The following is a 57,671-nucleotide window of genomic DNA, read 5'->3' on the forward strand; positions in this document are numbered from 1 at the left end:
AACCATACTAATATTTTCAATAGCATATTTAGTAAGACCTTTCGCAGGAACTATACTTGGTATAATTGGAGATTTGATAGGTCGAAGAAGATTACTTTTATTTACAATATTATTAATGGGAAGTTGCTCATTATGTATGGGGTTAATGCCAGGCTATGCTCAGTGGGGGCTATTTGCTAGTTTTGCTTTTGTAGTCTTACGTATATTACAAGGAATAGCCTTAGGTGGTGAATTGCCTGGAGCATATGTTATAGTGTATGAGTCTGTAAAGGGTAGGATAGGTTTTGCTACAGCAATATTATTTACATTTGTAACTGGAGGATTCTTATTTTCTGACTTTGTAGGTTTTGCATTAGAGCATCTTTTTGGTAGCTACGCTTGGAGAGCAGGATTTATAATAGGCGGCTTATTAGGTTTTGTAGGCTATTATGTACGTAGAAATCTTCATGAAACTCCAGAGTTTGAAAATATTGATAATCAGAAAAGACACTCTTTTAGTTCTTTAGTATCTACCTATGGAGCTAATCTTTTTGCTGGGATATGTATAGTTATTATAGTTGCTTTTGGTGGCGTGATGTTAACTTTATATATGCATAGATTTGTTGAAGATATTTTAGTTAATTATAATTCTGGACAGATTTCTCTAATTTTAACCCCTAGTGTTCTAGTTCTCACTTGCTTTACTTTTATATTTGGTTATTTTTCGGATAAAGTTGGTATAGCTAAAATGTTTGCAGCAGGGGCTATACTTGTTGTTATTAGTTCTCTACCAATATTTTATTTGATGAGTTGCTTTGGCACAGTTTTCTACATTATAATAACTTCAATTGTTATTATGCTGTTTTATTCCTTAATTGCAGCGAGCTTTATATTCTTATTATGTGATCTTTTCCCAACGGATGTGAGATTATCAGGTGTTGGCTTAAGTTATAATTTAGCTTTTGCAGTAGTAGGAGGTATTGCTCCACTAATAAGTACAACAATTATCACATTAACAAAATATCACTTCTTAGGCCCTGCTATGGTAGGCATAGTTTGTGGTTTGGTAGGCTTATTAGGAGTCTTTATTTATCTTAAAAAAGGCGGTTATCATAAGAATAATAAAGAGATGATAGTTAAGCTATAGTCTATAAAAATTTATAATAAATACTAAAGTCATATTCTACGGCTAGAAGATGAAAAGTATGTGGGAATAAGTTTTCAAATGGCTCAAAGCAATAGTGTTTATACCCAGGATCTCTATACCATTTTTAGCAGTATCAATAAGCTTATTATTCATATCTAGACTTCTATGATTTAAATCGATAGCGAATATTTTAAATTTAGCAACATCTGTTGAGAATTTTGAGACATTGATAGATCCTATAATTATTTCGTTTTATTTTATTGCATTTTTTAACATACTCCTTGAAAGACTATTTGCTTAACAGTCTTTTTCATTAGCTAGTTTTTTATCTTTTTTTCAACTTTAGTATTAAAATCGACTAGTTACAGACATAATTTAGTGGATACTACGTTAAACGCTTTTTATTGCTGTGACAAAAGAGTGTTTAATTTAACATTTGTAATATGTATATTTTCCTTTCATTCTTAGTTGTAGTGATATGATAAGTTTGAATTTTAAGATTATATAGATTTAATTAGAATATGCTCATTGATTCACACATCATTAAAAAACAACAGAAGCAGATTGCTAGAGTAATTATATTAAAATTATATTTTTTTGTGGCTAGAGATATTACTAACCAGCTTAGCATTCCCCATATGATGCCTTGAGAAATAGATAGAGTCAGAGGCATTAGTACGATAGTTAAAAATGCTGGTATAGTCTGAGAAAGATCATCCCACTCTATAAATCTAACAGAAGAAAGCATATGACTACCAATAATAACTAATGCTGGAGCAACAACAAACATCGGTACCATTTCTACAATAGGAGATAGAAATAAAAATGGTAAAAATAATATTCCCACTGTTATTGCAACTAGTCCACTTTTACCTCCGATAGAAATACCAACTGCAGACTCAACATATACAGAAGATGGAGATGTACCAAATAACCCAGAAAACAAAGATGAAAAAGAATCTACAAGTAAAGACTCTCTCATTCTGATAGGATTACCATCCTTGTCTAGAGTATTTGCTACACTAGCTAAACCAACAATTGTACCAGTGCTATCAAAAATATTTATAAATAAGAAAGAAAAGATCGCGGGTATTGTTGCTATTTTTAGACTTCCTAACCAATCTATAGAGAAAAATAGCGAAAAGTCAGGCATAGAAAAGAAATGTTTAGGAATTTCCATAACAGTATCAGTTCCTATTATTCTACCAAAAGGTAGAGATAACAAGCATCCAACAAAAATCATAATCAACATTGCTGTTTTAACTTTTCTACAAGTTAGGATAATTAGTAAGAACAGACAAATAATAAAGATTCCGGTCTGGATAGAAATAGGAGCTATTTCTAGTAGGGAAGATGGAGACTTTTCAATAAACCCAGCATTAAAAAAGCCAACTAATGCAACAAAAACACCAATCCCAGCACCTATACCATTTTTTACTCCAACAGGGATCGCATCCAAGATTTTTGCTCGGATATTAAAGATAGCAAGTAATGCAAAGATTACTCCAGACCAAAAAACTGTCCCCAAAGCTGTTTGCCAAGGGATATGCCAAATATCAACAATAGTATATGTAAAAAAGACATTCATACCCATTGCTGGAGCTACAGCATAAGGGTTTTTTGCATATAATCCCATAGCTATTGAAGATAAAGCAGAAATCATAACTGTACTAGTGACTATGGCATTAGCAGGCATACCTGTTTGGCTTAAAATTTTTGTATTAACAATGATGATATAAATCATTGTTAAGAATGTTGATAGACCTGCAATTAGCTCTACTTTATATGATGCAAATTCGTTACCAAAGAGTTTATTCATAAAGAGTTTATTCCATTAAATTTTATAATATTTAAATTTTTCTCAGATTATCTTAGTCAAAGTTTGGCGTAAGAGCAGGGATTCTCTTATGATGGCTACGATTATGCCAAAAGCTTATTCTTTCTAAAGCTTTTTCAGAGACTTCTTTACCATCTAAGAAATCATCAATTTCAGCATATGTAACACCCATTTCATCCTCGTCAGTTTGACCTTGCCATAATCCTGCAGAAGGAGCTTTATCTAAAATATTTTGAGGGACTTCTAAATATTTACCAAGCTCAAAAACTTGAGACTTTTTAAGCTTAACTAAAGGAAGAATATCTGCTGCGCCATCGCCAAATTTTGTAAAGTATCCCATATACCATTCACAAGCATTATCTGTACCAATTACAATACGATTGTTTTGTTGGGCATAAGCATATAAATACATCATTCTAAAGCGTGCTTGGGCATTACCTTTTATTACATGTTGACGATTGTTATCAGAGTTTGTAAAAGCTTGTGTAGAGTCTAAAAAAGTCTCAAATGCTGGTTGAATAGGAACTATATGATGAGGAATATTTAATTTATTTATAAGCTCTATGGCATCATGCATATCTTGGTCTTGATTATTTTTTGAAGGCATTATTAAAGCTGTTACTGGTAGATTAGTCTTAGTAGCTAAACAAGCAGCTACAGCTGAATCTATACCTCCGCTTATACCAATCACAAAACCTTCAGCAGGATAGTTTAAACAACTTTCTTTTATCCACTTTACAATTTTTTTTGAATAATTACCTACTTCAAAATTTTTAACAATGTTCATTTTATATCCTTTACTTATTTTACTAAATTTAATCTATCAGAATTAATTTTCTTTCTACCTACTTTAGCTTGAGGATTATTATTTAGCTCAACACAATCTCCGGTAAAGCCAATATTCACTTTTAATAAAGCACTTCCAATACCAAATATATCTACAGGTGTATTTTCATCGTTAAATTTTTTTACTTTATTATAGTCAAAATTTCCTGATGCAATAATTTTGACATGTTGAAACCCTTCAGTATCAAAAGATTTTCTTAAAGCTTTTATAAGCTCTAGATTTACACCCCTACAATCAATGGTTTTTTTTATAGTAGAATTTTCTAGGAAATATTTATCAATCATATTAGGAGATGTATCAACTCTAACGGCAAATAATTTATTACCAAATTTCTTAGCTACAGCTAGAGAGTCTGTTATGACATCGTTATTATAATCAACTAAGGCAATAAGAGGTTCTTTAGGAAATGCATCAACATATGCTTGGCAGGCATCTATAAGGTTACCATCAAAGCTTTGTATTAGTGCATGAGGCATAGTTCCCATACCTAATTGACCAGTCCATGCTCCCATAGCATCTGTAGCAACTTTAGTTATGCCACCAATATTTGCAGCATATCCATCACCTGGTTGAGTCAGATAAATATCTTCGCGATCACCCATAAATATAATTTCTTGATCTTTATTAAGAAGTTCATTATATAGGTAAGCATTTGTGGCTATACTTGTTCTTCTAGCTAAAATACCATCAATTATTCCTTCAAGAAAGCCAAAGTTTTTATACTTTCCCTTTATTGTTAGTACAGGTTCAAATGCAGAAACTTCATCGCCATCATTAAGAGCTTTTATTTCTAAATCATCACAGTTTAGGGCAAATTTTTCAATCAAAGCTAGTGATTCATCAACTCCACAAAGTATAGTCTTATTATGGCGTTGGAAAAATTGCATTAAAATAATATCAGAAGAATTCTTAAGTATTTTCTGAGTCTTTATAAAATATTTTGCGGAGTAAAAGCCTGTTGATATATTATCATCAAATTGAAATGTTTTGTTTGTAAGTCTAGTTATTTTGCCAGTCTTTTTAAGCATAAATTCACAATCTATCATTGGAATTATAATTAGATTTCATATTATAGCGATTATTATATCATTGTTTGAAGATAAACTTTTATAAGATATTATTTTATTTAGAAAAAGCAGGGTTATTCATATGAGGTTTGTCATAATTATCAACATTATATCCAGCACCTAAAGATTGATATAAGTTTGAAATGCTAATTAAAGAGCTTAGTTTAGCTTGATTAGCTTGCATTTGTTGGTTAAGGACATTTAAATAAATACCTAAATATTGCGCTTTACTTATAGCTCCTAATTGGTATTTCTTTCTAAGGATTCTTTCTTGCTTTCTTGTCGATTCAAGTGACATTATTTGTCTATCATAGTTTTTCTTATCAGCAACTCTTTTTGATAGATCATTATCAACATCTTCAAATGCTTTTTGTAAAGTATTAATATAGTCATAGTAGGCTTGATAGAATTGAGACTTAGCTTTATCACTATCTGCCATAATACTTAAGTTAAAGATCGGTACAGCTGCAACGGCTTCAGCGGCCCATGCCCATGCATTTAATGTGGCTAATTGACCAAGAGCTAAAGTTGCATTACCAAACGTACCAGTTAGATCTATACTTGGGAAGAATTGTGATCTTGCTAGACCTATATTAGCATTAGCAATTTTCAACTTATACTCTGCAATAGCTATATCTGGACGATTTTCTAATACTTGTGAAGGCAAGTTAACAGGGTTCTTGATATCAGCATTTATCTGATCAAGAGTTCTTGTTGTATTTATCTGCCCTGGATTTCTACCAGTTAAAATCTTAAGAGTATTATTAAAATGAGTAATATCATTTTTTATCGTAGCAATTTTACCTTTTTGAATTTCTAATTGTTGTTTTATCAACTCGGGTAGTAAAGGAGAACTAGCTCCTAATTGATGTTGACGCTCTGCATAGTAGTATAAAACTTGCATTTTATCAACAAGCTGTTTTTGAAGTTGTAATTGCTCTTTTGCGGTTATTAAAGAAAAATATGCTCCTGTAACTTGAGTGATTATTGTTAAGCGAGTTGCATTTATAACATTTTTTTGTGATTTTTCACTAAATCTAGCAATTTTACCTAGTTGGAACTGTCTGACAATATTAATTGTGTAACTAGGAATAATTCCAGCCACAGAGCCACCAAAAAGCGAAGAACTTGGAGTACTTACATTTGGTATACTTACATTAGATGTAGTATCAAATGTTTGGGCAATAAAGCCACCACCACCAACACTTGCAGTAGGTAACCAACCATAGTCAGCTTTGTTTACTTCAGCTTGAGCTTGCAGTACATTACCAATAGCAACTTGAATTTTATTATTATCTTTTAATGCAGTTGTTACAAGATTATTTAATGTTGGATCATCAAACTCTCTCCACCAAGCGATTTGTGTTAAATCCCAGTTTTTACTGATTTCACCCGCAGATTTGCTTTGACTATTCCAAAGGGCTGGAGCTTTTACTTTAGGTTTTTCATACTTTGGATTAAAAAAGCTACAGCTTGAAGTTATTATAATAGTAGCAACTAGGGCTGTACGAAATATATTTCTTTTAATCATATTTGTTTGCCTATAATGTGTCTATTTTTACAGTTGCACTTGCACCGACTCTAAGTGGATAGCTAGGGTCATTCTTCATTGCAATTTTCACAGGGAAACGTTGCGTAACTTTTACCCAATTTCCTGTAGCATTTTCTGGAGGAAGTAGTGAAAATACTGATCCAGTAGCATAACTAATACTATCTACCTTACCTTCATAAGTATGACTATACATATCAAGTTCAACTTCAACCTTTTGCCCTGGCTTAATTCTATTTAAGTCTGTTTCTTTAAAGTTAGCATCAATCCACCATTTTTGATTATCAATAAATCCAAACAATGATTGTCCTGGTGAAACAAGTTGTCCTTTATATAGCTTCATATTTGAAACATAGCCATCAGCAGGAGCTCTTAGAGTTGTATAACTAAGATTTAGATTAGCATTTCTATAATTATCTTTTGCAGCACCCACTTGGGCTTTTGCTATTTCTACTTGAATTAAAGCCTGTTTTAGAGATGATGCAGCTTGATCTTTTGCTTTTTCTGCTTGAATCTTTTGATCAATATATTTTTGAGCATCTTGTAATGAGCCAGCGTCTTCTTTATACAACTTAACATATCTATTTGCCATCTTTACAGCGGTATCTAGAGAGGCTTTTACTTTAACTAAGTTAGATCTTGCAAAGCCGACTTGTTCTTGTGCTACAAATAGTTGACCTTTTGCTTGGATAACTTTTGAATTAGCTTGAGATACTTGTAGTTGATAGTCATTTGGTTCAATCTGGACTAGTTTATCCCCTTTATGTACGAATTGGTTATTTTGCACATATACTTTTTCTATATAGCCACCAACTTTAGGTGATATTCTAATAACATCAGCGCTTACATAAGCATTATCTGTACTTGGGAAAATCTTATTATACTTATAGTATCCATATATACCTAAGGCTACTAGTACTATAACTGTACAGCCAATAATTATTTTTTTAGGAGAAAACTTAGATTCTTTCTTTGTGTTTTCTATTTGTGGTTGTTGTAAATTTTCTTCTGACATTCTAATTAATCCTATAATAATTTTAATGCATTACTGGAACAGGAGCATCTTTAGGTGGTTCTTTTAATAAAAATGGTACAATAGCCAGAATTAGGCTCATTATACCAACAACATAAAATGAATTAATGTAGCTTAATAAACTACTTTGATGCATTATCTGCTGTTTTGCAATAGCAACAGTAGATGTCTCAGGCATAGTTAAAGTATGAGCCCAAGATTGAAAATTTTGATTTAGTGAAGATATATTCTGTGATAACTCTTGATATGTTGTTTGTTGGTTTCTTGATATAAATGTTGCAACAAAAGCTGTACCAACAGAGCTGCCAAAGTTTCTAAAGAAGTTAAATGATCCAGACATGTCGCCCATATCTTCATCAGCAACACCTACAACAAGGACACTCATAAATGGGATAAAGAACATCATCATTCCAAAGCCTTGAATAGCAGTTGTTAAAATAATATCAAACTCACTTGCAGTAGCAGAGAAGTTAGCTTGCATTAAACAAGATATCCCAAATACTATCATTCCTAAACTAATTGTTTTTCTAACACCTAGTTTTTTTACTAAGATTGCTTGTGTTAGTCCAGCTCCAATAACCGCAGCAACACCTCTTGGTGCTGTGATATAGCCTGCTAAATCGACTGGATAGCCATATACTTGCTGTAGCATTGTCGGTAGGTATGCCATTGCAGCTGAAAATAAAAGCACAAACATAAAGCATAAGAAGCAAGCTATGACAAAGTTCATATTTCTAAAAATTCTAAATTTAACAACAGATGAGTAAATTAGTCCTCTCCATATGAAAAAGCTTAGTGAAACTATTGATATAGCAAGTAAGATTATTATCTTAATAGAATCAAACCAACCATCTGTATTACCATTATCTATAAAAAACTCTAAACAACCTACACCAATAGCCATAAATCCAAAGCTAATATAGTCTATTTTGATCTTCTTAATTTTGGTAGTTTCCATCATAAATGCAATTATAACAAAGGCTATTAGACAAAGAGGAACGTTTACATAGAATATCCACTCCCATGACATGTTTTCACAAATTGCACCTCCTAAGACAGGCCCAACTATTGGGCCCATAACGATCACCATACTATATACAGTCATCATCTTATTATATTCTTGATTTTTAAAATTTGTTGAAATATAGGTTTGAGCAACAGATGGTAAAAATGCGCCTCCTAAGCCTTGAAAAGCTCTAAAAATAATCATTTCTGTTAAAGATGTTGATAGTCCACACATAATCGATGAAACACCAAAAATAACAGAAGATATTAAAGCAACTCGTTTAATGCCATATTTCTCTATCACAAGCCCGGATAGTAATATAAAGATTGCTGCAGTAACAATATAAACTGTTGTAACATTGGCTATTGTTTCAACATTGGCACCAATGGCCCCCATAATTTGAGGTATTGCAACTGCAACAATAGTTAAATCTACAATTTCAGCTAGCGCAAGTAAGCTTATAGCTATTGCAACTATAGACCTTTTTTGGCTCCAAAATCCTGTTGCATTAGTTGTATTTGTTTGCATAATTTGAAAGTATTTTTAATTCCTTTAAAAATATAACTTTAGCTATTATAAAGCAGCTAAAGTAAAAAAATATTTTAGGTATTTAATTTATTTTAGAATTATTGCACAATTTAAGCTATGTATTATAACATTATAGGGACAAAAAGTATTGAAAAGTGGTCAAAGTTATTCTGATACAGAAATACTCTCGATTGGTGACTGGCTAGATGGACCATCAATCATTGCAATAAAGGGAGGTAATTCTCCAGAAAGTGAAAATCAGATAAATACTAAAGAAACAGATTGGCATCACCATTCGCGTGGAAAAATATTTTGTGTCGAGAGTGGTCTTGTACATGTAAGTACTCCAAATGGCTCATGGGTTTTACCTTCAAATAGAGCAGGGTGGGTGCCTCCAAATACTTCGCATAAAATACGTATTAGCGGTATTGTTCGTGGTTGGGTTATTTTTATATTGCCTAGTATTTGTGAGACTTTACCAGATACTTCTCGTGTTATTCCAATGAGTATGGTGCTCAGAGCATTAGCTTTAAGAGCGGTTGAGTGGGATAAACAGCAATCTTTAAATGAAGAGCAGGAATATATTGCAACAATAATCTGTAACGAAATTAGACGCGCACCTGAAGAAGCTCTACATTTACCAATGCCCAAATCAAGTAGATTAATTAAAGTTGCAAATGCGATAATTGATGATCCATCTCTTAATAAAAGTTTAGAACAATGGGCATCTTTTGGAGCTATGTCCCCACGAACTTTAAGAAGAGCTTTTTTAACTGAAACTGGACTTAGTTTCTCTCGTTGGCGTCAACAGGCCCAATTAGCACATGGTTTAGATATGTTAGCACAAGATATCTCGGTTACAGAAGTTTCAGACTCTTTAGGCTATGCCTCATCTAGTAACTTTATTGCAATGTTTCGGCGAGCTTTTGGTAAAACACCAAAACAGTACTTTTCAAATAAAGAAATTTAATTTATAAAAAGTCGTTCTTAAGTTTCTTAATATCAATTTTTCCAGTATTATTTTTAGGTAAAGTACTTACAAAGATACAAGTCTTTGGAACTTTATAGCTTGCTAATTTTTCTCTACAGTGATTAATAATATCTTTTTCAGTTAATTTAGAATTTTTTTCTAGAGAAATAAAAGCAATAGCTCTTTCTCCAGATGTTTTAGACTCTACGCCTGTAATGGCAACTTCTTTAATATCTTCTAATTTTAGAATACATATTTCTATTTCACGAGGATAGACATTAAATCCAGATACAATAATCATATTTTTGATTCTATCAGAAATTGTTAGGCGCCCTTTTTTATCAATATAGCCAATATCGCCAGTTTTTAACCAGCCATCTTCAGAAAAATATAACTCATTGTTTTTTTCATCATTCCAAAATCCTTGACATTTTTGAGGACCTTTAAGCCAAACTTCTCCTTCTTTGAAACATTCATCTATCTCTTCAGAAGTCTCTATATTTCTAATACTTAACTCGGTACCTGGAATAGGGTAACCACATGTGCCAAAATAATCATCTTCAAATTCACTAAATTTGTTTAAAGATATTGCAGGAGACATTTCGGTCATACCATAGCCTTCTTTAAGTTCCACACCAGTTCTATCTAGCCACTGTAGATAAACTTTACGAGATATAGGCATTCCTCCACTTAAAGAATGCTTATATTTTGTCTTGTTAATTTTGTCAAAGTCAGGGTGATCTAGCATTGCCATATAAAGAGTATTTAAACCATGAAAAATAGTAAATTCATTTTTTGACATAGTTTTTATTAGATCTTTAATGTCTCGAGCATTTGGGATTAGGACATTTTTAGCTCCAGCAAAGAAGAAACAAAATAAGTTAGCACTAAGTGAAAATATATGGTAAAGAGGAAGCGCTGTGATTAGTACTTGTTCATATATATTTACATCTTGTTTAATCCAAGCCCAAACTTGCTGAATATTTGAAGCAACATTATCATGAGTCAGAATTGCACCTTTAGGCTGACCTGTAGTACCACTAGAGTACTGTAAACATAAAATATTTTCTTTAGAGATATTTGGTTTCTTATATAGCTTTTTATCTGCCTTTAGAGCTTTTGTAAATTGGATAAATGTATTTTTATTATATTTAGGCTTATCTTTTATTAAATGCTTTGATACTAGCCCTATAACTTGTTTCTTAGGAAAAGGGTATAAATCAGCAATATTTGTCACAATAACATTTTCTAATGAGCTAATGCTTATCCTAGCTTTTTGAATATGATGGGCAAACATATCCATTACAATAGCCACCTTTACATTACAGTTGTTAAAAATAGCTTCTAACTCATCAGCCTTGTAAAGAGGGTTAGTATTAACAAATACTGCACCAATTTTAATACATGCAAATAAGCTAACAGTAAATTGTAAGCAGTTTGGTAAAACTATCGCGACTCTATCTCCTTTTTCAACTCCTAGATCATTTTGTAGGAAACTAGCTACCTTTGTCGCCAGATCGTCAAGTTGTGTAAAAGATAGATTTACATCATGGCAAGATACTGCATCTCTATATGGATATTGAAGTATTGCCTTTTCATATAAATCTAAAACAGTGTATATGTTTGGCTCTATATCTTTAGGTGTACTCTCAGGATAGTTAGACAACCAAGTCTTTTTAGAAAATTTACTCATGATAAAAAAACAAAATTAATTATTAAAAGTTATTTTAGCAAAAAAATATCTTATTGAAATAAAATTGGATTATATATTAAGATAAATAGTATACAGTATCTGACTATTAAAAGATTATTAATTCAAAATTATGAGATTGTGTAGTCGTTGCTCCTAGCTTTAAATTCATTGCTTGATAAAGTTGATTATTGAAATTATATTTATAGGAGCTGTTTCGGCTTTTAATATTCTTTTGCCAAGATTTATCATAGAAAAATTATTTTCTTTAAAATAACTTACTTCAGATTTGCTAAATCCACCTTCAGGTCCAATAAATATATTAAATTTATGTGAGTTTTTTACTTGAGACTCAAAGTTTTGTATAGTTTTAGAGTATGGACAGAGTGTGAAGTTCAAGACATCTTTATTTATGTTTATATCAGCTAGATTCATAGGAGTATGTATTTTTGGAATAAAAACACGACCGCATTGTTCTGTTGCAGAGATTGCTATTTTATTCCATCTTTCTAATTTTTTATCAAAACCTTTTTTATCAAACTTGTGATTTGTATACTCTGTGATAATAGGATATATGTTATTTACTCCTAGCTCAGTAGCTTTTTGAATAACAAGCTCAAAATTTTCATTTTTAATAAGTGATTGGTATAAGTTTATATTGTAACTATTTTCATTGTCTATCTCTTTTGAAGAAATTACTTCAAGATCAATATTTTTATTATTTATATCAAATATCTTTGTCTGATATTGAATACCGTCTGAGTTGTTAAATAGTTCAACTATGTCGTTTTTTTTAAGTCTGAGAACATTTTTAAAATAGTTATAATATTCTCCTGATATTGAAAGATTTTTTGTGTTTTGTGAAATTTCAGCAAAAAAACCTCTAATAGTTCTCATAAAATTAAAATTTGTTAAAATATTTATCCTTTATTATAAATTTTAAACTAATTAAAAAGTAGGAAAATATGAAAATATTTAATAAAAGTTTTATAACAAATTTAATTGCTTTACTTTTAGCATTGCTTGGATGGTTTTTAGCAGATAGCCATATCCAAAATATTGGCTTTTATGCTTTATCTGGAGCACTTACTAACTGGGTTGCGATATATATGTTATTTGAGAAAATCCCGTTTTTATATGGTTCAGGTATTATTCCAAATAAATTTGAAAGTTTTAAAAAAACTATAAAGAATATGATTATGGAGCAGTTCTTTTCTCCAGAAAATTTAAATAAATTCTTAGCTAGTGATGAAATTAAAAAATATATTGGAAATCTAGTAACTTCGAAAATAGACCTTAACAAAGTTTTTGATAGTTTTGTTGATATGCTAATGACTAGTAAATATGGCTCTATGATAGATATGTTTTTAGGAGGAAAAGATGCTTTAGAGGGTTTAAGAGAACCTTTTATAAAAAAACTAGATATAAAGATTTTAGAGCTAGTAGATAGTCTAAAGATAGATAGTAATACTATCTCAGAAAAAGCTAGTGAGAAAATTGAAAAATTAATAGATATGCGTTTAGAAGAATTAACTCCACAAATGATAAAAGAAATAGTTCAAAGAATTATCCATGAGCATTTAGGTTGGCTTGTAGTTTGGGGTGGAGTATTTGGCGGTTTAATAGGTTTGGTAGCTAGCTTTATTGTTTATTAGTGACATTAAACAGAGTTGTAGGGTGAGATCTTAATGTTTTCATATTATGTTCTTTCTGCTTTTTAAGATTTTCAACTATCCATGGTCGTAGTTCATAAAGAATATGTGCTAAGGCTATATTTGTTAATTCTGCATATCTGTGAGCACTAACATCATTACTTGTGATTTTATGATTATATTTTATTGTTTTAATAACCGCTCTACCTGTTTTTTCATTTTTTAGATAAAAGGTGATGTAGAAGAAAAATTGATTATGGTCTAAGTCTAAAACAGGACCATAAGGTGTAGTTCCTGATAGTGTAAAGTCTTGTCTAATATTTATATTTTGGAATGCTAAATTATCAACAATATTATTATCTAAGAGATATTCAAAAGTTGCTACAGTAAGCATTTTAGATACTGCTATTGCCCATGAGCTATTTTTGAAATTATGTAGCTGGTTATCTTTAACATAAAACATTTGGGTTGATTTTGATACTTGAGTTTGGATGTTATAAACAAGAAGTGTAGTATCTATATCAGCATCTTTTGTATTAGGAAGAGATTTTTTTTCAATTTGCTTACCATAAATTATATATTCTTTTTCATTAGGAACTTTTACAGGGTCTCCAACTAAAGAAAAAGCTAATATTTTTAGAGGCAAAATTATTATTAAGCTAGTTAGTAAAAAAGTTTTAATATTTTTTTTAATTATCATGTTCTACTCCTCTAACAATAATTGAAGGGTCATACTGAAGCAGTCGCATAACATCATTTAAGCGTGTAATAGTTTCCTGGCTCTCAGTCATTGTATCATTTAAATTCATAAGAGTTTTATTAAAGTAGATAGATGAGTTACTAAGGTTATAAAGAAGAATATTTATACTATCTGTAAACTCATTAAATTTATTTAAGTTTTGAGGAGATAACATCTTATTAAATTTAGCAGAAATTTGATCTAAAGAGTCAGCTATAGCACTAACTTTTTTCATAATGCTTGTAAGTTGCGATGGTTTTGATTTTATGACAATTATTTGATCCTTACGTTTATCTACTAAGTCAAGCCCAACTTCATTTTTATCAATATCTAATGAAAGTTCAACAATTGATTGGCCTGTTATCCCTACTGTTTGTAGAGTTGCAACAGTTTGTTTATAGATAGGGATGCTACTATCTATTTTCATATATACACTAACTAACTTAGGATTATTTTTATTTATTTCTATATTACTAACTTTACCAATATTAAATCCTTTATATGAGACATCTGAGCCAACATTTAATCCAGAAATACTAGAGAAGTTCGTCATATAAGTAGTTGTAGATTGATTTCTAAAGCCTCCTGATAGGAAGAAGCCTATAAAGATCATTACAAATACCATGAAAATCACAAATAGTCCTGCGATAAGGTTCTTTATACTATTTTCATTCATTATATAAGCTCCTAATATTTTCCCTCATTATGTGGATCAAAAAATTTTCTTATACTGTCATATTGAGTTTGTTGAGAAACGAATTTAACCGTATCGTGCAACATAATTCTTTTTTCATCCATATATATTATATCATCAACAATCCGCCAAATAGTGTTTAGATCATGGGTGATCATAACAACAGATATTCCAAGTTCTTCTTTTAGGTATAAAATAAGTTCATCCATTGCCTTAATTGAAAAAGGGTCTAGTCCAGCATGAGGCTCATCTAAAAAAACAACTTTAGGGTCTAGAGCAATAGTTCTTGCTAAAGCAACTCTTTTTAGCATTCCACCACTTATTTCAGAAGGATATTTATTAAAAGCTTCTTCTTTAAGGCCTACCATTCTTAACTTTATAACAGCAATATCTGTTAGGATATCTACAGGAAGATTTGTATGTTGTTTTAAAGGGAATATTACATTTTGTAAGTTAGTTAAAGATGAAAAAAGAGCACAATGCTGAAACATCATACTCATATTACTTGAGATTTCTTTACGTTTAATTGGGTTATCTATTAGTTTTGAGATCTCCTGACCAAGTAAAAATATTTTACCAGAATAAATAGGCTGTAGCATAAGAATCTCTCTCATTAGGGTAGTTTTACCACAGCCACTAGCACCAATAATACAGCTTATTTTTTCTGGGGGAATATCAAGGTTTAGATCTTTATGAATCCATTCTTTGCCGAACTTAGTACATAGGTTTCTTACTTGAATAATGCTTTCATTCATTATAATACTCCCTTATTATGATCCATTTAACGCCACTGCAAAAATGGCGTCAACGACAATTATTAAAAAAATTGAATATACTACACTAGTCGTGGTTGCCTTACCAACACTTTGAGAATCTCTTTTTACTGATAAACCTTGGTGGCAGCCAATACCTGCTATTACTAAAGCAAAGAAAGGTGTTTTAAGTAGACCTATGTAAAAATGGTTAACACTAACATGAGTAAATAGTCGATCAATAAACTGTAAAGGAGTTACTCCAGCTATTAGATCCATAATAATAATACCGCCAATTATATTAGCAACCATTGCTATAGTTGTAAGCACAGGTAGACTTATAACTAAGGCGGTAATCCTTGGTAAAACTAAACGTTGCATTGGATCTTCGCCAATTGTTTGAAGAGCATCTATCTCTTCATTAACTTTCATAATACCTATTTCAGATGTAAAAGATGAACCGCTTCTACCAGCAATAATAATAGCTGTAAATAGTGGAGCAAACTCTCTAAAAGATGAGATTCCTAACATATCAACAACAAATATTTGTGTACCATATTGTTGCATTAATCCTAAAGGTAAATAGGTTAAAACTAGCCCAACAATTAATGATAGTAATATAACTATACTCAAAGCTTTGATTGTTGAATCATATGTAATATCTAAGACGATAGAGAAAAATGCTTTATATGGCTTACGAATAAGGTTTAAATATGCAATAAATACAGCTCCAAGAAATCCAATACTGGCTTTTATTTCAGATAAGAGGTTATTCGTATTTTTCCCTAAGGTATATATGCTGTTAAACACAATATGGTTGGATTTTTTAGCAAGCTCCTCATCAGTTTCAGATGGAAAATTCTTACTGACAATATTGATTAAATTTTGGTTTTTTGGATTATCAGTTATTATTTGATCTTTGTTTAGATTTAAGTTATTTGCTATTTTAAGTATAAAATAAGCGCCTGCGGTATCCATACTTTCTATTTTTGATATGTCTAGATGTTTTATTTTGGTTGTTATTTTATTTATATCTTTTTCGATCACTTTGGGCTTAACTTGTTTAAGAGTTAGCAAGCCTTCAAAATAAATTGTGTCCTTATCTATTTTAAAATCCATTTGCTCTATACAAAACTTTAAGCCTTCATAACTTTAATATACTAAAAAAGCTAATTAATACCAATAGCTGTAATACTGTTATTAACAATATTTGATAGAATCATATTGCGTTAAGTTGTTTGCACTAATGATCTTTAGAAGACGTTGTTTATATTCTTGAGATCCTATTTCTGAATAGTTTTCTAAAGTATCAAATAAAGCTATACTTGGTAACTCATCTCTTTCAACCTTGTTTCTTATAGTTCGAAAATCTTTAAAGTTTGATCCCGTATTAAGCCTATTATAGTAACCTAGAATACTATCACTTGCATTATTGAATACTTCTAAATATACATTTGCATTTAGAGCTTTTACTCCACAATTTTCATAATAGCAGTGTAGCCCAAAGTAGTTATTATAATCTCTAGCAAACCTTGATGCTCCCCATCCGCTTTCTAGAATAGCTTGAGCAAGAATGAAACTGGTGGGAATTGTATTTACCTTTAATTCTAAAAGTTTAAGTTGGGTTGGGATATCTGAATTAGATTTTATTTTGTAGTGTTTTAAATATTCATCTAATACATGCAGATTCTTTTTATTAAGAGTTTGATTTTTATTAAAAGTTTTTATTAGTGATTGTATTTGTTTTTTTTCTAGACATATTTCTTTGTTAGCAATATTTATTGCCGCTAGCATATAATTTATAAAGCTAGTTTTTCGTACTGTAAAATCTTTAATCTCTGAAAAATTTGGTTTTTGTAATATTTGATGATGTTTTGATGCTATAAAGAAGTTTTTGGTAGGGTATTTAACTTTTTCTTCGAAGGATAATATTAGCGCAAGCAATATTAAGCATAAAGAAATACAAAAATACTTTACAATCTCTTTCTTATTCGTCATACGCATAGTCATCTTCCTCAAAATACTCTATAGTTTCCCTAAGTTGAGATTTTAGACTAAGCATATCATATGGTAGTTTACTTTTAAATTTAACGACTTTTCCTGTAGTTGGATGAATAAATGATAACTTATAAGCATGTAAAGCTTGTCTTTGTAAATTCGCTATACCAAGTTTCTTTAGCTTTACCGATGATTTATTATATGTTTGGTCTCCAACTAATGGGTGTTTGATGCTTTTCATATGAACTCTTATCTGGTGGGTTCGACCTGTTTCAAGTTTACATTCTACTAGAGTAAACCCTTCATAAACCTCAATAGGCGTATAATTTGTAATAGCTTCTTTACCTTTGTAGTTAATTGCCATCTTAGTACGGTTATTAGGATCTCTACCTATTGGTTCATTAATAGTACCTTCATAATAGATTTCTCCTTCAACAATAGCTAGATATCTACGCGATACTTCTCTATTTGAAAGTTGCTGAACTAAACTGTGATATGCAACACTACTCTTAGCAGCTACCATTAACCCTGATGTGTCTTTATCTAAACGATGTACTATACCTGCACGAGGTAGTTTGTCTTGGTTTTCATAGCGATATAGTAGAGCGTTTGATATTGTACCGGTCATATTTCCAGCACCAGGATGTACAACCATATCTACCGGCTTATTTATTACTATAATATCATCATCTTCATAGATTATATCTAGTTCAATATCTTCAGCAAACCATTCATTAGCAGGTAGAAATTCAATATTTATATCTATTTGCTCATCACCTAAGACTATATGTTTAGGCTTAGTTTTTTGACCATCTATTGTTATAGAGCCTTCTTTTATCCACTTTTGTATTTGAGAACGAGAAAATTGATCAAATAGATCATTTACAGCTACATCTATTCTTTTGCCGGCATCTTCTGGTTGTAGAATAATGTTTTGATGAAATTTGTTAGATAGTGTATCATTTGGCATGTTATATATTTTGTATGTTTTTATAAAAAAATAATTCTATTATAGGATTATATAAGAAAATTCTAAGGATAGTTAATTTAATGACTAGGTTTTTATATTTAATAACTCTTATTCTGGTTGTTTTAACATTAAGTTCGTGTGGGCCTAAAAAAGACCCTGAATTGCCTCAAGTTTATACTGGTTATACTGCTAGCTTTATTTATGCAAAAGCTCATCAACAAATGCAGAATGAAAAATATTTTGATGCTATTCGCTCATATAAGTCTTTAGTTGCACAGTATCCATTTACTCCTTTAGCCGAAAGAGGAATGGTTGACCTAGTATATGTGTACTACATGGATGATGAATCTACTATGGCTTTAGCTTTAGGTAAGCAATTTATAAAAATGTATCCATATAGTAAGTATAAAGGTTATGTTTATTACATGATTGGTGTTGTAGGATTTGAAGATGGTCGAGGTATGCTACAAACATATGCTCCCTATGATATGAATTATCACGATCCTACTGGCTATGAAGATGCATATACTAATTTCCAGAAGGCTATATTATTAGATCCTACAGGTAGTTTTGTACCTGATGCTAAGCGTAGAATGGTATTTATCAATAATACTGTTGCACAGCACTATGATGATATAGCCCATTTTTACTATAAAAGAGGTGCATATAATGCAGCGATTAATAGAGCTTCACAAGTAATCAAAAACTATCCTCAAAGTACAGTGGTTCAGGATGCCTTAGTATTAACTATTAGATCTTATAATAAACTTAGACTATATGATCAAGCTAAGGATAATATTAAAGTTCTTAAGAAAAACTATCCTAAAAATAAATTCCTAAAGAACTTAAGGCCTGATGGTACAGAAGAGCCTAGTTGGTATGAGCGTTGGTTTGGATGGCTGTAGCTAGGTTAATCTTTTCTAGCTTATAAAATTTATATTTTTATTTTTGATTTATAATCAAAATACCTACTTTTTATTAGGATAATCATTTATATTGTTTTATATAATCTGACTTAAATTAAGGGTTATATAAAACTATGCATAAGAAACTATTAACATATTCTTTGTTGTTTTCATCTTTAACTTTTGTGTACGCAGATAATCAAGTAATACCTGAAGTTAAATCAAGGTCTGTCTGCCGATGTCTTCCATCACAGTCTTGTTGGCCAACTAAGGTACAGTGGGAGCATTTTTCAAAATCTTTAAAAGGAAAGTTGATACAGCCTTCAACATCATTAGATAAATGTAATTCAGATATAAATAGTAAAGATTGTAAGATATCTCTGGCAAAAGTTAAAAATCCTTTTTATCTGCAGTCAGATCCTGGTAGAAATGAATCGCAAGGTTGGTATGGGGCGTGGATTAATAAAGCTAGTGCATATGCTGTAGAGGCAGCTAATACAGATGATGTTGTTAAAGCTGTAAATTTCGCTAGAGAACATAACTTACGTATAGTTATTAAAGGTGCAGGGCATGATTATTTGGGGCGTTCAAATGCTCCAGATTCTTTATTGATTTGGACTCATAATATGAGAGAGATTACTTACAATAAGCATTTTCATCCTCAAAATTGTCCTAAATCTAAAGAATACTCTGCTGTAACAGTTGGTGCAGGTACAAGATGGCTTGAAGCATATAATGTTGTTACAAATAAACATCATGAATATGTTCAAGGAGGAGGCTGTACAACAGTTGGAGCAGCTGGTGGCTTTACCCAAGGAGGAGGCTTTGGAAGTTGGTCAAAAGAGTTTGGTACAGGAGCTGCAGGGATAGTTCAAGCTGAGGTTGTTACTGCTAATGGTAAAATAGTTACTGCTAATGAGTGTCAAAATCAAGACTTATTCTGGGCAATTAAAGGAGGTGGTGGAGGAACCTTTGGTGTAGTTACTAAACTAACTTTAAAAACACATAAGCTTCCTAAATATTTTGGTTTGATGAGCGGTGAGATAGTTGCAGATAATGATAAAGCATATAAGTTATTAATTAGAAAATTCCTTTCATTTTATTACTTAGATTTAAACAATAAACATTGGGGAGAACAATTTGCTTTTCGCCCAAATAATAAGCTAACTATAGCTATGGTTACTCAAAACTTGACTCAAAAGAAAGCCCTAGATGTATGGAAATCTTTTAAATCCTGGGTAGATTCTCAACCTAGCTTACATTATAAAGTCAAGTATATTAATATACCCTCAGCACAGATTTGGAATTATGATTTTTGGCATAAAAACTATCCGAATATGGTAGTCAAAAATACTGGACCAGATGCCCGTGATGGAGAGTTCTGGTGGGCATCAAATACAAGAGAAGTTTTTGCTTATTGGTATACTTATCAATCATGGTACTTGCCCGAATCATTATTTGATTCTAAAAATCTTTCAAAAACTGCAGATACATTTTATAAAGTATCTCGTCTAGCACCTGTATCAATACAGATAAATAAAGGCTTAGCAGGAGCTTCTAAACAGGCGGTAAAACTTACTAAACAAACATCTATGCATTCAAGTGTCTTTGATGCTGGAGCTTTAGCTATTATGAGCTATAGTAGTGATAAGCCACAAATAGGTAAATCTAAAATAACTCCTGAGATTAAAAAGAAAGTTGATGATATATATAAAGCTATGTTGATGATACAAAGATTAGCTCCAAGTGCGGGAACTTATGCTAATGAAGCTGATTATTTTCAAAAAAACTGGCAAAAAGTATTCTGGGGAGATAATTATTCACGTTTATTGAGTATCAAAAATAAATATGATTCGCAGGGATTATTCTATTGTCATCATTGTATTGGTAGTGAATACTGGCAAGAAGGGGGAATGTGTAAGAAGAATTAGGGAATTAAGAGTTTTGATCTTTTGTATTAATAAATTTTTGAAGATGTTCAGAATTAATATCTTTTTTGTTCATAAAATCATTTAGATGTTGATTCATATATTTACTAGCTTCTTTAGTAATATGGTTATTAACTTTGTTAGATTCTATATCTTTAACTGTTACACCAGTAATACCGAACTCTTTATTTATACTCTTTATCATGTTTGCATAATGTTGTTGACATCTTTTTGGCTTATCCATATCCATACTTTGAATCTTTGTAACATTAGCATCTTCTGCACAGTTATAAACTACTAAGTTTTCTTTATAAAGCTTCTCATATTTAAAGGCATCTTTACCTTTTAGAGTTAATAAGGCATTTTCTCCACTATCAGCATATGCAGCTAGAGCAAAAACTGATAGAGATAAAGCTAGAATTGTTTTTTTCATATTTTTCTCCTTTTAAGTTTTATATTTAAAAGTATATTATATTTAGTTATATACTGGAAACTTATTACAAAGTTCTAAAACTTTTTTAGCAGTATCTTTTTCTATTTTCTCATTACCACAGTTAAAGACTACATCTGCTAGTAGGTTAGCGATAAGCTCGCATTCTTTTTCTTTGAACCCTCTAGTCGTGATAGCAGGGCTTCCAATTCTTAATCCACTAGTTACAAAAGGAGAGCGAGGGTCATTTGGTATAGAGTTTTTATTAACTGTTATATTTGCTCTGCCTAATGCAGCCTCAGCTTCTTTACCAGAGAATCCTGTGCTAGTGATATCAAGAAGCAATAAGTGATTATTCGTACCACCTGATATGATAGTAATATCACGTTCTTTTAATACCTTTTCAAGAGCTTTTGCGTTTTTTAATACTTGCTTTTGATATTCAGCAAAACTAGGTTCTAAAGCCTCTTTAAAAGCTACTGCTTTAGCAGCAATCACATGCATTAAAGGTCCACCCTGAATACCTGGGAAAATAGCAGATTGGAATTTTTTTGCTAAATCAGGATTGTTGTTACAAAGTATTAAACCACCCCTAGGGCCTCTTAATGTCTTATGTGTAGTAGTCGTAGCAACATCTACATATGGGAATGGATTAGGGTATAGCCCTGTAGCAACTAGTCCAGCAACATGGGCAATATCAGCCATTAAAACAGCATCAATAGAATCAGCAATTTCTCTGAATTTTTTCCAGTCAATTATTCCGGAAAACGCAGAGAACCCCGCAATAATCATTTTTGGTTTATGTTCTTTTGCTAGTTCAGCTACCTGTTTATAGTTTATATCACCACTTTCATCTAAACCATATTGAATAGAGTGATAAATTTTACCTGAGAAGTTAACTTTACTTCCATGAGTTAGATGTCCACCAGCACCAAGATCCATACCAAGTACAGTATCACCTGGCTTTAAAACAGCATTATATACAGCAGCGTTTGCTTGAGAACCTGAATGAGGCTGTACATTTGCATAGTCAACACCGAAAAGTTTTTGTGCTCTTTCAATAGCTAACCTTTCAGCAATATCAACAAACTCACAACCACCATAGTATCTTTTACCATGATAGCCTTCAGCATATTTATTTGTAAGCTGAGATCCTTGAGCTTCCATAACAGCAGGGCTTGCATAGTTTTCTGAAGCAATAAGCTCAACATGTTCATGTTGTCTTTTAATTTCAAGCTCTATAGCCTCAAATATTTCTTTATCTGTGTTTTTTAAGCTATTTTTTTCAAAGCTAAACATATTTGTCGATCTCCTGATATTTTAGGTGGATAAAATAAATTAAATGTTTAAAATTATAATCTATATTATATGTATATAAAAAACAATTTAAATAAGAGCCATGAGCAAAGTTATTGATCTAGATGAAATAGAACGTTTAGAATGGGAGCAAGAAAACTCTCACTATAAGGCAGTAAAAAGTAAAACAACAATAAAAAAAGATGCTTTAGAGATTACAGATTTTGGAAAAGCTCTTATAGAGCTTAATAATCAGCAGCTAGATAAGTTGCCAATATCTGATAGTTTAAAGACTAATATTATTGAAGCAAAAAATCTGCAAAAAATAGCCCTAAAAAGGCAAATACAGTTTATAGGAAAACTTTTGCGAAAATTAGATAATCTTGATGATGTTCATAAGGCCTATGATATCCTGGTAAATAAAGATAAACAAGCAAACTTACAATTTCAAAGACTAGAGAATATTAGAGATAACCTTTTAGATCCCAATAAAACAAATGAAACTCTTGACAAATTAATACAAGCTTTTCCTGATTTAGATATCCAAAAATTGAGACAGCTAATTAGAAATCATCATAAGGAATTAGAGAAGAGTAAGCCTCTAAAATCATTTAAAGAGATCTTTAAATTACTTAAAGGATTATCTGTATAGAAAGATATTTTGATATGTTAGAAATGATTTTAAAAACATTAGAGGAAAATAAAGCAAAAATAATAGTTTTTAGTCTATTTCTTTATTTTCTAATAATAAATATTTGGCAGCCATTAACAGCTGATGATTTTCCTAGAGCTAATATTGATGCTTTTTATAATCACACTATAATATTTAATATATTTCATGATTATCTTACTCATACTGGGCGCATAGTTGCACAGCTCTTGGTTTATATATTCTTTAATAAAAGCATACCATCTATGATTTATTTATTAGATATAATAAATGCCTTTGCCATATGCTTCTTTATTTGTATATTTTTTAAGTTTGTTACAAAAGATAATGTATCAATAACGTCAAAGGAATTCTTAGTATATTTTATACTGTTATTTGTGTTTTCATTTTGGTCATCAGCGTTTGGTAGTATCTTATGGAAAACAGTTGCTATTCAGTATTTTTGGGGCATATGTATACTAATTTATTTCTACTATAAGTGTTTTTATTTAGCGCAGCGGCACATTCTCTTAAGTATTTTTACAGGTATATTTATTGGATTATACAATGAAGCATACTTTGCTATTTGTATTGTAGTTTGTTTATGCTATATATTTAACTCTATTAAGAATAAAACAGAAATAAATAAAAATGTATATTTCTTCCTTATACCTTTAATGTTCGCGGCAATAGTTTTGCTATTAGCTCCAGGTAATTATGTGCGTTTAGATTATGTTGAAAATGGTAGTCAACAAGCTAATACTCTTATTTTATTAGTGTATAACTTTATTAAAGTATTTGTTCAAGATATATTTCTGACAATAGTTTTTATATTAAGTTTGATTCTCGTGTACATAGATATGAGAAAGGAAGAGTCTCGTTTTGATTATTGGATGATATTATATTTAATACTTGTATATTTGACTATAATTCCAGCATCAATCTCTTTTTCACAAAGGTTATGTCTACCGTATTATGTAATATATGGATATATAATATTCTCGATAATATTTAAAGAAGGAAATAAGTTTACAGAATTTTTATATAAGCATAGTTATAAGTTAGTTTTAATTCTTATTCTTCATATTATTCTCTTAGGCGCAGGGTATTTGTATCTTCATGTTCGAATAGTACAAAGACAAAATATAATAAATAATTACCATAATAATCATATAAAAAATGCAAAATTTAAAAAAATAGAACCATTTCCTAACCAGTTTATAGTTTCATATCGTGATATATCAAAAGATTCTAATAATTGGACAAATAAAAGTTATGCAGAATATTATATTTTTGATACAGTCAAATTATATTAGAATATCTTAAATTTTATGGAGAATACCTAATGAAAATAGTTCAAATATGCCGAGGACAAATTCCAATTAATAATTATGGAGGTACTGAAAGAGTTATTTATTGGTTATCTGGAGCTCTCGCAGATTTGGGGCATGATATTTCTGTAATAGCTCCTAAAGGTAGTTATCATGAGAATGCTAATGTAAAGGTGATAGAATGCGATAATTTTTCTAATGTTAACGAATATATTCCTAAAGATACAGATATTGTACATATACACTACGGTGAGATTGAGGATGTAAAAGATTTTAAGTGGTTATTAACTGTTCATGGAAATAGTAAGACAAATTTGTTTGACAATAAGTTTCCAGAAAATATTGTAGGTATTAGTAGAAATCACGCGGCAGCCCATAATTTGAAATATTTTGTATATAATGGCGTAGATTCTAAAGAATTTGTTTTTAGCCCGCAAAAGCAAGATCATTTTTTATTTTTTTCAAAAGTTTCCTACAGATCTAAAGGTGTTGATCAGGCAATAAGAGCATGTTCTAAGAGTAATGTAAAACTTTATATATATGGAGGAGATAGAAAGAAGTTACTCAGAAATCCAAAATCATTCTTATCAAGCTTTAAAAAGAATATAAATGTTAAAGGCTATGCTTCTGGACAGAAAAAAGCACAAGTCTTTTCTCAAGCAAAAGCTTTATTGTTTCCTATACAATGGTCTGAACCATTTGGACTTGTAATTATTGAGGCTATGATGAGTGGGACACCTGTTATTGCATTTAATAGAGGTTCTGTAGCAGAAATTGTTAATAAAGAGTCTGGCTTTGTAGTTAATTATTTAGAGCAGATGTCAGATGCTATAGATCAGATAGGTAGTATTGATCCATATAAATGTCGAGAATATGCTCTAAATAATTTTGATATATCTGTTTGCGCTAAAAATTATATAAAAGAATATCAAAGAGTAATTTCTACTACTTAAGTGCTGTCTTATTTAAGTCAAAATATTTTTTTAGAACAAGTAATGAAATAATCTTTTCTCTGTTTTTGTCTTTGAACTGTTCAACATAATTATTCGCATTTTTAATAATTTTTAAAGCTTCTGCAGGATTATTATCATAATAATCTATTTTCTCTTGAATGTCAGAGTAATCATCTTTTAGAAGAACATAGTGATAATTTGGGATAAGAGTACCCTCCATGAACCATGTTTCAAATTTTGGCTTTATCATAAAACAAAGGGAGTTGGAGTTCATAATCCATTTTAAATTAGTGGCGACATCTACACCCTCAATACTTAGTATGTATCTGTATTTTAGTTGTTCAGATATAGATAAGTAATCCTTATAGTAAGGTTTATCTTGACTAGATTTCATAGTATCACCAAAATTTGAGTTTGGTAAATTATATAGCCTCTCTATAAATTCTTGACGATGGGGTACATGACACTGTCCTCGAAATACTATTGCACTTTTCTTATCATTAAAGGCTAAATGATCATCAATAAAACGAAAGTGTCGAAGTTTATCAAGTTTTAATAGTACTGAATTTTTATTATCTCCATTAATTGGACGACTTTTTACAAATGATGGTAGCTGTGGTATTTCAGTTAGGTCTGTGAATATAGTTTCAAAAGAATTATTTTTATTAAAATAGCTCAGAGATTCTTTAAAATCAAAATAATATGCAGACAGTTGTTTTTGTCGATCAACCTTTCCGTTAATAACTATAGGTGTAGTACGTTTATAACTCTTCCATGTTAATGGGTTTTCTAATGTAAATTGTTCATGTAGCTTATTGTAATAGTTGACTCTTTGATTAATATAATCTACATCATATTGTTTTACTTGATTAAGCTTTAAACCTAGCTGAAATTCATAAATCTTTTTGAAGAGAGTATTTTTGCTAAAGTTTTTTGTGTAATACCATAGTTTTTTCATTTTTAGATAATAATATGTCCTATAACTTTAGTCACTATAACATTTTTATGAAATCTTTTTAATAATTGTACTTCTTTATCTATAAAGATATAATTAATGATGAATTTTTAAATAAAATGCAAATTTTAAAAATCTGATGTTAGCTTGTTATAGTTAGTACTTAAATTGTAAGTGTGAGGAGTTTTGCAGTAGTATGAAAAAAGTAGCAGCTTTTATAGCTGGAGATAAGAACATAATAGATGCGTCATTCTATGTCTTTAAGTCGATGTTTGATTATAATACTGGTATTGATGCATTTATATGCTTACCTAGTGGCTCTTATAGTGATGAAGATGTTGCCAATTTGAAGTCAATAGGAGTGAAATTATTAGATCTTGAAGATGATAATCTTTTTTCTGGATTTAAAGCATGGCCTAAAGAGGTTTTTTTAAACTTTGCAATTCCTGATAAGTTATACCATCTTGGATATGAGGTAGCAATTAAGCTTGATTATGATGTTCTTATTCAAGGTAATTTAGATGTCGAGAAAAATACACCCACATCAATATTTAAAGCTACAAGAGGATTTCAAAAATTTGATCATGTTATATTGAATTATAGAGATTTTTATAAACAAGAGTTCAATTTAACAGAAGAGACTATGAGTAAGCCAGCAATTTCTTTTGGCTGTGTATTTATTAATCTAAAAGAATACTATGAGAAAGAGTTCTGGAATAAATTTTGCGAAGTTTATAAACGAATAATAACAAAGTCTCCAGATAAAACTAATAAATCAGTTTTTTCAGAGTTAGGTACAATAGCTATAACTCTAGAAACTTATGGTTTTGGCTTTGAAGTTTTAGAAGATAAGTATAACTACTTTGTATCATCAACAAGACATATTGGACATACAAAGTTTATGTTTGATCCTATTGTCATGCATTATAGTGGGCGTAAAAAGCCGTGGAGAAAGGTTGAGTTTATTAGATATATTATAAATCCTTATAACTGTTTTTATTTACAGAAATGGTATGATTACGCATCTCCTGATAAAAAAAATACATTTAAATCAAAGTTTATAAAATCTGGATTTTATAAAGGGTATGTGTTTATTTTCACAAAAACAATGAAGATGTTGGGTATATAAGTGATTTTAGATAATAATATAAAATTTACGAAGTTTTATAATTATGTAAATAATATTCTGATAATACTAGGTATAGTGTTTATTTTTACAAAAGTAAATGTTTTAGGTATTTTTACGGTTGGTATCTTAGTAAATACTATTATTTTAGCTTTATTTAATCATAAAAAAGTTATAGAAATAGTATTTAAAGATTATAAGAGAGTTATTCTCTTTCTAATATATCCAGTGTATTTATATATAATGAATATTGCTCATGGAGATTATAAACTACTTTTGTTTGAAATATGGGCAATTTTATTAATATTACCACTTACAACAGTTTGTTTAAGAGAACTATATAAAGTTAGAGTAAACTACTTATATTATGCATTTACTGTAGCAGGATTAATATTAACAGTAAGAGTAATAATTTATTTATTTCTTAATCAAAGTTGTAGATTTTACTATATAACACCATATAATACAATACATTCTGGACTTTTGTTGGCTATATATTGTGTAATTAGTGTGTATTTGTTTATTAGTTTCTTAAATATTAAAAAATATATGCAATGCTTACTATTATTTATACTATTTATAGTCTCTTTAGTAAGCCTGTTAGCAGTAGCGAGCAAAGGTCCAATAATTGCTTTTTTTATAATGCTTTTGGTTATAATCATATTAAGGTTAAATATTAAAAAATGTTTTATCGTTTTATTTTTTCTAGCTATTATATTTCTGTCAGGATATTTTGTTATTAATAAATATGCGCAACATAAGTTTGAGATAGATAGATTTAATCAAGTCGTTAATATAGAACAACAATATGATAGTAAAGCTGATACTTCAACTGGTATTAGGTTGCAGTTATATAAGGTAGGTGTTAAGTCATTTATTAAAAGTCCTATTTTTGGATTAAGTTATGCAGATATAACTAAGTTAGAAGATAAGATGGTAGCAAATGGTGAAATAAAACCTTTTGTTAAAACATACTTCCACTTTCATGATGATTTACTAAATTCATTAGGGCATTATGGAATTTTAGGAGGAATAGGTATAATAATTTTTTGGATAATGTTATTTAGATTTTATCCAAGAAGTAACTATTTAAATGAAAAAATAAATGTAAATATTAAATATATAATGTTTATTGTATTTGGTACATTTATACTATCATCATTTACAGATGCTTATTTCTTTGGTTCAACTAGACCGGCAATGGTATTAGTATTTGTATGTTCTATAATATACTCAATTAAGTTTGATACTAATAAACAAAAACATAATGAAGATAAATTATAAAGACATAGACGTTATCGCCCTTTCTCTAGGGCGCCGATTCTCGGGTATTAATGCTAGTATGCAAGCTGTCATGCCAGAGCAGAGTAGGTTGGTTGATATTGCTGCAATGGGCTTTAATATTGAGGCTAAAGATATCAAAAGTATTAGGTTTAGAGATTTTTTATTTAAGTGTTGGCGTGATAAGTGGCGTATTTGGCATGCTCGTAGAAATATCGATATGTTAGTTGGAATAATACTTAAATATATTTTTCGGTATAAAATAATATTAGTTTTTACTTCAGTAGCACAGCGTCATCATAAGAAACTTACTAAATTCTATATAAATAGAATGAGTGCTGTCATTTGTCCATCACAGATATCAGCATCATATCTTGAGAGAACTCCTTATATTGTTCCACATGGAGTTAATACTGAAGTTTTTTATCCAGCAAAAGATAAAAATAAAATTAGAAAAGAGAAAAAATTGGTAGGTGAGTATAGTATTGGTATATTTGGCAGAATCAGAAAATCAAAAGGTTCAGAAGAATTTATTAATGCTGTAACACAGGTCTTAAGAAAATATCCAAATTGGAGTGCTGTAATTATTGGTGAAGCAACACCCAAAGATCAAGAATTTAAAAAAACTCTAGAGAAGAAAGTAAAAGATTCTGGCTTAGAGGATAGAATAACTTTTACCGGTTTTATAAGTGATTCTAGTGAAATTCCTAATTGGTATAGAACCATGGATATAGTTGTTTGTGCTAGTCATAAGGAAGGCTTTGGATTACCAGCTTTAGAAGCTATGGCGTCAAAATGTACAGTTATAGCAACAAAAGCGGGTGCTTGGCCTGAGATAATTTCAGATAGTGAAAATGGTTATTTAGTAGATACTCAATCAAGTCAACAAATTGCAGAAAAACTTCAGGTACTTATGTCTAATAATAATTTGAGAGAGCAAATATCTCAAAATGGCTATGAGCTAATAAACTCTAAATATAAAATTCAAAATGAAGCTCAAAGTATCCAAAAAATTTATGATAAACTATTGAGTGAAAAGAATACTTAGTAGATTTAGCTATTAAGCTTTACTAAAGCATTTGTAATATCATTATTTGGGAAAGGAAGTTTCTCTAGTACGATATCAAATCCTTTAGACTTATCTTTATCGAGAGTGTTTAGGTCGACTACTACTGGATCGTTAGGATGATAGTATGTGGAGATATAAAGTTTATTATTATTTAAATCCTTAATCACAACATAAGCAGTATGATCGAACATTTTTTTACCTTTTAAATTTTCTGCCACAACACCTTTTGCAATATCGACATTATGTAATATATGTGTAACCTTTGATACTAAATCGGCATCATTTTTGGGAGCGTGATTATTTGAGTAATATCCTATAGCTGCAGTTCTAACAAATCTTGATGGTGGAGAGTAGTCACCAGGAATTCCTAGTAGTCCACCACCTAAAAAGCCACTTAGATCCTGTAAAGTCTTTTCATGTTTGTCAGTATTAACTACATCACTAATTTTAAGGTTAGTAGGAGTTTTATTATCTAACGATAAGTAATTTTTTAGGTTTAATAGCTGCCAATCATAAGTGGGAGCATTAGTCATTACTTTAACATTTGAATTAACATCATAAAACTTAACTTTGCCATCTATATACTCTACTACTAGGCCAGCACCACTTTTATCTGTAATTAAGAAATGAATTTCTGGAGATATACCATCAATCATTATGCTCTTATCAGACCATACTTTATAATTTTTTAGTGCTTGTTTAGCTTGGTTAACATTAGCAAACTGGCTTAATATAAATGTAGTAGACTCAATGATTGATGCATATTCTGTATCATTTTTGGTTACAGTTTGATACTTTGTAAAACCAGGTAAATAGTTAGCACTTAAGCTTAGCCCTTGACTATTTTGGCCATCTATTACAAGAGTTTGACCATTTTTTGATAATCCTGTTACTAAAATAGAGTACTTGGATTTATATTGGTGTTCTGGTAGGTCTAAATTACTAGGCGCCGTAAGATAATGTTGAGTATTTTTTGGAATATACAATAACTGCCAATCCCAGTTGAGAGCCCATTCCATAGTCCTTCCTGAAACAACATCTCCTTTTTTATCCACTAAAGTTATAGCAGTACAAGCTATAGACTGGGAGAAAAGCATTGAGAATATTAAAGTACATGTAAATAGTTTCTTAGATAAACCTCTCATTAATAACTCCTCAAAGTTACTTTATTTGCATATTAATAGTAACATAAATTTTACAGCTGAATACTAGTTATATTTTGATATTGCTATATTATATTTAATAAGTAAAACAAAGATTAAAAGTTAATAAATGATAGATTCTTCTAAACAGAAACACCCTAAAGCACTTTGGTACATTATTGTGATATATATGTGGGAGTATTTTAGTTTTTATGGAATGAGAGCTTTGCTTATTTTATACTTAATTGACTATCTTAAGTTAGGTGATACAAAATCATATGCTACTGCAGGTGCATATGTTACCTTAGTTTATTTATCTCCTATAGTTGGAGGTATTGTTGCAGATAAGATTTTAGGCTATAAAAAATCTGTAATATATGGCGCAGCCCTTATGTCTATAGGCCATCTTATTTTAGGTTTTGGTGGTGATAGTATGCTTTTTTATGGTATGGCATTTATTGTTTGCGGTTATGGCTTTTTTAAAAGTAATGTGTCTTGCTTACTTGGACAGCAATATTCTGTAGATGATCCAAAAAAAGATTCTGCATTTACACTATTATATTTAGGTGGAAATGTCGGGGGCATTATAGCTCCGGCACTTTGTGGTTTGGCAGCTCATTATTATGGTTGGCATTATGGTTTTGGTATTGCAGGTATTGGAATGATTTTTGGTTTGATTATTTTCATATTTGGATCTAAATATATTCCTGATATTATTCCTGAGAATTCTTTATCAAAAAAACTACAATCGTCTATAGTGGTTTTAAGTATCCTAGTCATATTAGGTGTCGGTTATTTTGCATTAGATTTATTGTGGGATGGTTACTTGCTAGCAGTTATTACAGTTATTACAGTAGTGTATTTTGTTGTGATTTTATTCAAAATAGACTCCTCTACAAGAAAGTCTCTACTCATTTTAATACCTTTTTTCATTTTTGGTATAGTATTCTGGATGTTCGACGAGCAACTTTATACTTCTGTAGAGGTATTTATTCATAGAAATGTTGATACATATTTATTAGGTATAGATATACCAGCGAGCACGTTTACCTCAATGAATCCATTATCTATTTTAATTGGTGGGTTAGTTGTTGCATGGATATGGAAGAGAGTGAAGTCTTTAGATAATGATTTTGGTAGAATGATTAAGTTCTCTTTTGGTTTTATCTTCCAGTTGTTATGTTTTATTTTATTTTTTATCGCAGCGAAAAATGCGAGTGCAGATGGTACAACTTCAGCTTTGTTAGTTATAATTGCATTAGCTTGCTTAGGGTTATCAGAGTTATTTATTGACCCAATAGCATTATCTGAGATTACATCAATTAAAGATAAAAAATATACTGGTTTTCTAGCAGCTGCTTATATGCTTTTTACAGGAAGTATAGCTGGATTTATTGGAGCTAAAGTTGCTGATTTTGCTTCACTTGGTAATAGTAGCTCAAAAACTCTTGATCTAATTAGTCAAGCAAAACTCTTCCAAGGGCTGTTTATGAATATTATATTAGTAATATTTGTAACGTTATTATTGTGGTTTGTAGTAGCATTTTTTATTAAGAAGTTGAAGTAATATCTTATTTGGATTTAGGTAGTTCATTAAGTTTAGTTTTATTGATTAATTTGTATAAAATGCTAGGTTTCATATATGGTTTTTAAGTAAATAGTTTATACTTAGCATGAAATAGAAAAGATACCTGAACTTGATTGGATTAATAATAAATTTGGAATAATAATTATTGATGGAAATGCAACAAAACTTTACTAAGATTAATATATTAGTAGCTGTTATTTTTGTTTTATTAGCCCAGCTAGTTACAGGAATAAATATTACTGGATCTAAATATATTATTGAATCTACGCCTATTCTAGTTCTAGTTGAGTCTAGATTTATTATAGGAGCTCTATTTCTTGCTATTGTGTTCCTCTTTATAAGTAAAAAAAAGAAAAAATCTGAATTTGCTGCGATTAAAGCATTAAATAAAAAACAATGGCTAGTATTAGTTGGTCAAGCATTGGGCGGAGGTGCTTTATTTAACCTAATTATGTTGGCAGGCGTCCAGTTTACTTCTGCTAGTATGGCAGGAGTGATAACAAGTACATTACCTGCAATGATATTGGTGCTAATGTTTTTTATATTAGGTGTACGTTTAACGTCATCAAAAATTATTTGTGTTGGTTTAGCTATAATAGGTTTAATTATTATTAATATTAATGGGATGATTCAACCTAAGATTACAGCATTAAACTTATTAGGGGATTTTATTATATTTCTGGCAATGGTACCTGAAGCAATGTATTACGTACTTGTGAAAATTATGCCATTAAACATTAAGCCATTAAGTAATGCTCTTTTAGTTAACATTATTAATGCAATTTTTGTCGCACCTTTTATGTTTTTTACTCACTATGACACTTTGCAAAACCTTTCAAGTCTTCAATATTGGATTATTTTGTTATTGGGTATCGCCTCAGGATTATTTTATTTGTTTTGGACAAAAGGAAGTGAATATTTAGAGGCTTCAACAACAGGGATGATGACGGCGTTGATACCAATTTTTACTTTAATAATATCATGGTTATTCTTGAATGAAACTATTAATCTTATTCAAACACTGGCAATGCTTTTGATAATAGTGTCAATTATTATAGGTAATTGGAAAAGAAAAAGAGGGTAGTTAGGCTAATTTTAATCAGAGCATATAAAGAAAGGGTACACAGCTACTATTTTCTCATCATATAAAATAACTTTAACATTTGAGCGTTGTGATGCAGGGATCTTAAGTTCTTGGAATAATACTTTTAATTTATTAGCCTTGTTTCTTCCTAGATATTTACATTTATCATCAGATTGCCTATCTCTAATAGTTAATTTGCTTAGATCGTAGCCTTTTTTAGTTTTGTCTTTTAACCATTTTAATATCTCAGTATGGTTTGCTGAAAATGTAGTAGGCTTTAATACATCTTTTATAAGAAGCTGATTATATTCAATACAGATATCATATTGTTGATTAATATTTATTTTCCAACCTGTAGTTGAATTGTTAACCCCTAAAAATATATCTTTGACTTGCTTATTTTTTAGGCTTTGAGAAGTGACTTTTTTAAACCAGAAATGAATGATACTCTTTTGTATATCATCATCAAGACTAATAAGTTTCGCTATAATAATATTCTTGCTGTGAGATATATGAGCGAGTTTCTCTGCAATTAGTTTATTTAATATATTATTGCTTTGTCCACAAATATTAGCACTACGAGAGAGTGTCTCACTAATATTTGGATTGACTTGCTGTAAAATAGGAATCACTTCATTACGAATTAAGTTGCGTCTATATTTAGTATCTAAGTTGCTACCATCGTAAATGTGGTTAATATTATTTTGTTGAGCAAATACTTTAATATCTGATTTTTTGTACTTAAGTAGTGGGCGTAGAACTGCGCCAATATTTAGCTTTTTATAATAGGGTATCCCAGCTAAGCCAGCTAATCCAGAGCCTCGCATAGCTTGAATAAGAAATGTCTCTGCTTGATCATCTAGGTGGTGGCCTAGTAGTAGCAATGGATTTGGGTAGTTTTTCATTATTTGTTGAAAAAAACTCATGCGTTGCTTACTTGCCCATGCTTCAAAGCTTTCACCTTTGGGGACTTGCTCTAATAAATGATTAATAAATTCAACATTATATTTATCACAAGTTTTTTGGCAGTGTGTTTGCCACTCTAAAGCATTTGGATGAACATTATGATTTATGTAAATAGCGATTACAGGAATATCTAAATTTTTGGTGATATTTAATAAAACACTTGAATCAACTCCTCCACTATAACCAATAATTATATGAGAAGGCGAAAACTTTTTTATTTCATTTGAGACAAGAGTTTTATCTATAGACATTTAAGGGTACCTCTGAAAACTATGTGTATGTAGATTACCTAGATCAAATTTATCACAGCAAAACAAAAATTGAGAGTAATAGTATGTCTATTGTTAAGCCTTATATTAAATAGCGAGTTTTGATCGTTGCTTTGATCTTCTTAAATTCTTCAACAAGATCTTTAGCTTCATCTGAAGTTGAGCGAATATCCATAACTACATAACCAATATTCTCTAAAGTTCTTAAATATTGTCCCTCTACATTTATGTTTTTAGCCGCTAGTATTTTATTTAGTTCATTCATCATACCAGGTATATTTTCATGGATATGTAATATTCTATGCGTATCTGTGTGTATTGGTAGAGATATTTCTGGAAAGTTTACAGCATTTAAAGTAGAACCGTTATCAGAATATTTAATAAGTTTTGCACTAACTTCATTAGCTATGTTCTCTTGAGCTTCGAGTGTGCTACCTCCAATATGTGGTGTTAAGAAGACATTATCAAACTCTTTTAATCGACTTTCAAATATTTCTCCCTTTGAAGATGGTTCTATAGGAAAAACATCTATCGCTGCACCTTTTAATTTTCCATTTTCTAGCACTTTAACTAAAGCATCAATATCAACGACATTTCCTCTTGAAGCATTTATTAAAACAGAGTTTTCTTTCATAGTATCAAATTGTTTAGTTGATATCATATTTGCTGTAGTAGGTAGTTGAGGTACGTGTAGAGATACTACATCTGATTGCTTTAGAAGTTGATCTAGACTACCTACTTGTGTTGCATTACCTAATGGTAGTTTTTCCTCAACATCGTAAAAGATTACGTTAAAGCCAATACTTTCTGCTAAGACACTAAGTTGCATACCAATATGGCCATAACCAATAATCCCTAAAGTTTTGCCTCTAATCTCATTTGCATTCTCAGCAGACTTTAGCCATTGTCCACGGTGAGCCTTAGCATTTTTATCAATAACATTTCTAATAAGTAGTATAGCTTCAGCTAATACGAGCTCAGCAACACTACGAGTATTTGAGAAAGGAGCATTAAATACTGGAATACCTAAATCATGAGCTGTTTTTAGATCTACTTGGTTTGTGCCAATACAAAAGCATCCTATAGCAGTAAGGTGTTTTGATTGCTCAAGAACATCATTAGTTAGTTGTGTACGAGAGCGTAAACCAACTATTTTAAAGTCTTTAAGCTTATCTATAAGCTCTTGACCCTCTAGTGCTGTATTCAAAAGCTCGATATTTTCATAGCCAGCTGATTTAAATGCTTCTAAAGCATTTAAATGAATTCCTTCTAGAAGTAAAATAGGTATTTTCTTTTTGTTAAGAGATAGTTGACTCATTTAGACAGTCCTTTAAATTGAAATTTGTGCCTTAATAGCAGGGTGATGTTTGTAGTTTTTGAACTCAAAATCTTCATACTTATAGTCAAATATAGATTCTGGTTTTCTTAATATTTCTAATATTGGTAGTTCTAGAGGCTCACGGTTAAGTTGTTCATTAACTTGTTCAATATGATTATTATAAATATGGCAATCGCCACCAGACCAAATAAATTCACCAACATCTAGGCCGCATTGCTGTGCAATCATATGTGTTAGTAACGAATAGCTTGCGATGTTAAATGGTACACCAAGGAATGCATCAGCACTTCGCTGAGTAAGCATGCAAGATAATTTATTATCAGCAACATAAAACTGAAACATCGCATGGCATGGAGGTAGTGCAGAATTACCTATTGCAACATTTTCTTGAGGGGATATTTTTTCAGATGGCACAACACAAGGATTCCAAGCTGAAACTAAAATTCGACGTGAATTAGGATTTGTTTTTAGCATGTCGATAACTTCAGCTATCTGATCAACACCTTGACCATTAAAATCACGCCATTGCTTACCATAAATAGGACCTAACTCACCATCTTCTGTTGCCCACTCATTCCAGATACGGACTTTATTTTCATTAAGATACTTAACATTAGTACTACCGCTTAGAAACCATAGTAGTTCATGAACAACGCTAGGTAGGTGAATTTTTTTTGTAGTAACTAGAGGAAAACCTTTTTGCAGATCAAAGCGCATTTGGTAGCCAAAGACACTTTTTGTGCCAGTACCAGTTCTATCGCCTTTAGCTGTACCATTGTCCTTTATATATTTTAGAAAATTTAGATATTCTCGCATTTGTTTTTCCTTCTTAACTTGATAAACAGAACAATTAAAATTATTGTTCCTAGTATAATCATAGGTATAGATAGGATTTGACCCATAGTCATCCAATTAAAGAAAATATAACCATATTGAGGATCTGGTTGTCTAAAGAATTCACAAATAAATCTAGCGCAACCATATAAAAACATAAATAAGCCTAGAACAAGATAACGAGGTCTTTTTTTCATAGTTACAAGCCACAGTACCGTAAATAATACTACACCTTCAAAGAAGAACTCAAATAGTTGCGAAGGATATCTAGGTAAAGGTCCACCTGTTGGGAAAACCATACCTATAGGAGAGTCTGTTACTCTTCCCCAAAGTTCTCCATTTATAAAGTTGCCAATTCTACCTGCACCAAGACCTATTGGCACTACTGGAGCTACAAATTCACCTAGATCAAAGAAATTTGCTCCTACTTTTCTTGCGTACAGAGCAAATGCTATAAGTACACCAATAAAGCCACCATGGAATGACATTCCACCATCCCATATATAAAACATTTGTGTAGGGTTATGGAAGTAGTAAGGCAAGTTATAAAAAATTATATAACCAATTCTACCTCCAAGAATAACGCCTAAGGCAACATAAAAAACTAAATCTCCAACTTGCTCAGGTTTTACTGGAGCCCAAGATTTCTTTTTAGCTCGATATTTAAGTAAAGCCCAACCTGCGAAAATTCCCAATAAGTACATTAAACCATACCAATGTATTTCAATCGGTCCAAGTTTTAATGCAATAGGATTGATATGAGGGTAATGTAACATTATTTAGCCTTATATAAGTGCTTGAGATTCAAAATCTAAAGCTGGTGAGTAGTTGATATACTCAGATTGTTGTGTTGTCTGTGTATTTTTCTCAACAGGCTTATCTTTTTTAACATTTTCTTTTTTAGCATTTTTCTCAGTAGCTTTCTCTTTAGCTTGAGGCTCAGCTACTTTCTTTTTAGTTTCTTTGCTTTCTACTTCTTGGGTAGCTACTTCTTCTTTCTTAGAAGGTTTAGCCTCTTCAATAACTATTTTTTCTAGCTTCTCAGCAGCAGCTTTTTTCTCCTGTTCAGCTTTAGCTTTAAGCTCTTGAGCTTCTTTTAGAGCTTTCTCTGCTTGCTTTTTAGCTTCATGAATAGCATTTATTTCTTTATCAACAGATATAGTATTAAACTTTAAGTATTTTTGAGTTTTTACTTTCTCTTCTGTGTTGATTTTTGTAGCACCATCATCTTTTAAGCTATCGTAGTTTTCTAAGACATCTTTTACCATTACAGAGACAAATTCATCAGGATTTTTAGAAATAACCTTTTTGATATTGTCTACATTGTTTTCAGATATCTGATTACTATATTTAACCTTTGTAATATCAACAACTTCTTCAGCATTGTTAAGACTTATATTATTGCTTCTGTTGTTATTTTTATTATTTGGCTTTTTGTCAAATCTATCGTTACTTCTTTTGTTTTTGTTACGATCATTTGATCTATTATCATTATTATTTCGCTCATTACGCTGATTGTTATCTCTTGGCTGAGGTCTTTGAGAGTTCTCTTGAGCTTTATTATTTCTATTTTTATTACGCTGGTCGCTTGAGTTGCTATTGTTATTTCTCTCATTACGATCATTATTACGTTGATTATTCTCTCTTTGAGACTTATTATTTTGCGCTCTTTGAGGGTTGTTATTAGGCTTGCTATTATTAGGCTTTTGAGAGTCCCTAGTTGCTTCAGCTGGTTTTTCAGAGTTACCAGAGAAAACACTAGCTAGTTTAGCAAAGAAACCTTTTTTGCTAGGCTGTTCTTTAGCTTTTGGAGCAGCAGTTTCTTCCTTTTGACGAGGAGGCTGTTGATTGTTTTTTTGCTCGCTGGGTTTAGCTTTGTTTTCTACTTTAGCAGAGACTTCTCTATCTACTGTCTTGCTTAGATCTACAGCCGCTACTTTTTTCTTGCCAGCTTTTGGAATCTCAACATTATAAACATCTTCAATCAAGTCAGAGCTTGAACGGTTAGATTTGTAGCTAGAACCCCAGATTCTTTGCATTTGGAATTTAGGAGATTCCATATTGAAATTAGGTATTATCATTATTCTAACTTCTGAGATTCTTTCAATATCAATTATGCTATCTCTTTTCTCATTAAGAATATAAGCTGCTATATCTACAGGAACTTGAACTCTAATTTCATTAGTATCATCTTTCATAGCTTCAGCCCTAATTTTACGTAAGATAGTAAGAGCTGTTGCTTGAGTTGTTTTTATAAAACCATGACCTTCACAACGAGGGCATTTTTGCATTACACTTTCATTTATCGAAGAGCTTAAACGCTGTCTTGAGATCTCTACAAGACCAAGCTTAGATATGCGTGACATTTGGATACGTGCTTTATCTTGTTGTAAAGCATCCATTAGTTTTTCTTCTACTTGTTTTCTATTTGGATAGAAAGACATATCAATAAAGTCAACTATAACAAGACCACCAAGATCTCTAATTCTAAGCTGTCTAGCTACTTCTTCAGCTGCTTCTAGGTTAGTTTTAAATGCTGTAGTTTCAACATCTTCAGCCTTGTTTGCTCTTGAAGAGTTTACATCTATCGCAACTAGAGCTTCTGTAGTATCTATTACTATAGAGCCACCAGATGGTAAGCGGATTTCTCTTTTATATGCATTTTCAATTTGTTGATCTATACCAAACTGTGTAAATAAAGGTAAATCTTCGTTGTAGAATTTAACTTTATTTATATCAAAACTCTGTCTTAATAGACCAAGTTGTCTTTTAACATCTTGGAAGCAATCTTTAGAATCAACAATAATTTCTCTTACATCTTCTTTTAAGTGATCTCTTACGGTTCTTACAATAATGTCACTTTCTTTGTGTAGAAGAGCAGGCTTTTTAATCTTATGATAAGTTTGAGAAATAGAAGACCATAGCTCAACTAGAGTATCAAAGTCATGCTTTAGTTCTTCAAAAGAGCATTCAACACAAGCTGTTCTTGCGATTACACTCATGTTCTTAGGGATATTTAGATCTTTTAAATATTTCTTTAACTTTTCTCTATCTTCGCCTTCAACACGACGAGAGATCCCACCACCATTAGGGTTGTTTGGTAGTAATACCATATATGAACCAGCTAATGTGATAAATGTAGTTAAAGCTGCACCTTTATCACCACGCTCTTCTTTATCTATTTGTACTAATAGCTCTTGGCCTTCAGATAATAAAGGAGCAATATTATCACCGTTAGGAACATCTTTTAGATAGTATTCGGAAACTTCTTTAAATGGTAAGAAACCGTTTTTCTCTTCACCATAATTTACAAAAATAGCATTTAAACTAGGCTCTATTCTAGAGATATATCCTTTATAAATATTAGCTTTTTTCTGTTCTCTATCAACATTTTCGATATCTAAATCTATAAGTTTTCCGTTATCTAAGGTAGCGATCCTCGTTTCTTCGCTACTTTTGCTATTTATTAATATTTTTTTCATTCTTAATTCCTTCAATAAATGTAATTCATAGCTGACTGTTTAACGAGCCAACTCGCTTTTGGCCATTTGTAGGCCTTCTTTTAAGATCGCTAGATATCCTAAGCCAAATTTCTCATAAGAAACTGATTAGATTTACCATCTCTAATCATATGCTTAATATTAGTCGCGATCTTGTTAAAGTACTATGTACGCAATTATTTGATATAATAGCAATATTGGATATTAAATGAAAGAATAATTAAGTTTTAAATGAGTCTTATCTATTTAGATTATGCAGCTACAACTCCACTAAGCTCTAAAGTTAAACAAACGATGTTAGATTCTATTAGTGATGATAATGATTTTTTTAATTCAGGGTCATCTACTTATGAGCAAGCAGAGTTTGTTAAATCTAAGATTGAGAAGGTCAGGTTAGATATTGCAGAAACTTTAAATGTTTTGTCACGTGAAATAATTTTTACTTCTGGAGCTACTGAGTCTAATAACCTTGCTATCAAAGGTGTGGCATACTCATATAAAAACAAAGGTAACCATATTATAACTTCAAAGGCGGAACATAAAGCTGTATTAGATGTATTTGGTTTTCTTGAAACACAAGGGTTTAAGGTTACATATTTAGAGGTTGATGAGTTTGGTGAAGTTGATATTGGGCAACTAAAAAACTCAATAACAGATCAGACCATACTTGTAAGTATAATGGCAGTTAATAATGAGCTTGGAACTAAAAACAATTTATTAGAAATTGGTAAGATCACTAGAGAAAAAGGGATCGTTTTTCATGTTGATGCTGCTCAAGGTTATGGTAAGGTCGATATAAATATAAAAGAAATGAATATTGATCTGTTATCAGTTTCCGGACATAAGCTATATGCTCCTAAAGGAGTGGGTTTTTTATATGTGCGATCAAAGCGGCCTAAAATTAAATTAGTCAAACAAATACATGGTGGAGCGCAAGAGTTCAGTCTTAGAGCTGGAACCTTAGCAAACTATCAGATATTTGCTTTAGGAGTAGCATGTAAAGAAATGTTTTCTAAAAAACAACAAAATATAGAGCATGTAAAACAAATACGAGATCAGTTTTTGAAAATTATATCTCAAATTAAAGATATAAAAATAAATACTAACCTTGATAATAGCTATCCAGGGATCTTGAGTATTACATTTTTAGGTATAAAGGGTGAGGCATTATTGGCGATGTTAGATGAAGTTTGTTTATCTATGGGATCAGCTTGTAACTCTCAAGCTGTTGAGCCATCACATGTTTTAACAGCTATAGGTCTAACTTCAGATGAAGCTGAGGCGACTATTAGGGTTTCATTTGGCTTGCAGGCTACACAGCAAGAGGTTGTACGAGCAGCATTTAGTATCAAAAAGCAAGTAGAACTTTTGAGAGCTTTATCTCCACAAGGAGAAGTAAATGTATAATAGTTTAGTAAAAGATCTATTGTCTAAAATAACGATTGAAGATGGTAATATTTATCCTGAACAGCAAAAACATCAAGTTAAAGACAGTTTTTCATCAGTAGAGTTATATGTATCTAATGATAAAATCTCTTATAGAGTTTTAGGTGATGCATATATTATGGCAATGGTTAAGTTTTTACAAATCAAGCTACAAGATAGACAAAATCTTAAAGATATAACTTTAGAAAGCTTAGTTGCTAATTTTGATTTGCCCGAAGTTAAGTATAGGAATGCTTTACAAATAGTTGAGTTAATAGAGAAGATAAATGAGAGATCAACTTTATAATTTCTATATATTGCACCAGCGTAAATATAAAGAGAACACTTTACTTGTTAGTGTTTTTACGCAGGAGTTCGGTAAACTTTCGGCTATAATTAGAACTAGTAAAAAAACACTAAATTTATATCAACCTTTAGTTAAGCTAAAAGGGCAAATTAGCTTTGGAAAAAAAGAGGGCGCTCTTAATAAAGTATACAACATTGAGTTTGTAGAGTCTTTTTATCAGAACTCATATATTAATTTATTATCGTTGCAGTATATTAACGAGCTTATATATTTGTTATTAAGTTACTCACATGAAGAAGAGCTTTTATTTGATAAGTATGCATTTATCTTAAAGAATATTAATGAAAGTAACTATAGATATTTATTGAGAATATTTGAACTTGAGCTTTTAGAAAGTTTAGGTCAAGGAATATATGTTGACTGCGATTCTGAAAATTTACCAATAGAGTGTGATTATAATTATTATATTTTTCCTTATGGTTTTAAAAAATCTTCAGAAGTATTGGCTAATACTGTTAGAGGCGAAAGCCTTTTAAAAATTAATAAACCAATTAGTATGTGGGATGATAATGATTTAAAAGCTATATCTAGAGTAACGCGAGTATGTATAGATAGTGTTCTAGGTGATAAAAAACTGAAATCTCGAGAGTTACTAGTAGATTATTTAAATCTAAAGAGAAGATGAGTTCTTATTGGATAGTTTATTTTTGAAAGCTTTTATAAAAGATATTGTCGGTGGAATCAAAGATACAACAACAATCAAGATTATAAATACGCCGAAGTACTTCTTAACGAAAGCATTATTACTAAAGAAAAATGCTATATAAGTGATTAGGTAAACCCATATAAAAGCACCAATGATTCCCATAGTTACAAACTTTGGATATCTCATACGAGCCATACCAGCGGTAAAAGGCATAAATGTTCTAACGATAGGTGTAAATCTAGCAAGAATAATAGCGAGAGGTCCATATTTATTAAAGAATTGCTCGGCTTTTTCTAAGTGGGCGGTCTTTAATATCTTAGCATCATCCTTAAAAATACGTTTTCCAATCATTCTACCTAAGAAGTAATTACAAGAATCACCACATATAGCTGCAAGAACTAAGATTGGAGCTACTAAGTGTATATTTAAGGTTGTAGCTGCACCTGTAAGTCCTAGGGCAAATAAAAGTGAGTCTCCAGGTAAAAAAGGTGTTATAACTAATCCAGTTTCACAAAAAATAACTACAAAAAGTAATAAATATGTCCAGTCACCTAGAATATTAATATATGTGCTTATGAATTGATCTAAGTGTAATACAATATGTAATAATGCTGCTATAGTATCCATGAGGATGACCTTTCAATGATTTGTCGTTAGATTATAAAAAAATAATTTTAAAAGGTTAAGGCTTTTTTGCTTTTATTTTATTTTTGATTGCTTTGTAAGAAATTTGTATTAGAACAAATATGATTACAAGCATTATAATATGGCTTAAGTATTTTTTTACAAATGGTATATCGCTACAGAAATAAACTGTATATGTTATTGAAAAAGACCAAATGATTGCTGAAATTGCACCAAAAGTAACAAACTTAAAGTAGTTCATACTACTAACTCCAGCTACAAAAGGTGTTAATGTTCTAACAAAAGCAACAAAGCGTGAGAAGATAATGGCCTTGTTACCGTGCTTGTTTAAGAAATCTTTTGTTTTTATTAAATATGCTTTTTTGAAGATTCTAGCGTGGCTACTAAACATTTTTTCACCGATGAATTTACCAGTAATATAATTACAACTATCGCCAATTATTGCCCCTAAGAATATTGATAGTACTGCTAAGTGGATATTTAGATTTGTTGCAGCAGCTGTTAAACCTACTGTAAATAGTAGAGAGTCTCCAGGGAAAAATATTCCTAATACAGACCCTGTCTCACAGAAGATTATAAAAAATAAGAGTATATAAAACCACATTCCAAGGGAGTTGACAAAATAATTAATATATTCATTAAAATGTATAATAAAATCAAACATTACAAGTTACTCCGGTTTGATTTTTATTGATAAAGCATGAATATATGGCATAAGATCATTAACAGCTTTATATATTTCTTTGTGCGATGAGATTTTTCTCATAGCACTTAGTTTTTCAGAAGAAATGTTTAATGCAAAATGATATTTACCTTCAGTATAACCTTTATGCTTTACATGCTTATGGGTTTCATTAATTATTTCTATGTTCGCTTGAGGATCTATTTTAGACAGTATTAACTCTTTAATTTGATTTGTTACAGTAATACTATCCATTTCATAAAATCCTCGTTGGTGTAATTATTGTATCAAGTTTGATATCGTAGCTATCTATGATAATAGCATCATTTTGTTGCTCATCAAAGGCTATGCCTATAGTTACGGGTGATTTTTTACTCTTTTTAAAGCTTAGTGAGTAGTCATAAAAGCCACCACCCATACCCATTCGAAACTTATGCTTAGTGAAGCCAACTATTGGAATTATGATAACATCTAGTTCCCAAGCAGCTGTAATATCTTGAGGTTTATAAATAGGTTCTTTGATCTTATATTTATTTAAATAGTAACTTTTAGAGTCTTTAGCAAACCATAACCCATGTTTTATAAAAGGGTGAACTATCGGCAGGTAAATATTATCAAAATGAGAGTTTATTAATGAAGTAGCTATTTCATTTTTTAGTGATAAAAAGCTAGCTATAGTTATATTTTTGTTTGAAAAAGTATCTTGAATATATGATATAACTTTTTGATTTATTTTCTTAGATAAGAGATCTTTATTTTCTAAGTTATTTCTAATCTTAAGTAGGTGTTTACGAATTTGAGTCTTATCCATAACAACACTCTCAAATATAATAAATAGTTGTCCAGGCTACCGTTTTAGCTCAATGTTCTTGATCCCTTTTGGTATCAAGTGGGTGTCATAGTTTCAACGTTGGGCTTCTTTGTAAGTGCAAGGCACCAAAGCTTGCTCTCTAGTCAAAACACCAAAACTCCCTGTTCTAATTAGTATCGGCTCAAGATTGTAGCTAAACCACCAATAGTCCAGACAACTAAACTTTTAAATTACATTGCTATTATAAATTACATAAGCTATTGTTTGAATGCTTTATGGTAAAAAGTTTAGAGATATATTCCTTGACTTTCTTTAAATTAATATTATTAGAAATAATCTATCGTAAAAGGGCAATCTACATGTTCTGTATATTGACAGCTGAAGTTTTTTAGATATGCATTTTGGCTTTGATAAATATGTAAGTTTGGGGTTGATTTCATTGTTGCAGTAATTAAATGTGACTCAATATTTGAAAAATAATAGCATTCTATTTCGCATAGCTCTCCTTGACAGTTGACAAGATCAGCTCCTTTGAATGTAAGTGGATATTCTGGGAACTGTGTTGGCGTTTTATCTGAAGCTCTCCAATGATATTTAAAATTATGAAAATTAGTTTCTGCAGTTAAATTTTTATCAACTTTTTTAAAAGCTTGAGGGGAGGGGCAGTAATAAATACTTGGAATTGCAAAAATATATCCAGGAAATATAAAAAGTATAAAAAGTAAATGGTTTTTACAACTGGGCATTTTTTTTATTTTAAATGTCATATGTTTTTTTATATTATAAATTTAAGGCTTTTTATAAATAAGTAGTATATATGAATACAGGCGTGTTTTCATTTTGTCAGATTGCTGCATTTAACAGAATTGCTATTGATGCTAAGCAAATTCAACATGAATATGGTGATACTGATGGTAGTATAAGTGAGGTTAATCTACTAAGAGCGATAAAAGCTAATAATTTTAAAGCGAAAGCAGTTAAGCTTAAATCTAAAGATATTAACCCGCGAGTTTTGCCAATTATTTTACAAGATAATAATGGCGAATATTTTATTTTAGCGGGAATTCAAAATAATGAGTATTTAGTTCTCCAACAAGGAAGTAAGGAGTTATTGAAGCTATCTGAATCTGACTTGGCTGGGGTGTATAATAGTAGAGCGATACTCATAACTTATAAAGATGCAACTAAAGACTCTAAAGAGAGCTTTAATATCAAATGGTTTGTGCCAGCTTTATGGAAATATAAACATATTTTTAAAGATGTTTTGATCGCTTCTTTATTTATCCAACTATTTGGATTAGTTACACCATTTTTCTTTCAAGTGGTTATGGATAAGGTGATTATGCATAATGGCTTGACTACTTTGAATACTTTGGCAATAGTGTTTTTTGTGGTTGCTATATTTGAGGTTTTGTTTGGTACAATTCGAACTTACTTGTTTAGTCATACGACATCTAGGGTTGATGTTGTCTTGGGTTCAAAGTTATTTTCACATTTGATGAAACTACCATTATCTTATTTTGAGACACGCCAAGTTGGGCAGAATGTTGCAAGGGTTAAAGAGCTAGATAGCATTCGTAGTTTTATTACAAGTACAGCTTTGACTTTAGTGATCGATTTATCTTTTACTTTTATATTTATTGCGGTGTTATTCTTATATAGTTGGCAGTTGACATTGATTGTACTGGGAACTATTCCAATATATTTTATATTATCTGTATTTATCACACCGATATTTAAACATAGACTGGATAAAGTTTTTTCAACAGGAGCAAAAAATCAGTCATTTTTAACAGAATCAATCACAGGTATTCAGACAGTTAAAGCCAGTGCAATAGAACCACAGATGCAACGTAAATGGGAAGATAATCTTACAGAATATGTCAAAGCATCTTTTCGCTCGCAAAATTTAGGTAATGTAGCAGGTAATATTGCAGAGTTAGTGAGTAAGTTGACTACGATAGCAATTATATTTATCGGAGCACACATGGTGATAGAGGGTAAGCTCACAGTAGGTCAGCTAATAGCTTTTAATATGCTTGCAGCGCGTGTAACACAGCCAATACTTAAGCTAGTAAACCTCTGGCAAGAGTTCCAGCAAGCAGGAGTGTCTCTAAAAAGGTTAGGAGATATTCTAAACTCACCAACTGAGTCGGCAAGTAAAGCAAGCAAAAGTGCTTTGCCAACATTTGAAGGTAATGTTAGTTTTAAAGATGTTAAGTTTAGATATACAGCTGATAGTAAGCCGATATTAAATGGGGTGAGCTTAGATGTAAAAGCAGGTCAATCAGTAGGAATAGTTGGTAGGTCTGGGAGTGGTAAAAGTACATTGACTAAACTTATTCAAAGACTATATCAACCTGAATCTGGTAAGGTACTTGTTGATGGAGCAGATTTGACGACTATTGATACTGTATGGTTACGTCAGAATATTGGTGTGGTATTGCAAGAGAGCTTTATGTTTAATCGTTCGATTCGTGAAAATATAGCTCTAACAAATCCAAGTGCAAGTATGGAAAGTGTAGTAGCAGCTGCTAAATATGCTGGTGCTCATGAGTTTATTCTAGAGCTTAAAGATGGCTATGATACAGTTATTGAAGAAGGTGGGTCAAATTTCTCAGGAGGGCAAAAGCAAAGACTATCTATAGCTAGATCCTTGATGAATAATCCAAAGATACTTATCTTTGATGAGGCGACCTCAGCCTTAGATTATGAGTCTGAAAAGGTTATTCAGAACAATATGGCAAAGATATCCCAAGGAAGAACAGTATTTATCATCGCACATAGATTATCTACAGTCCAGAGTTGTGATCGTATTGTATATATGGATCAGGGTGTTATTTTAGAAGATGGTAGCCATGAAGAGCTTTTAGCAAAAAATGGTCATTATGCAGCTTTGTATAATTCTCAGCATCGAGGAGTAGCAAATGGATAGTAGCCAAGATAATCATGAGCAAAAAGATGATTCGCAAAAGAAGCAGTTACTTAAGACTAAAAAATTAAAAGAGTTTTGGCAAAATCGTAAAACACTAGCAGAGCAAAGAAATGCTAAATCAGATGCATATAGTTTTTTACCGGGAGTTTTAGAGGTAACAGATAAGCCACCACATCCACTGCTAAGAACAGTACTATATTGTTTGATATTTCTGGTAGTGTTTGTTGTGGTATGGGCATATTTTTGTAAGATAGATATTATCACGACTGGTCAAGGTAAGATTATCCCAGCGGGTGATGTTAAGACAATCCAGTCATCAGAGAAAGGTACAGTAATCAATTTAAATGTTGATAGTGGTCAGATAGTGCATAAAGGAGATGTCTTGGTAGTGCTAGAGTCTGAATATACTCAATCAGATATTAACAAACTCAAAGAAGATATAGAGTTTTATAAGCTAAGAATATCACGTGAGCAAACTTTATATAAAATGATAAAGAGTAATAAACGTGAGCAAATGCCTCTAGATCAAGTTAACTATAAACCACCAGAAGGTGTAACTGATAAGCTAGATATTGAGCAATCAAGGCGTTTGCTGTGGCAACAATGGGAATCAGGTATAGCTAAGCTAATGACACTAGAGGCAACACTTTCATCAAAAGAGCAAGAAAAAGCTATAAGTGTAAATAGGACTCATCAGCTAGGTGAGATGTTAAAGATAATCAAAGAAAAGTTAGAAACATACACAAAGTTATACAATAAAAAAGCTGTAGCTCGAATGGAGTATCTTGAATATAGAGAAAAGTTTCTAAATACATATTATGAGTATGAGACTGAAAAGGGTAAAGATATGCAGTTGGATGCAGAGATCGCTGAGGCAAGAAGCAATCTACAAAGCTACAAGTCTGAGACATATCTAAAAATATTAGAAACTATTCGCCAAGATAAGAAAGATCTCTATACAGCTGAGCAAGAGCTACATAAGGCGACAACATTAAATGGTAAAAATACAATTAAATCGCCAATAGATGGTATAGTCCATGAGATGCAGATACATACTATAGGTGCAGTTGTAACTCCAGCTCAAGTATTAATGCAGATAGTGCCATTAGACCAAAAATTAGAAGCAGAAGTCTATGTCAAAAATGAAGATATCGGCTACCTAAAAAAAGGTCAAACAGCAGAGGTTAAGGTAAATACATTTCCGTTTGCGGAATATGGAGTCTTACATGGCAAAGTTGAGGGTATTTCTGGCGATGCTATAGAAGATGAAAGGTTAGGGTTAGTTTATAAGCTAATAATAAGTCTTGATAATAATACTCTTCACAAAGATGGAGAGGATTTTAAGATAGTTCCAGGTATGGCAGTGATGGCAGAGGTTAAAACTGGTACAAGACGAGTATTAGATTTCTTCACAGAGCCTCTTACTCGAGGTATTGATAATAGTTTAAGAGAAAGGTAGTTTTTGGTATAGCTAACTTAAAAAGATAGTCATTCTATGGCTTCAAAAGACATTCGGATTAACTATGATTTTTCACTAAATCATTAAACGCTGATGTACTGTAATTGTAATCAATAAACATTAATTTTATCTGTCATAAAAGTTTATATATCTAAAAGTAGAGATTAAAGTCTTCAAAAGTAATTGAATTAGTAATTATGAGGTCATAGGATAAATCTTAAGGTGTATTTCTATTTGTGAGATTTTTAAATGAAAAAACTTTTGTTAATGATTGTTTTGTAAACTCCAATGATGGGATATTGTAGTTTTATAGATTGGATACAAGGGTATCCAGAGGTTAAAGCCGAAATAACTAAACAATTAGAAGATACATGCTATGGAGATAAGTTTGAAGTATGGGATATTACTTGGTCAGATAACTTAGGGGCGTATAACTTTGAAGCTAAAGATGTAACTAGAAATATAACAGAAGGTGGTTCATATTTTCCAAAGACAAATACACTATATGCAAATGGCTTTATGTGGAGTGTTGTATCAGGACAATGGAGAGATATATTTAAGCCATATATAGAAAAAGTAAGTAATAACTATTTGATTATTGGAGGAGTTGGTACTCAAGATCCGGTTGATTACAAAAAATATAAAATAGATTATCGCAAGCAGGCGTTACATAATCTATTTAGTATGGAAGATATTAAGGTATCTAAAGGGTTAGCCAAAGATCATAACTCTATCCAAGCATATATCTCAATATTTGTAGAGGTGCCTGAAAATGCTCAGGGAATATATCAAACATTACAGGTGATTACAGCTATTAATAATAAACTTAAGTCATATCATTTATATAGTTATCGCTTAACAGTAACGACATATACTGTTCCACAAGGATTTAATATATCTAAATATTTTGATGAGGTATCTCCTGGTTTTCATACTAGTTATGCATGGTACTTTGAAGAAGGAATTCAAAAGTATGCATGGGGATATTTTGATGTGCGAGGCTGTATGCCAACGGATGCTTTTGAAAAGTATTGTAATACATATAAAGAGGTTAATAATCCAAATAAATTAGATACTGAATTGATTAAGCAATATACATTAGCAAATCGACTTAACACTATAGATAATGTTATGTCTGAGTTTAGGTTAGTTGATAACGTAGGTGAGCCAGATAAATGTACTAAATCTGGAAATTGTTATGCTCAATGGGATGTTAACTCTAGAGCCCATAAGCATCTTAAAGATAGCTAGTATTATCCAAAGTTTCAACAATTAATTCAAAAAGAGGATAAATAATTATGAGTGGATTTAATAAAGATATTGCAGCTAAATTAACTTCAGTTTGGAATTAAAAGTATTATAAATTAAAGGTTTGAGAGTGTCTTAGGTTTGATAAAACCTTTTCAGCATATCTAGGAATGACTAAGTTAGCTTGTACTTTTATTTGGCTTCGATGAAAAAATTATTTTGTGCACAGAACCTATTAATCTTTGTAAAATTTCCCTAATTTTGATTTATTCCATTTTTCCATTTTTTTTCTGTCTTCTTTAAAACCATTAGCTGGATTTGCAAATATATGTAAATGAAAATATAAACTACCTTCATTATCCTTATTTGGTAAAACTTGTATTGCATACATATACGACTTTATAAATAGGTCTATCACCTTTATCATATCTGAACGCATGTTCTTTTGATCAGTCTCATTTCTTAAAGAAAGTATGTGATAATAATGATTTTTAATAAAAATAGAAAACATTGATATATATTCTTTGAGTAGAAAAGCTCTAATTTGACCAGTTATCCCATGTCTATTAACAACACCATAGCCTTTTGATTGAAAAGCTATTTTAGCAGTTACAGCCCCAATATTTGCTGCTAATTGCGATATTATTTCAGGAGATATACTAAATGGTTTTAAGCTAACACTCTTAGAACTACCTTTAGGAACTTCTGCTAAAATCGTTTGTATATTTTTAGCATCTACATATTTTTCTCTAGTATTTTTTCCAATATTTGGATCTGCTGTATTTTGTTCAAACTTTAAAGTATAACTAAGAATTCCTCTAGAGATATTACTTATGCTCTCAAGTACAAATGTACTTTTTTCCTTTAACGACTCAACTAAATTATCATCGCTACCTTGGGTAATATGCCCAGTATTAGCTTTTTTAGTATTGTTTAATTTTGATGCTACTATCTTTTGTCCTAAATTTTTATATTTTTGAAAAGACTCTTCTCCTAGAATAGATATAGCATCGCTTTTTAGATTCCCTATATTTGAGCGGCAAATAATTGCCAGCAATCTATCTGTATCAGTAACATTATTTAAACTTGCTTGATCAAGTTCAATGGTATCTTCTTTGATTAAATTTTCTTCTATATGTCTTAGAGCATTTTCTACTACACCATATAAATTTAAAATTACTTGTTTATGGCGGGTATCAGGAGTTAAGTAGTACAAAAGCAAACTTCCAATATTGATATAATAATCTGAAAAATTTTCAGTATATGATAACGCTTTATTAATTACTAAAGCATGATGAAAAATATATAATGTTATAAATGAGTAATGAGTAGTAATAAAGCACCTTTTACACTTATTTTCTTGTATCTCTTTTAATCGTTCACCAAAAGAACGAAAAAATTTCTTAAGGTTATCATCACTATCTCTATTTAAAATGGCTCTAATACGATTAGCTTTTTCAACCTCCGTGCTAGTTATTTCATTTGTATGCACTCCTTGTTCATAAAAATTCTGAACTAAATTGCCTAAAGTAGTACTTAAATAGTTTCTGTTATTTTGAATCTTATATAGCTCTATAAAAGAGTCTATTCCTTTTAATGTGGCTGCTTTTAAAGCAGACATTGAAATAATTGAAATCTTTGGAGTCATAGAGTAATAAATAAATGTATTAAAATTATATTATATTAATTTTATATATAAAATTAATATTAGTATAAAATACTAGTTTTTAAAAATAAGTGATTATTACGGATTACTATATCAATTACTTTAGTTATATTACTTAATTACTACAAACTTCGAGCTAAAATTCTTAAATGAAAAAATATTATACTTTAAAAAAAAATAATGAACTTAAAAAGCTGCAATCATTAATAAAACAACATTATAAAACTAATAATAAAAACTCTTTACAAGAGTTAAATCTTCGACACATATTAAATAACACTCGATCAGATAGAGCCAAATCTAAGATGATGGATATATGGAGTAGTTTACAAAATAAATTAAGCTATGAAATTTATGCTTTATATAATCTTTCTATAAAGAAAAAAGGAAGTCTACCAAAAGGATATTCATTTATTCTAAAATTAGCTCCTGATGTTACTAAAGATATGCTGGTAGATATACAAAAGCAATTTGGCTTAAAACTAGAAGTATTTGACATAGATATATAGATATTATTTTCGTTCACAAATATAGTTTAACTCTAAAAAGCTTTTGGTATAGTATTTTGTGAACCTTAGTATCAGAATAATGAGTTTCTATTTCGCCACAAACTAGATCATTATCCTTTTTATTTTTTTGCTTTATTATTTAGAAGAGTATATCAAATTAATTTGTCTTGTTTGTATGAACTTAATCTACTTTTTCTCATCAAAACTAACATAACTTAGTTTATATAATTAATCTTTATAAAATTTTCCTAATTTTGATTTATTCCATTTTTCCATTTTTTTTCTGTCTTCTTTAAAACCATCATCTGGATTTGCAAACATAGTTAAATGAAAATATAAACTACCTTCATTATCCTTATTTGGTAAAACCTTGATTCCTTCTTTATACGACTTTATAAATAGGTCTATCACCTTTATCATATCTGAACGCATGTTCTTTTGATCAGTCTCATTTCTTAAAGAAAGTATGTGATAATAATGATTTTTAATAAAAATAGAAAACATTGATATATATTCTTTGAGTAGAAAAGCTCTAATTTGACCAGTTATCCCATGTCTATTAACAACACCATAGCCTTTTGATTGAAAAGCTATTTTAACAATTGTACCCCCAATATTAGTTACTAAATGCGAGATTAAATCTGGAGGAAAAATCATACTAAGTGGTTTTGAGCTAATATTCTCTTTAAGAACTTCACTTAATCCTGTTTTTATATGTGAAACTTCTCCATCTATATACTTTTCTCTAGTATTTTTTACTACAGCCCCCCCAATATTTGGATTTGCTGTATTTTGTTCAAACTTTAAAGTATAACTAAGAATTCCTTTAGAGATATTACTTATACTCTCAAGTACAGATATACTTTTTTTATATAACGTATCTATGTTTTGGGTAGTAGGCCTAATATTAGTTTCTTTAAGCTTTTTTGATCCTAATATCTTTATCTTTTGTCCTAAATTTTTATATTTTTGAAAAGACTCTTCTCCTAGAATAGATATAGCATTGTTTTTTAGATCCCCTTCAGTTGAGCAAATAGTTGCCCATAATTTATCTGTATCAGTAACATTATTTAAACTTGCTTGATCAAGTTCAATGGTATCTTCTTTGATTAAATTTTCTTCTATATGTCTTAGAGCATTTTCTACTACACCATATAAATTTAAAATTACTTGTTTATGGCGGGTATCAGGAGTTAAGTAGTACAAAAGCAAACTTCCAATATTGATATAATAATCTGAAAAATTTTCAGTATATGATAACGCTTTATTAATTACTAAAGCATGATGAAAAATATATAATGTTATAAATGAGTAATGAGTAATGAGTAATGAGTAATGAGTAATGAGTAGTAATAAAGCACCTTTTACACTTATTTTCTTGTATCTCTTTTAATCGTTCACCAAAAGAACGAAAAAATTTCTTAAGGTTATCATCACTATCTCTATTTAAAATGGCTCTAATACGATTAGCTTTTTCAACCTCTATGCTAGTTATTTCATTTGTATGCACTCCCTGTCCACAAAAATTCTGAGCTAAATTGCCTAAAGTAGTACTTAAATAGTTTCTGTTATTTTGAATCTTATATAGCTCTATAAAAGAGTCTATTCCTTTTAATGTGGCTGCTTTTAAAGCAGACATTGAAATAATTGAAATATTTGAATCCATAGAATATAACTCCTTGTATTAAAATTACATTATATTAACTTTATATATAAAATTAATATTGGTATAAAATACCTGTTTTAAAGATAAGTGCTTACTATGGATTACTATATCAATTACTTTAGTTATATTACTTAATTACTATAAACTTCGAGCTCAAAATTTTAAATGAAAAAATATTATACTTAAAAAAATAATGAACTTAAAAAGCTGCAATCATTAATAAAACAACATTATAAAACTAATAATAAAAACTCTTTACAAGAGTTAAATCTTCGATACATATTAAATAACACTCGATCAAATAGAGCCAAATCTAAGATGATGGATATATGGAGTAGTTTACAAAATAAATTAAGCTATGAAATTTATGCTTTATATAATCTTTCTATAAAGAAAAAAGGAAGTCTACCAAAAGGATATTGATTTAAGTGTATAACTTATTTAATAAACTGTCTATAAATTTAGATTTCCGGTTCCAGTTCCAGTTTTTTTAACGCTGAAATAGCTTCTCTTCTTCTAATCTTTAGTATTGAAAAATCTCTTGTATAGTCATCTTTTGTATCTTGAATAATTGTGGTTAGACCAAGAGATTGAAGTGAAAGCCAATTTTCTTTAACTTCATTAAGCAAAAAACTTATAAATGAATGCGGGTTAGCATTTATTCTACCTCCAATAAGCCTTCCTCTATGATCGTAAATATCATTATTAAAGAATTTACTCACACCATTTCTAATTTGTTGCATTTCTGTTGCATTCTGTATTATCTTTAGTAACCTTCTAGCCTTTTCTTTGCCTCGACTACCATGATAATGACCAAATATACTACCTTTCCCTGCCCCAACCCAACTAATATACTTTTCAATAGCTACCCGAATATAGTTTCTAAGAATATTATTCTGGCAATGTAAGCCTAAATTAACGCTTACTTTTTTCAAATCCGAGAGACTGTTAATTCTTATTTTTAGACTTTTATCGCAAGCATCTCCTTGATTTCCAGTTACAAGGCTGACATAAGATATCATTTGTTGATCAAGTTCTAAGTCATTAATAATTTCTTTAATATCATTCAAATTTCCTATTATCACAAACAAGTATCTTTCACAGCTTGTTGACTCCCTAGAATTTCTGATTAAATAATTTCCTCTTTCTTTACTCTCTTGAAGGCTTTGTTGCAAGGAATAATTAATTTCTGCTTCAATTCCTTTATGATGATATTCATATTCTATTTTTTTGTTGATGTGTCTAGAAGAATTAATTTCTAAAATTTCCACTTTAGTAAAAATTTTATCTGTCTCAGTAATTTTTTCCCTTATTTTTACCTTTAACCTGGAGATATATTCTCGACAAATTGGACAACTTTTTTTTCTCTCTTGCTTTATCCATTTTGTTATACATTCATGATGGAAAATATGATTACATAGAGTAGTTGCTGTACTCTCATCTTTTTCTATATCATTCAAACAAATGCTACATTCATCTTTCATATTATCACAACTACCCTAAGTATAAAATTTAGAAAGGATATTAACTAAAGCTAAGTTAATTTAAAATAGTAGAAAATACTAATTTCTGTGCACAAAAATAATTTCTCATCGTAGCCAATAAAATTACAAGCTAATTTAATCATTCCTATATATACTGAAATGGTTCTATCAAACCTAGAGAACACTCTTCTAAAATACTTAATTTTAGAAAATAAATTTTCTATCAAATATCTTTCATTGTTTGTTGATTTCTTAGAAGCTAGGATTAAATCATTAACTTTTTTACACTCACTTAAAGGCTTTGTTGCAAGGAATAATTAATTTTTGTTTTAAGTTTTTTATATATTTTATTAAATTCTTTCTGATTATCTTATTATTAATGTTTCTAGAAATATTAATTCCTGAGATTTCCACTTTAGTAAAAACTTCCTCTACTTCAAAAATTCTTTCTCCTTTTACTACCTTAAACTTGGAGATAGTTTTTTGACAATTTGGACAATTTTTGTTTCTATAAATTCGTAGCCATGTAGTCATACATTCATGATGGAATGTATGATTACACAGAGTAATTGTCATTTCATCTAGCTCTATATTTTTCAAACAAATAGTACATTGCATACTATAGCTCTCCCCTAAGTATAAAATTTAGAAAGGATAATAACTAAAGCTAAGTTAATTTAAAATAGTAGAAAGTACTAGTTATGAATATAAAATTTAGAAAAATCATTAGTGTAGAAATAGGTTGACACCAAAATATTACATATAAAAGTTCAAAACTGATGTAACAGTTGCCTATTTTAGATAAGCCTTTACTATCACTTATTTAGATTAGCATCTAAAAGCACGTATGCCATTTTACAGATTTTGTCTGATCTATTTGACCATGCATGATTTGTTCCTCTCTGAATTACGACATCACCGGCTTTTAGAAATATCTCTTCTTCATCTAAGACTAAATATATTTCACCAGATAAAACTATAGCAAAATCTATAGATTTTGTCATATGCATAAGAGGGTGATTCGC

The 57,671-nt window shown here is 30.5% G+C and carries 54 protein-coding genes, 1 other RNA gene and 1 pseudogene (2 of these 56 running past the window's edge); 20 read left to right on the forward strand and 36 right to left on the reverse strand.

The window, feature by feature from the left end:
• A protein-coding gene (locus tag F3D62_RS01560; protein ID WP_150466498.1) for an MFS transporter crosses the window boundary here: on the forward strand, nt 1-1,126 show its 3' portion. Its footprint begins 152 nt before the window's first position; only the last 1,126 of its 1,278 coding nucleotides appear in the window; its start codon lies off the left edge, out of view; the stop codon is at nt 1,124-1,126.
• Between the two features lie 514 nt (nt 1,127-1,640).
• Here F3D62_RS01560 and F3D62_RS01565 read toward each other — a convergent pair.
• The 6 genes from F3D62_RS01565 to F3D62_RS01590 form a co-directional block, all read right to left on the reverse strand.
• Entirely contained in the window at nt 1,641-2,945 is a 1,305-nt protein-coding gene (locus F3D62_RS01565; RefSeq protein WP_150466499.1) for an NCS2 family permease, read from the reverse strand.
• Between the two features lie 52 nt (nt 2,946-2,997).
• Nucleotides 2,998-3,750 (reverse strand): NAD(+) synthase, encoded by a 753-nt coding sequence (gene nadE, locus F3D62_RS01570; RefSeq protein ID WP_150466500.1) that lies wholly within the window; start codon nt 3,748-3,750, stop codon nt 2,998-3,000.
• Nucleotides 3,751-3,764: 14 nt separating this feature from the next.
• Nucleotides 3,765-4,838, reverse strand: a complete 1,074-nt coding sequence (locus tag F3D62_RS01575) for a nicotinate phosphoribosyltransferase (RefSeq protein ID WP_224732614.1) — start codon at nt 4,836-4,838, stop codon at nt 3,765-3,767.
• 94 nt (nt 4,839-4,932) lie between these two features.
• Nucleotides 4,933-6,408 (reverse strand): TolC family protein, encoded by a 1,476-nt coding sequence (locus F3D62_RS01580; protein ID WP_150466502.1) that lies wholly within the window; start codon nt 6,406-6,408, stop codon nt 4,933-4,935.
• 10 nt (nt 6,409-6,418) lie between these two features.
• Nucleotides 6,419-7,441 carry an HlyD family secretion protein gene (locus tag F3D62_RS01585; protein ID WP_150466503.1) on the reverse strand — a complete coding sequence of 341 codons (1,023 nt, stop codon included), beginning with the start codon at nt 7,439-7,441 and terminating at the stop codon, nt 6,419-6,421.
• 22 nt (nt 7,442-7,463) lie between these two features.
• Nucleotides 7,464-8,993: an MDR family MFS transporter gene (locus F3D62_RS01590; protein WP_150466504.1), complete on the reverse strand. Its 1,530-nt coding sequence runs from the start codon at nt 8,991-8,993 to the stop codon at nt 7,464-7,466.
• Between the two features lie 148 nt (nt 8,994-9,141).
• Here F3D62_RS01590 and F3D62_RS01595 point away from each other — a divergent pair, with 148 nt between their 5' ends.
• On the forward strand, nt 9,142-9,963 hold the full coding sequence (locus tag F3D62_RS01595) for an AraC family transcriptional regulator (protein ID WP_150466505.1): 822 nt from the start codon (nt 9,142-9,144) through the stop codon (nt 9,961-9,963).
• A gap of 1 nt (nt 9,964) precedes the next feature.
• On the opposite strand, the gene F3D62_RS01600 is transcribed toward F3D62_RS01595, so the two are convergent.
• A complete protein-coding gene (locus tag F3D62_RS01600) occupies nt 9,965-11,656 on the reverse strand; it encodes a long-chain-fatty-acid--CoA ligase (RefSeq protein WP_150466506.1) in 1,692 nt (563 codons plus the stop codon).
• 165 nt (nt 11,657-11,821) lie between these two features.
• Nucleotides 11,822-12,550: a 16S rRNA (uracil(1498)-N(3))-methyltransferase gene (locus F3D62_RS01605; RefSeq protein WP_150466507.1), complete on the reverse strand. Its 729-nt coding sequence runs from the start codon at nt 12,548-12,550 to the stop codon at nt 11,822-11,824.
• Between the two features lie 68 nt (nt 12,551-12,618).
• Here F3D62_RS01605 and F3D62_RS01610 point away from each other — a divergent pair, with 68 nt between their 5' ends.
• Entirely contained in the window at nt 12,619-13,308 is a 690-nt protein-coding gene (locus F3D62_RS01610) for a DUF445 domain-containing protein (protein ID WP_150466508.1), read from the forward strand.
• Here the strand turns inward: F3D62_RS01610 and F3D62_RS01615 are convergent.
• From F3D62_RS01615 to rluD, 6 genes are all read right to left on the reverse strand, one after another.
• Nucleotides 13,295-13,987: a hypothetical protein gene (locus F3D62_RS01615; RefSeq protein ID WP_224732618.1), complete on the reverse strand. Its 693-nt coding sequence runs from the start codon at nt 13,985-13,987 to the stop codon at nt 13,295-13,297. The two genes, F3D62_RS01610 and F3D62_RS01615, sit on opposite strands and share 14 nt — an antisense overlap.
• A gap of 7 nt (nt 13,988-13,994) precedes the next feature.
• Nucleotides 13,995-14,720 (reverse strand): MlaD family protein, encoded by a 726-nt coding sequence (locus F3D62_RS01620; RefSeq protein ID WP_150466510.1) that lies wholly within the window; start codon nt 14,718-14,720, stop codon nt 13,995-13,997.
• An 11-nt stretch (nt 14,721-14,731) separates the two neighbouring features.
• Nucleotides 14,732-15,493 carry an ABC transporter ATP-binding protein gene (locus F3D62_RS01625; RefSeq protein ID WP_150466511.1) on the reverse strand — a complete coding sequence of 254 codons (762 nt, stop codon included), beginning with the start codon at nt 15,491-15,493 and terminating at the stop codon, nt 14,732-14,734.
• Between the two features lie 15 nt (nt 15,494-15,508).
• Nucleotides 15,509-16,609: an MlaE family ABC transporter permease gene (locus tag F3D62_RS01630; protein ID WP_150466512.1), complete on the reverse strand. Its 1,101-nt coding sequence runs from the start codon at nt 16,607-16,609 to the stop codon at nt 15,509-15,511.
• Between the two features lie 81 nt (nt 16,610-16,690).
• Nucleotides 16,691-17,488 (reverse strand): glucosaminidase domain-containing protein, encoded by a 798-nt coding sequence (locus F3D62_RS01635; protein ID WP_150466554.1) that lies wholly within the window; start codon nt 17,486-17,488, stop codon nt 16,691-16,693.
• Nucleotides 17,478-18,458 (reverse strand): 23S rRNA pseudouridine(1911/1915/1917) synthase RluD, encoded by a 981-nt coding sequence (gene rluD / locus F3D62_RS01640; RefSeq protein WP_150466513.1) that lies wholly within the window; start codon nt 18,456-18,458, stop codon nt 17,478-17,480. Before rluD ends, F3D62_RS01635 begins: the two co-directional genes overlap by 11 nt.
• A gap of 80 nt (nt 18,459-18,538) precedes the next feature.
• Here rluD and F3D62_RS01645 point away from each other — a divergent pair, with 80 nt between their 5' ends.
• Nucleotides 18,539-19,363, forward strand: a complete 825-nt coding sequence (locus F3D62_RS01645; RefSeq protein ID WP_150466514.1) for an outer membrane protein assembly factor BamD — start codon at nt 18,539-18,541, stop codon at nt 19,361-19,363.
• A gap of 134 nt (nt 19,364-19,497) precedes the next feature.
• The gene (locus F3D62_RS01650) at nt 19,498-21,294 is read left to right on the forward strand and encodes an FAD-dependent oxidoreductase (protein ID WP_150466515.1); all 1,797 of its coding nucleotides are present in this window, start codon (nt 19,498-19,500) and stop codon (nt 21,292-21,294) included.
• Nucleotides 21,295-21,298: 4 nt separating this feature from the next.
• On the opposite strand, the gene F3D62_RS01655 is transcribed toward F3D62_RS01650, so the two are convergent.
• Both F3D62_RS01655 and glyA read right to left on the reverse strand, forming a co-directional pair.
• A complete protein-coding gene (locus F3D62_RS01655; RefSeq protein WP_150466516.1) occupies nt 21,299-21,724 on the reverse strand; it encodes a hypothetical protein in 426 nt (141 codons plus the stop codon).
• A 42-nt stretch (nt 21,725-21,766) separates the two neighbouring features.
• On the reverse strand, nt 21,767-23,020 hold the full coding sequence (gene glyA, locus F3D62_RS01660; protein ID WP_150466517.1) for a serine hydroxymethyltransferase: 1,254 nt from the start codon (nt 23,018-23,020) through the stop codon (nt 21,767-21,769).
• Nucleotides 23,021-23,120: 100 nt separating this feature from the next.
• On the opposite strand from glyA, the gene yjgA reads away from it, so the two are divergent.
• From yjgA to F3D62_RS01675, 3 genes are read left to right on the forward strand one after another with little or no spacing between them, the layout of a single operon-like run.
• Entirely contained in the window at nt 23,121-23,669 is a 549-nt protein-coding gene (gene yjgA / locus F3D62_RS01665) for a ribosome biogenesis factor YjgA (protein ID WP_150466518.1), read from the forward strand.
• 14 nt (nt 23,670-23,683) lie between these two features.
• On the forward strand, nt 23,684-24,982 hold the full coding sequence (locus F3D62_RS01670) for a DUF6056 family protein (RefSeq protein WP_150466519.1): 1,299 nt from the start codon (nt 23,684-23,686) through the stop codon (nt 24,980-24,982).
• A gap of 29 nt (nt 24,983-25,011) precedes the next feature.
• Nucleotides 25,012-25,950 (forward strand): glycosyltransferase family 4 protein, encoded by a 939-nt coding sequence (locus tag F3D62_RS01675; RefSeq protein WP_150466520.1) that lies wholly within the window; start codon nt 25,012-25,014, stop codon nt 25,948-25,950.
• On the opposite strand, the gene F3D62_RS01680 is transcribed toward F3D62_RS01675, so the two are convergent.
• Nucleotides 25,943-26,908, reverse strand: coding sequence for a glycosyl transferase family 90 (locus tag F3D62_RS01680; RefSeq protein WP_150466521.1), 966 nt, complete (start codon nt 26,906-26,908; stop codon nt 25,943-25,945). The two genes, F3D62_RS01675 and F3D62_RS01680, sit on opposite strands and share 8 nt — an antisense overlap.
• A 193-nt stretch (nt 26,909-27,101) precedes the next feature.
• On the opposite strand from F3D62_RS01680, the gene F3D62_RS01685 reads away from it, so the two are divergent.
• The 3 genes from F3D62_RS01685 to F3D62_RS01695 are packed head-to-tail and all read left to right on the forward strand — an operon-like array spanning nt 27,102 to nt 30,360.
• Complete coding sequence (locus F3D62_RS01685; RefSeq protein ID WP_150466522.1) at nt 27,102-28,034, forward strand: glycosyltransferase; 933 nt, start codon at nt 27,102-27,104, stop codon at nt 28,032-28,034.
• On the forward strand, nt 28,035-29,315 hold the full coding sequence (locus F3D62_RS01690; protein ID WP_150466523.1) for an O-antigen ligase family protein: 1,281 nt from the start codon (nt 28,035-28,037) through the stop codon (nt 29,313-29,315).
• Nucleotides 29,299-30,360: a glycosyltransferase family 4 protein gene (locus F3D62_RS01695; protein ID WP_224732616.1), complete on the forward strand. Its 1,062-nt coding sequence runs from the start codon at nt 29,299-29,301 to the stop codon at nt 30,358-30,360. Before F3D62_RS01690 ends, F3D62_RS01695 begins: the two co-directional genes overlap by 17 nt.
• Before the next feature lie 5 nt (nt 30,361-30,365).
• Here F3D62_RS01695 and F3D62_RS01700 read toward each other — a convergent pair whose 3' ends face one another.
• On the reverse strand, nt 30,366-31,526 hold the full coding sequence (locus F3D62_RS01700; RefSeq protein WP_150466524.1) for a linear amide C-N hydrolase: 1,161 nt from the start codon (nt 31,524-31,526) through the stop codon (nt 30,366-30,368).
• 127 nt (nt 31,527-31,653) lie between these two features.
• On the opposite strand from F3D62_RS01700, the gene F3D62_RS01705 reads away from it, so the two are divergent.
• Together F3D62_RS01705 and F3D62_RS01710 are read left to right on the forward strand one after the other, a co-directional pair.
• Nucleotides 31,654-33,090: a peptide MFS transporter gene (locus tag F3D62_RS01705; RefSeq protein WP_150466525.1), complete on the forward strand. Its 1,437-nt coding sequence runs from the start codon at nt 31,654-31,656 to the stop codon at nt 33,088-33,090.
• 175 nt (nt 33,091-33,265) lie between these two features.
• Nucleotides 33,266-34,195 carry a DMT family transporter gene (locus F3D62_RS01710; protein WP_191092510.1) on the forward strand — a complete coding sequence of 310 codons (930 nt, stop codon included), beginning with the start codon at nt 33,266-33,268 and terminating at the stop codon, nt 34,193-34,195.
• An 11-nt stretch (nt 34,196-34,206) separates the two neighbouring features.
• Here the strand turns inward: F3D62_RS01710 and tilS are convergent, their stop codons facing one another.
• The 5 genes from tilS to F3D62_RS01735 all read right to left on the reverse strand — a co-directional run bounded on the left by tilS (nt 34,207) and on the right by F3D62_RS01735 (nt 41,085).
• Nucleotides 34,207-35,412, reverse strand: a complete 1,206-nt coding sequence (tilS, locus tag F3D62_RS01715) for a tRNA lysidine(34) synthetase TilS (protein WP_150466527.1) — start codon at nt 35,410-35,412, stop codon at nt 34,207-34,209.
• 100 nt (nt 35,413-35,512) lie between these two features.
• Nucleotides 35,513-36,748, reverse strand: coding sequence for a phosphoglycerate dehydrogenase (gene serA, locus F3D62_RS01720; protein WP_150466528.1), 1,236 nt, complete (start codon nt 36,746-36,748; stop codon nt 35,513-35,515).
• A 12-nt stretch (nt 36,749-36,760) separates the two neighbouring features.
• Nucleotides 36,761-37,585: a thymidylate synthase gene (locus tag F3D62_RS01725; RefSeq protein ID WP_150466529.1), complete on the reverse strand. Its 825-nt coding sequence runs from the start codon at nt 37,583-37,585 to the stop codon at nt 36,761-36,763.
• Nucleotides 37,570-38,379 carry a prolipoprotein diacylglyceryl transferase gene (gene lgt / locus F3D62_RS01730; protein ID WP_150466530.1) on the reverse strand — a complete coding sequence of 270 codons (810 nt, stop codon included), beginning with the start codon at nt 38,377-38,379 and terminating at the stop codon, nt 37,570-37,572. The genes F3D62_RS01725 and lgt overlap by 16 nt, the downstream gene beginning before the upstream one ends.
• A 9-nt stretch (nt 38,380-38,388) precedes the next feature.
• Complete coding sequence (locus F3D62_RS01735) at nt 38,389-41,085, reverse strand: ribonuclease E/G (protein WP_150466531.1); 2,697 nt, start codon at nt 41,083-41,085, stop codon at nt 38,389-38,391.
• 249 nt (nt 41,086-41,334) lie between these two features.
• On the opposite strand from F3D62_RS01735, the gene F3D62_RS01740 reads away from it, so the two are divergent.
• From F3D62_RS01740 to recO, 3 genes are read left to right on the forward strand one after another with little or no spacing between them, the layout of a single operon-like run.
• The gene (locus F3D62_RS01740) at nt 41,335-42,510 is read left to right on the forward strand and encodes a cysteine desulfurase family protein (protein ID WP_150466532.1); all 1,176 of its coding nucleotides are present in this window, start codon (nt 41,335-41,337) and stop codon (nt 42,508-42,510) included.
• Nucleotides 42,503-42,835: a hypothetical protein gene (locus F3D62_RS01745; RefSeq protein WP_150466533.1), complete on the forward strand. Its 333-nt coding sequence runs from the start codon at nt 42,503-42,505 to the stop codon at nt 42,833-42,835. Before F3D62_RS01740 ends, F3D62_RS01745 begins: the two co-directional genes overlap by 8 nt.
• The gene (gene recO / locus F3D62_RS01750) at nt 42,816-43,520 is read left to right on the forward strand and encodes a DNA repair protein RecO (protein WP_150466534.1); all 705 of its coding nucleotides are present in this window, start codon (nt 42,816-42,818) and stop codon (nt 43,518-43,520) included. Before F3D62_RS01745 ends, recO begins: the two co-directional genes overlap by 20 nt.
• On the opposite strand, the gene F3D62_RS01755 is transcribed toward recO, so the two are convergent.
• The 6 genes from F3D62_RS01755 to F3D62_RS01780 form a co-directional block, all read right to left on the reverse strand.
• Nucleotides 43,506-44,168 (reverse strand): VTT domain-containing protein, encoded by a 663-nt coding sequence (locus F3D62_RS01755; RefSeq protein WP_150466535.1) that lies wholly within the window; start codon nt 44,166-44,168, stop codon nt 43,506-43,508. The genes recO and F3D62_RS01755 overlap by 15 nt on opposite strands.
• Before the next feature lie 55 nt (nt 44,169-44,223).
• Nucleotides 44,224-44,850, reverse strand: coding sequence for a VTT domain-containing protein (locus F3D62_RS01760; protein ID WP_150466536.1), 627 nt, complete (start codon nt 44,848-44,850; stop codon nt 44,224-44,226).
• A 6-nt stretch (nt 44,851-44,856) separates the two neighbouring features.
• Nucleotides 44,857-45,123 carry a BolA family protein gene (locus tag F3D62_RS01765; RefSeq protein ID WP_150466537.1) on the reverse strand — a complete coding sequence of 89 codons (267 nt, stop codon included), beginning with the start codon at nt 45,121-45,123 and terminating at the stop codon, nt 44,857-44,859.
• 1 nt (nt 45,124) lies between these two features.
• Nucleotides 45,125-45,679 carry a 5-formyltetrahydrofolate cyclo-ligase gene (locus F3D62_RS01770; RefSeq protein WP_150466538.1) on the reverse strand — a complete coding sequence of 185 codons (555 nt, stop codon included), beginning with the start codon at nt 45,677-45,679 and terminating at the stop codon, nt 45,125-45,127.
• A 24-nt stretch (nt 45,680-45,703) separates the two neighbouring features.
• Nucleotides 45,704-45,898, reverse strand: a non-coding RNA gene (gene ssrS / locus F3D62_RS01775) — 6S RNA.
• 107 nt (nt 45,899-46,005) lie between these two features.
• Entirely contained in the window at nt 46,006-46,425 is a 420-nt protein-coding gene (locus tag F3D62_RS01780) for a hypothetical protein (RefSeq protein ID WP_150466539.1), read from the reverse strand.
• 71 nt (nt 46,426-46,496) lie between these two features.
• On the opposite strand from F3D62_RS01780, the gene F3D62_RS01785 reads away from it, so the two are divergent.
• From F3D62_RS01785 to F3D62_RS01795, 3 genes are all read left to right on the forward strand, one after another.
• The gene (locus F3D62_RS01785) at nt 46,497-48,614 is read left to right on the forward strand and encodes a type I secretion system permease/ATPase (RefSeq protein ID WP_150466540.1); all 2,118 of its coding nucleotides are present in this window, start codon (nt 46,497-46,499) and stop codon (nt 48,612-48,614) included.
• A complete protein-coding gene (locus F3D62_RS01790; RefSeq protein ID WP_150466541.1) occupies nt 48,607-50,073 on the forward strand; it encodes an HlyD family type I secretion periplasmic adaptor subunit in 1,467 nt (488 codons plus the stop codon). The genes F3D62_RS01785 and F3D62_RS01790 overlap by 8 nt, the downstream gene beginning before the upstream one ends.
• 288 nt (nt 50,074-50,361) lie before the next feature.
• Entirely contained in the window at nt 50,362-51,324 is a 963-nt protein-coding gene (locus F3D62_RS01795; protein ID WP_150466542.1) for a hypothetical protein, read from the forward strand.
• Between the two features lie 232 nt (nt 51,325-51,556).
• Here F3D62_RS01795 and F3D62_RS01800 read toward each other — a convergent pair whose 3' ends face one another.
• Entirely contained in the window at nt 51,557-52,942 is a 1,386-nt protein-coding gene (locus tag F3D62_RS01800; RefSeq protein WP_150466543.1) for a hypothetical protein, read from the reverse strand.
• Between the two features lie 194 nt (nt 52,943-53,136).
• On the opposite strand from F3D62_RS01800, the gene F3D62_RS01805 reads away from it, so the two are divergent.
• Nucleotides 53,137-53,496, forward strand: coding sequence for a hypothetical protein (locus tag F3D62_RS01805; protein WP_150466544.1), 360 nt, complete (start codon nt 53,137-53,139; stop codon nt 53,494-53,496).
• A gap of 228 nt (nt 53,497-53,724) precedes the next feature.
• On the opposite strand, the gene F3D62_RS01810 is transcribed toward F3D62_RS01805, so the two are convergent.
• From F3D62_RS01810 to F3D62_RS01835, 6 genes and pseudogenes are all read right to left on the reverse strand, one after another.
• A complete protein-coding gene (locus F3D62_RS01810) occupies nt 53,725-54,702 on the reverse strand; it encodes a hypothetical protein (protein WP_150466545.1) in 978 nt (325 codons plus the stop codon).
• Nucleotides 54,703-54,763: 61 nt separating this feature from the next.
• Nucleotides 54,764-55,162 (reverse strand): hypothetical protein, encoded by a 399-nt coding sequence (locus F3D62_RS01815; RefSeq protein WP_150466546.1) that lies wholly within the window; start codon nt 55,160-55,162, stop codon nt 54,764-54,766.
• Between the two features lie 461 nt (nt 55,163-55,623).
• Nucleotides 55,624-56,646, reverse strand: coding sequence for an RING finger protein (locus F3D62_RS01820; RefSeq protein ID WP_150466547.1), 1,023 nt, complete (start codon nt 56,644-56,646; stop codon nt 55,624-55,626).
• Nucleotides 56,647-56,696: 50 nt separating this feature from the next.
• Nucleotides 56,697-56,882, reverse strand: a pseudogene (locus tag F3D62_RS12900) (IS5/IS1182 family transposase); the annotation flags it as partial.
• A 52-nt stretch (nt 56,883-56,934) separates the two neighbouring features.
• Nucleotides 56,935-57,264 (reverse strand): RING finger domain-containing protein, encoded by a 330-nt coding sequence (locus F3D62_RS13225; protein ID WP_150466548.1) that lies wholly within the window; start codon nt 57,262-57,264, stop codon nt 56,935-56,937.
• A gap of 197 nt (nt 57,265-57,461) precedes the next feature.
• Nucleotides 57,462-57,671, reverse strand: partial view of a cupin domain-containing protein gene (locus tag F3D62_RS01835; protein ID WP_150466549.1) — the final stretch only. 342 nt of this gene lie beyond the right edge of the window; the window shows 210 of its 552 coding nt (coding positions 343-552); its start codon lies off the right edge, out of view — the gene reads right to left on this strand; its stop codon occupies nt 57,462-57,464.

The organism is Francisella sp. SYW-9 (genome assembly GCF_008711465.1).
Lineage (GTDB): Bacteria > Pseudomonadota > Gammaproteobacteria > Francisellales > Francisellaceae > Francisella.

Bases quoted from the DNA above. Each gene is read 5' to 3' on its own strand.
- F3D62_RS01710 (WP_191092510.1), top strand. From the start codon at position 33,266: ATGCAACAAAACTTTACTAAGATTAATATATTAGTAGCTGTTATTTTT.
- F3D62_RS01650 (WP_150466515.1), top strand. From the start codon at position 19,498: ATGCATAAGAAACTATTAACATATTCTTTGTTGTTTTCATCTTTAACT.
- F3D62_RS01780 (WP_150466539.1), bottom strand. From the start codon at position 46,425: ATGCCCAGTTGTAAAAACCATTTACTTTTTATACTTTTTATATTTCCT.
- F3D62_RS01765 (WP_150466537.1), bottom strand. From the start codon at position 45,123: ATGGATAGTATTACTGTAACAAATCAAATTAAAGAGTTAATACTGTCT.
- F3D62_RS01705 (WP_150466525.1), top strand. From the start codon at position 31,654: ATGATAGATTCTTCTAAACAGAAACACCCTAAAGCACTTTGGTACATT.
- F3D62_RS01740 (WP_150466532.1), top strand. From the start codon at position 41,335: ATGAGTCTTATCTATTTAGATTATGCAGCTACAACTCCACTAAGCTCT.
- F3D62_RS01805 (WP_150466544.1), top strand. From the start codon at position 53,137: ATGAAAAAATATTATACTTTAAAAAAAAATAATGAACTTAAAAAGCTG.
- F3D62_RS01695 (WP_224732616.1), top strand. From the start codon at position 29,299: ATGAAGATAAATTATAAAGACATAGACGTTATCGCCCTTTCTCTAGGG.
- F3D62_RS01820 (WP_150466547.1), bottom strand. From the start codon at position 56,646: ATGAAAGATGAATGTAGCATTTGTTTGAATGATATAGAAAAAGATGAG.
- F3D62_RS01610 (WP_150466508.1), top strand. From the start codon at position 12,619: ATGAAAATATTTAATAAAAGTTTTATAACAAATTTAATTGCTTTACTT.
- F3D62_RS01590 (WP_150466504.1), bottom strand. From the start codon at position 8,993: ATGCAAACAAATACAACTAATGCAACAGGATTTTGGAGCCAAAAAAGG.
- F3D62_RS01800 (WP_150466543.1), bottom strand. From the start codon at position 52,942: ATGTCTGCTTTAAAAGCAGCCACATTAAAAGGAATAGACTCTTTTATA.
- F3D62_RS01580 (WP_150466502.1), bottom strand. From the start codon at position 6,408: ATGATTAAAAGAAATATATTTCGTACAGCCCTAGTTGCTACTATTATA.
- F3D62_RS01645 (WP_150466514.1), top strand. From the start codon at position 18,539: ATGACTAGGTTTTTATATTTAATAACTCTTATTCTGGTTGTTTTAACA.
- F3D62_RS01770 (WP_150466538.1), bottom strand. From the start codon at position 45,679: ATGGATAAGACTCAAATTCGTAAACACCTACTTAAGATTAGAAATAAC.
- F3D62_RS01815 (WP_150466546.1), bottom strand. From the start codon at position 55,162: ATGGATTCAAATATTTCAATTATTTCAATGTCTGCTTTAAAAGCAGCC.
- F3D62_RS01680 (WP_150466521.1), bottom strand. From the start codon at position 26,908: ATGAAAAAACTATGGTATTACACAAAAAACTTTAGCAAAAATACTCTC.
- F3D62_RS01795 (WP_150466542.1), top strand. From the start codon at position 50,362: ATGATGGGATATTGTAGTTTTATAGATTGGATACAAGGGTATCCAGAG.
- F3D62_RS01685 (WP_150466522.1), top strand. From the start codon at position 27,102: ATGAAAAAAGTAGCAGCTTTTATAGCTGGAGATAAGAACATAATAGAT.
- serA (WP_150466528.1), bottom strand. From the start codon at position 36,748: ATGAGTCAACTATCTCTTAACAAAAAGAAAATACCTATTTTACTTCTA.
- F3D62_RS01735 (WP_150466531.1), bottom strand. From the start codon at position 41,085: ATGAAAAAAATATTAATAAATAGCAAAAGTAGCGAAGAAACGAGGATC.
- glyA (WP_150466517.1), bottom strand. From the start codon at position 23,020: ATGTTTAGCTTTGAAAAAAATAGCTTAAAAAACACAGATAAAGAAATA.
- F3D62_RS01725 (WP_150466529.1), bottom strand. From the start codon at position 37,585: ATGCGAGAATATCTAAATTTTCTAAAATATATAAAGGACAATGGTACA.
- nadE (WP_150466500.1), bottom strand. From the start codon at position 3,750: ATGAACATTGTTAAAAATTTTGAAGTAGGTAATTATTCAAAAAAAATT.
- F3D62_RS01760 (WP_150466536.1), bottom strand. From the start codon at position 44,850: ATGTTTGATTTTATTATACATTTTAATGAATATATTAATTATTTTGTC.
- F3D62_RS01585 (WP_150466503.1), bottom strand. From the start codon at position 7,441: ATGTCAGAAGAAAATTTACAACAACCACAAATAGAAAACACAAAGAAA.
- F3D62_RS01635 (WP_150466554.1), bottom strand. From the start codon at position 17,488: ATGACGAATAAGAAAGAGATTGTAAAGTATTTTTGTATTTCTTTATGC.
- F3D62_RS01790 (WP_150466541.1), top strand. From the start codon at position 48,607: ATGGATAGTAGCCAAGATAATCATGAGCAAAAAGATGATTCGCAAAAG.
- F3D62_RS01655 (WP_150466516.1), bottom strand. From the start codon at position 21,724: ATGAAAAAAACAATTCTAGCTTTATCTCTATCAGTTTTTGCTCTAGCT.
- F3D62_RS01575 (WP_224732614.1), bottom strand. From the start codon at position 4,838: ATGCTTAAAAAGACTGGCAAAATAACTAGACTTACAAACAAAACATTT.
- F3D62_RS01785 (WP_150466540.1), top strand. From the start codon at position 46,497: ATGAATACAGGCGTGTTTTCATTTTGTCAGATTGCTGCATTTAACAGA.
- F3D62_RS01630 (WP_150466512.1), bottom strand. From the start codon at position 16,609: ATGGATTTTAAAATAGATAAGGACACAATTTATTTTGAAGGCTTGCTA.
- rluD (WP_150466513.1), bottom strand. From the start codon at position 18,458: ATGCCAAATGATACACTATCTAACAAATTTCATCAAAACATTATTCTA.
- F3D62_RS01700 (WP_150466524.1), bottom strand. From the start codon at position 31,526: ATGAGAGGTTTATCTAAGAAACTATTTACATGTACTTTAATATTCTCA.
- yjgA (WP_150466518.1), top strand. From the start codon at position 23,121: ATGAGCAAAGTTATTGATCTAGATGAAATAGAACGTTTAGAATGGGAG.
- F3D62_RS01620 (WP_150466510.1), bottom strand. From the start codon at position 14,720: ATGAATGAAAATAGTATAAAGAACCTTATCGCAGGACTATTTGTGATT.
- F3D62_RS01670 (WP_150466519.1), top strand. From the start codon at position 23,684: ATGTTAGAAATGATTTTAAAAACATTAGAGGAAAATAAAGCAAAAATA.
- F3D62_RS01755 (WP_150466535.1), bottom strand. From the start codon at position 44,168: ATGGATACTATAGCAGCATTATTACATATTGTATTACACTTAGATCAA.
- F3D62_RS13225 (WP_150466548.1), bottom strand. From the start codon at position 57,264: ATGCAATGTACTATTTGTTTGAAAAATATAGAGCTAGATGAAATGACA.
- F3D62_RS01625 (WP_150466511.1), bottom strand. From the start codon at position 15,493: ATGAATGAAAGCATTATTCAAGTAAGAAACCTATGTACTAAGTTCGGC.
- F3D62_RS01600 (WP_150466506.1), bottom strand. From the start codon at position 11,656: ATGAGTAAATTTTCTAAAAAGACTTGGTTGTCTAACTATCCTGAGAGT.
- F3D62_RS01745 (WP_150466533.1), top strand. From the start codon at position 42,503: ATGTATAATAGTTTAGTAAAAGATCTATTGTCTAAAATAACGATTGAA.
- tilS (WP_150466527.1), bottom strand. From the start codon at position 35,412: ATGTCTATAGATAAAACTCTTGTCTCAAATGAAATAAAAAAGTTTTCG.
- F3D62_RS01675 (WP_150466520.1), top strand. From the start codon at position 25,012: ATGAAAATAGTTCAAATATGCCGAGGACAAATTCCAATTAATAATTAT.
- F3D62_RS01605 (WP_150466507.1), bottom strand. From the start codon at position 12,550: ATGAGAACTATTAGAGGTTTTTTTGCTGAAATTTCACAAAACACAAAA.
- lgt (WP_150466530.1), bottom strand. From the start codon at position 38,379: ATGTTACATTACCCTCATATCAATCCTATTGCATTAAAACTTGGACCG.
- F3D62_RS01565 (WP_150466499.1), bottom strand. From the start codon at position 2,945: ATGAATAAACTCTTTGGTAACGAATTTGCATCATATAAAGTAGAGCTA.
- recO (WP_150466534.1), top strand. From the start codon at position 42,816: ATGAGAGATCAACTTTATAATTTCTATATATTGCACCAGCGTAAATAT.